The organism is Streptomyces sp. 71268, assembly GCF_029392895.1.
Taxonomy (GTDB): domain Bacteria; phylum Actinomycetota; class Actinomycetes; order Streptomycetales; family Streptomycetaceae; genus Streptomyces.
The window spans coordinates 1,909,268-1,966,938 of the sequence record NZ_CP114200.1 but is presented as its reverse complement, the minus strand read 5'-3'; the positions used below and the strand labels follow the sequence as shown (position 1 = coordinate 1,966,938).

At 71.8% G+C, this 57,671-nt stretch carries 41 protein-coding genes (1 of these 41 cut by a window edge); 32 read left to right on the top strand and 9 right to left on the bottom strand.

The window, feature by feature from the left end:
- Positions 1-88: 88 nt before the first annotated feature.
- The gene (locus OYE22_RS07155; protein ID WP_277319623.1) at positions 89-793 is read left to right on the top strand and encodes a response regulator transcription factor; all 705 of its coding nucleotides are present in this window, start codon (positions 89-91) and stop codon (positions 791-793) included.
- A 27-nt stretch (positions 794-820) separates the two neighbouring features.
- A complete protein-coding gene (locus OYE22_RS07150) occupies positions 821-2,236 on the top strand; it encodes a HAMP domain-containing sensor histidine kinase (protein ID WP_277319622.1) in 1,416 nt (471 codons plus the stop codon).
- Between the two features lie 36 nt (positions 2,237-2,272).
- On the opposite strand, the gene OYE22_RS07145 is transcribed toward OYE22_RS07150, so the two are convergent.
- Complete coding sequence (locus OYE22_RS07145) at positions 2,273-5,308, bottom strand: glycoside hydrolase family 38 C-terminal domain-containing protein (RefSeq protein ID WP_277319621.1); 3,036 nt, start codon at positions 5,306-5,308, stop codon at positions 2,273-2,275.
- A 766-nt stretch (positions 5,309-6,074) separates the two neighbouring features.
- Here OYE22_RS07145 and OYE22_RS07140 point away from each other — a divergent pair.
- Positions 6,075-7,241, top strand: coding sequence for an ROK family protein (locus OYE22_RS07140; protein WP_277319620.1), 1,167 nt, complete (start codon positions 6,075-6,077; stop codon positions 7,239-7,241).
- A 109-nt stretch (positions 7,242-7,350) separates the two neighbouring features.
- On the opposite strand, the gene OYE22_RS07135 is transcribed toward OYE22_RS07140, so the two are convergent.
- A complete protein-coding gene (locus OYE22_RS07135; RefSeq protein ID WP_277319619.1) occupies positions 7,351-8,406 on the bottom strand; it encodes a TAXI family TRAP transporter solute-binding subunit in 1,056 nt (351 codons plus the stop codon).
- Between the two features lie 124 nt (positions 8,407-8,530).
- Between OYE22_RS07135 and miaB the strand changes: the two genes are divergently transcribed.
- The 3 genes from miaB (at position 8,531) to OYE22_RS07120 (ending at position 11,473) form a co-directional block, all read left to right on the top strand.
- A complete protein-coding gene (miaB, locus tag OYE22_RS07130; RefSeq protein ID WP_277319618.1) occupies positions 8,531-10,051 on the top strand; it encodes a tRNA (N6-isopentenyl adenosine(37)-C2)-methylthiotransferase MiaB in 1,521 nt (506 codons plus the stop codon).
- Between the two features lie 278 nt (positions 10,052-10,329).
- A complete protein-coding gene (locus OYE22_RS07125) occupies positions 10,330-10,614 on the top strand; it encodes a hypothetical protein (RefSeq protein ID WP_277319617.1) in 285 nt (94 codons plus the stop codon).
- Positions 10,615-10,630: 16 nt separating this feature from the next.
- The gene (locus OYE22_RS07120; protein ID WP_277319616.1) at positions 10,631-11,473 is read left to right on the top strand and encodes a class III extradiol dioxygenase subunit B-like domain-containing protein; all 843 of its coding nucleotides are present in this window, start codon (positions 10,631-10,633) and stop codon (positions 11,471-11,473) included.
- Positions 11,474-11,693: 220 nt separating this feature from the next.
- On the opposite strand, the gene OYE22_RS07115 is transcribed toward OYE22_RS07120, so the two are convergent.
- Entirely contained in the window at positions 11,694-11,933 is a 240-nt protein-coding gene (locus OYE22_RS07115) for an antitoxin (RefSeq protein WP_187059785.1), read from the bottom strand.
- 489 nt (positions 11,934-12,422) lie between these two features.
- On the opposite strand from OYE22_RS07115, the gene miaA reads away from it, so the two are divergent.
- From miaA to hflX, 5 genes are all read left to right on the top strand, one after another.
- Positions 12,423-13,373, top strand: a complete 951-nt coding sequence (miaA, locus tag OYE22_RS07110; RefSeq protein ID WP_277319615.1) for a tRNA (adenosine(37)-N6)-dimethylallyltransferase MiaA — start codon at positions 12,423-12,425, stop codon at positions 13,371-13,373.
- Positions 13,374-13,481: 108 nt separating this feature from the next.
- The gene (locus OYE22_RS07105; RefSeq protein WP_277319614.1) at positions 13,482-13,952 is read left to right on the top strand and encodes a hypothetical protein; all 471 of its coding nucleotides are present in this window, start codon (positions 13,482-13,484) and stop codon (positions 13,950-13,952) included.
- A gap of 349 nt (positions 13,953-14,301) precedes the next feature.
- Positions 14,302-15,237 (top strand): diaminopimelate epimerase, encoded by a 936-nt coding sequence (gene dapF, locus OYE22_RS07100; protein ID WP_277319613.1) that lies wholly within the window; start codon positions 14,302-14,304, stop codon positions 15,235-15,237.
- Between the two features lie 266 nt (positions 15,238-15,503).
- Entirely contained in the window at positions 15,504-18,749 is a 3,246-nt protein-coding gene (locus tag OYE22_RS07095; protein ID WP_277319612.1) for an HD domain-containing protein, read from the top strand.
- A gap of 424 nt (positions 18,750-19,173) precedes the next feature.
- The gene (hflX, locus tag OYE22_RS07090) at positions 19,174-20,607 is read left to right on the top strand and encodes a GTPase HflX (RefSeq protein WP_277324027.1); all 1,434 of its coding nucleotides are present in this window, start codon (positions 19,174-19,176) and stop codon (positions 20,605-20,607) included.
- Between the two features lie 323 nt (positions 20,608-20,930).
- On the opposite strand, the gene OYE22_RS07085 is transcribed toward hflX, so the two are convergent.
- Positions 20,931-22,142 carry a hypothetical protein gene (locus OYE22_RS07085; RefSeq protein ID WP_277319611.1) on the bottom strand — a complete coding sequence of 404 codons (1,212 nt, stop codon included), beginning with the start codon at positions 22,140-22,142 and terminating at the stop codon, positions 20,931-20,933.
- A gap of 489 nt (positions 22,143-22,631) precedes the next feature.
- Here OYE22_RS07085 and OYE22_RS07080 point away from each other — a divergent pair, with 489 nt between their 5' ends.
- The 4 genes from OYE22_RS07080 to OYE22_RS07065 all read left to right on the top strand — a co-directional run bounded on the left by OYE22_RS07080 (position 22,632) and on the right by OYE22_RS07065 (position 29,985).
- Positions 22,632-24,944: an IucA/IucC family protein gene (locus tag OYE22_RS07080; protein ID WP_277319610.1), complete on the top strand. Its 2,313-nt coding sequence runs from the start codon at positions 22,632-22,634 to the stop codon at positions 24,942-24,944.
- A gap of 24 nt (positions 24,945-24,968) precedes the next feature.
- The gene (locus OYE22_RS07075; RefSeq protein ID WP_277319609.1) at positions 24,969-25,946 is read left to right on the top strand and encodes a GNAT family N-acetyltransferase; all 978 of its coding nucleotides are present in this window, start codon (positions 24,969-24,971) and stop codon (positions 25,944-25,946) included.
- Between the two features lie 212 nt (positions 25,947-26,158).
- Positions 26,159-27,889, top strand: coding sequence for an IucA/IucC family protein (locus OYE22_RS07070; RefSeq protein WP_277324026.1), 1,731 nt, complete (start codon positions 26,159-26,161; stop codon positions 27,887-27,889).
- A 38-nt stretch (positions 27,890-27,927) separates the two neighbouring features.
- A complete protein-coding gene (locus OYE22_RS07065) occupies positions 27,928-29,985 on the top strand; it encodes an ATP-dependent DNA helicase (RefSeq protein ID WP_277319608.1) in 2,058 nt (685 codons plus the stop codon).
- A 291-nt stretch (positions 29,986-30,276) separates the two neighbouring features.
- Here OYE22_RS07065 and lexA read toward each other — a convergent pair whose 3' ends face one another.
- Positions 30,277-31,065 (bottom strand): transcriptional repressor LexA, encoded by a 789-nt coding sequence (lexA, locus tag OYE22_RS07060; RefSeq protein WP_176164485.1) that lies wholly within the window; start codon positions 31,063-31,065, stop codon positions 30,277-30,279.
- A 643-nt stretch (positions 31,066-31,708) separates the two neighbouring features.
- On the opposite strand from lexA, the gene nrdR reads away from it, so the two are divergent.
- From nrdR to OYE22_RS07035, 5 genes are all read left to right on the top strand, one after another.
- Complete coding sequence (gene nrdR / locus OYE22_RS07055; protein ID WP_176166475.1) at positions 31,709-32,170, top strand: transcriptional regulator NrdR; 462 nt, start codon at positions 31,709-31,711, stop codon at positions 32,168-32,170.
- Positions 32,171-32,282: 112 nt separating this feature from the next.
- Positions 32,283-35,138, top strand: coding sequence for a vitamin B12-dependent ribonucleotide reductase (locus OYE22_RS07050; RefSeq protein WP_277319607.1), 2,856 nt, complete (start codon positions 32,283-32,285; stop codon positions 35,136-35,138).
- Positions 35,139-35,333: 195 nt separating this feature from the next.
- Positions 35,334-36,485, top strand: a complete 1,152-nt coding sequence (locus OYE22_RS07045) for a hypothetical protein (RefSeq protein WP_277319606.1) — start codon at positions 35,334-35,336, stop codon at positions 36,483-36,485.
- Positions 36,486-36,713: 228 nt separating this feature from the next.
- Entirely contained in the window at positions 36,714-37,625 is a 912-nt protein-coding gene (locus OYE22_RS07040; RefSeq protein ID WP_277319605.1) for an arylamine N-acetyltransferase, read from the top strand.
- A 33-nt stretch (positions 37,626-37,658) separates the two neighbouring features.
- Positions 37,659-38,264: a YdbC family protein gene (locus OYE22_RS07035; protein WP_277319604.1), complete on the top strand. Its 606-nt coding sequence runs from the start codon at positions 37,659-37,661 to the stop codon at positions 38,262-38,264.
- A gap of 75 nt (positions 38,265-38,339) precedes the next feature.
- Here OYE22_RS07035 and OYE22_RS07030 read toward each other — a convergent pair whose 3' ends face one another.
- On the bottom strand, positions 38,340-39,029 hold the full coding sequence (locus OYE22_RS07030; RefSeq protein WP_277319603.1) for a TetR/AcrR family transcriptional regulator: 690 nt from the start codon (positions 39,027-39,029) through the stop codon (positions 38,340-38,342).
- Between the two features lie 96 nt (positions 39,030-39,125).
- Here OYE22_RS07030 and OYE22_RS07025 point away from each other — a divergent pair, with 96 nt between their 5' ends.
- The 5 genes from OYE22_RS07025 to OYE22_RS07005 all read left to right on the top strand — a co-directional run bounded on the left by OYE22_RS07025 (position 39,126) and on the right by OYE22_RS07005 (position 43,983).
- Positions 39,126-40,739, top strand: coding sequence for an ABC-F family ATP-binding cassette domain-containing protein (locus OYE22_RS07025; protein ID WP_277319602.1), 1,614 nt, complete (start codon positions 39,126-39,128; stop codon positions 40,737-40,739).
- A 74-nt stretch (positions 40,740-40,813) separates the two neighbouring features.
- The gene (locus OYE22_RS07020) at positions 40,814-41,494 is read left to right on the top strand and encodes a histidine phosphatase family protein (protein WP_277319601.1); all 681 of its coding nucleotides are present in this window, start codon (positions 40,814-40,816) and stop codon (positions 41,492-41,494) included.
- Positions 41,484-42,377: an ADP-ribosylglycohydrolase family protein gene (locus OYE22_RS07015; protein WP_277319600.1), complete on the top strand. Its 894-nt coding sequence runs from the start codon at positions 41,484-41,486 to the stop codon at positions 42,375-42,377. Before OYE22_RS07020 ends, OYE22_RS07015 begins: the two co-directional genes overlap by 11 nt.
- 212 nt (positions 42,378-42,589) lie before the next feature.
- A complete protein-coding gene (locus OYE22_RS07010) occupies positions 42,590-43,300 on the top strand; it encodes a ribonuclease HII (protein WP_277319599.1) in 711 nt (236 codons plus the stop codon).
- Positions 43,301-43,359: 59 nt separating this feature from the next.
- On the top strand, positions 43,360-43,983 hold the full coding sequence (locus OYE22_RS07005; RefSeq protein WP_277319598.1) for a hypothetical protein: 624 nt from the start codon (positions 43,360-43,362) through the stop codon (positions 43,981-43,983).
- A gap of 192 nt (positions 43,984-44,175) precedes the next feature.
- On the opposite strand, the gene OYE22_RS07000 is transcribed toward OYE22_RS07005, so the two are convergent.
- Entirely contained in the window at positions 44,176-44,811 is a 636-nt protein-coding gene (locus OYE22_RS07000; protein WP_277319597.1) for a hypothetical protein, read from the bottom strand.
- Between the two features lie 191 nt (positions 44,812-45,002).
- The gene (locus tag OYE22_RS06995; protein WP_277319596.1) at positions 45,003-47,168 is read right to left on the bottom strand and encodes a RecQ family ATP-dependent DNA helicase; all 2,166 of its coding nucleotides are present in this window, start codon (positions 47,166-47,168) and stop codon (positions 45,003-45,005) included.
- A 152-nt stretch (positions 47,169-47,320) separates the two neighbouring features.
- On the opposite strand from OYE22_RS06995, the gene OYE22_RS06990 reads away from it, so the two are divergent.
- The 6 genes from OYE22_RS06990 (at position 47,321) to OYE22_RS06965 (ending at position 56,442) form a co-directional block, all read left to right on the top strand.
- The gene (locus OYE22_RS06990; RefSeq protein WP_277319595.1) at positions 47,321-48,910 is read left to right on the top strand and encodes a DUF4192 domain-containing protein; all 1,590 of its coding nucleotides are present in this window, start codon (positions 47,321-47,323) and stop codon (positions 48,908-48,910) included.
- A gap of 676 nt (positions 48,911-49,586) precedes the next feature.
- Positions 49,587-50,348 (top strand): NUDIX domain-containing protein, encoded by a 762-nt coding sequence (locus OYE22_RS06985; protein ID WP_277319594.1) that lies wholly within the window; start codon positions 49,587-49,589, stop codon positions 50,346-50,348.
- A 117-nt stretch (positions 50,349-50,465) separates the two neighbouring features.
- A complete protein-coding gene (locus tag OYE22_RS06980; RefSeq protein WP_277319593.1) occupies positions 50,466-52,484 on the top strand; it encodes an ABC transporter ATP-binding protein in 2,019 nt (672 codons plus the stop codon).
- A 152-nt stretch (positions 52,485-52,636) separates the two neighbouring features.
- A complete protein-coding gene (locus OYE22_RS06975; RefSeq protein ID WP_277319592.1) occupies positions 52,637-53,575 on the top strand; it encodes a FadR/GntR family transcriptional regulator in 939 nt (312 codons plus the stop codon).
- Positions 53,576-53,930: 355 nt separating this feature from the next.
- Positions 53,931-55,487 (top strand): RNA polymerase sigma factor, encoded by a 1,557-nt coding sequence (locus OYE22_RS06970; protein ID WP_277319591.1) that lies wholly within the window; start codon positions 53,931-53,933, stop codon positions 55,485-55,487.
- A 136-nt stretch (positions 55,488-55,623) separates the two neighbouring features.
- On the top strand, positions 55,624-56,442 hold the full coding sequence (locus OYE22_RS06965; RefSeq protein WP_277319590.1) for a serine protease: 819 nt from the start codon (positions 55,624-55,626) through the stop codon (positions 56,440-56,442).
- A 113-nt stretch (positions 56,443-56,555) separates the two neighbouring features.
- On the opposite strand, the gene OYE22_RS06960 is transcribed toward OYE22_RS06965, so the two are convergent.
- Positions 56,556-56,786 (bottom strand): hypothetical protein, encoded by a 231-nt coding sequence (locus OYE22_RS06960; protein ID WP_176164504.1) that lies wholly within the window; start codon positions 56,784-56,786, stop codon positions 56,556-56,558.
- A gap of 431 nt (positions 56,787-57,217) precedes the next feature.
- Between OYE22_RS06960 and OYE22_RS06955 the strand changes: the two genes are divergently transcribed.
- Positions 57,218-57,671: the 5' portion of a DNA topoisomerase IV subunit B gene (locus OYE22_RS06955; RefSeq protein ID WP_277319589.1), read on the top strand. 1,667 nt of this gene lie beyond the right edge of the window; only the first 454 of its 2,121 coding nucleotides appear in the window; it begins with the start codon at positions 57,218-57,220; the stop codon falls past the right edge of the window.

The window sequence follows — 57,671 nt, the reverse complement described above, 5'->3', positions numbered from 1 at the left end:
GGACCCGGCGCCCGGCGGGCGCGAGGGGCGCGCGTCCAGAGCCGAGTCGGGGCGCGTGAGGGAGCACCACCGAGGGAGGGCGGGGCTGATGAGGCTGCTGCTGGTCGAGGACGACAACCACGTGGCCGCCGCGCTGTCCGCGGTGCTGGCCCGGCACGGCTTCCAGGTCACGCACGCCCGCAACGGGGAGGAGGCGCTGCGGGCCCTGCTGCCGGGGGAGAGTGACCCGTTCAGCGTGGTCCTGCTCGACCTCGGGCTGCCCGATCAGGACGGGTTCGAGGTGTGCGGGCGCATCCGCAAGCTCACCAGCACCCCCGTGATCATGGTGACGGCCCGCGCCGACGTGCGCTCCCGTATACACGGGCTCAACCTGGGCGCCGATGACTACGTCGTCAAGCCGTACGACCCGATGGAGTTGCTCGCCCGCATCCACGCCGTCAGCCGCCGCACCGTGCCCGCCGACGGTGCGGCCGACGAGCACCCCGACGAGCCCACGGGGCCGCTGCTGGTCGGCCCCGTCAGCATCGAACTGTCCACCCGCCAGGTCCGCGTGGACGGCGCCGTCGTCTCGCTCACCCGCAAGGAGTTCGACCTGCTGGCCCTGCTGGCCAAGCGGCCGGGGGTGGTCTTCCGCCGCGAGCAGATCATCAGTGACGTGTGGCGCACGAGTTGGGAGGGCACCGGCCGCACTCTTGAGGTGCACGTGGCCTCGCTCCGCTCGAAGCTGCGGATGCCCGCGCTGATCGAGACGGTGCGCGGCGTCGGCTACCGTCTCGTCGCCCCGGTCGCCTGAGCGGCCGACCCCGTCCCCCGGAGCACCGTGCGCACTCGACTCCTCCCGCTGCTGATCGTCCTGATGGCGGGCGTGCTGCTGGCCCTCGGGCTCCCGCTCGGCGCGAGCCTGGCGGCGGCGGAGCAGCAGCGCGTGGTCGTGGACCGGATCGACGACACGGCGCGGTTCGCGGCCCTGGCCCAGTACGTCACGACGCGGCCGTCGGCGAACCCGGCGTACGCCCGCGAGGGCGACGAGCGCCAGGCCACGCTGCAGGCGGAGCTGGCCCGCTACCACGAGCTGTACGACATCCAGGTCGGCGTCTTCTACCGCGAGGGCGAGCCGATGGGATCGGCCCCCGCCGGCTGGTCGCTGGCCAAGCACAGTGAGCCGTGGCGGGCCTTCAAGGAGGCGCTCGCCGGCCGCCGCAGCCACGACCCGGCACAGGTCTGGCCCTGGGAACGGGGCCGCCTCGCGGTCGCCTCGCCCGTGGTGCGCGACGGCGACGTGGTGGCCGTGGTCGTCACCGACTCGCCCACCGGCCAGATGCGCTCGCGCATCGTACGCGGCTGGCTGTTGATCGCCGCGGGTGAAGCGGCGGCGATGCTGCTCGCCGTCGCCGCCGCGGTGCGCCTGACCGGCTGGGTGCTGCGCCCCGTACGCGTACTCGACGCCGCCACGCACGACATCGCCACGGGGCGGCTCGCCTCCCGGGTCGCCGCCTCGGACGGGCCGCCCGAACTGCGGCGGCTGGCCCGCTCGTTCAACGAGATGGCCGACCACGTGGTGGACGTGCTCGAACAGCAGCGGGCGTTCGTCGCCGACGCCTCGCACCAGCTCCGTAACCCGCTCTCCGCGCTGCTCCTGCGGATCGAGCTGCTGGCCCTGGAGCTGCCCGAGGGAAACGAGGAGGTCGCCTCCGTCCGCGCCGAGGGCAAGCGGCTGACCCAGGTCCTCGACGACCTGCTCGCCCTGGCCCTGGCCGAACACGCCGCCGCGGACCTGCGGCTCAGCGACATCGCCGAGGTCACGGAGGAACGGGTCGGCGCCTGGCGCCCCGTAGCCGACCGCGCGGGCGTCACGCTCGACTACGTGGGTCCGGGCGGGGCCACCGCGTGGGCCGACCCGGTGGCGCTGTCCAGCGCGCTGGACGCCGTGATCGACAACGCCCTGAAGTTCACGCCGGAGGGCGAGCGGGTGATCGTGGACGTGCGCACGACCGGCGACACGGTGCGGATCACCATCGCGGACGGCGGCCCCGGCCTGACCGAGGAGGAGCTGGAGCGCGTCGGCGACCGCTTCTGGCGCAGTAACCGGCACCAGAACGTCTCCGGCTCCGGCCTCGGCCTGTCCATCACCCGCGCCCTGCTGGCCGCTGGCGGGTCCACGATCGCGTACGCGCCGAACAAGCCACGCGGTCTGCGGGTGACCATCGCCGTGCCGCGCACGGCGCCCCAGGAGTGAGGACGGGGCGACGGGGCGCCGTGCGCGGGGCGTGGCTCAGCCGCGGGGGCTCATCCGCAGGGTCAGGATCTGGAACGGGCGCAGGGTCAGCTCCAGCGCGCCCTGGGGCGAGAAAACGTGCTCCGGCGCGTCGGCCAACGGGCGCTCCAACAGGTCCGTCTCGACCACCTCCGCGACCGGCACGGAGGCGGTGAGCGTCGTGGTGGCCCGACCGCCGCAGCACTCGTACAGCCGCACCACGATGTCCCCGCCGCGGTCCTCCGCGAGCTTGACCGCCTCCACGATCACCTGGTCGCCGGCGACGGAGACCAGCGGTTCGACGGCGCGGCCGCCGGTGACGGTGCGCTCGGGGAGGTTGATCCGGTGCCCCTCGCGCACCGCGTCGGCCACGGTCGCGCCGGGCGCGAGGGCGTACCGCAGTCGGTGGTGGCCGTGGTCGGTCTGCGGGTCCGGGTAGCGCGGGGCACGCAGCAGCGAGAGCCGCACCGTGGTGGTCTGCCCGCCGTCCGCGCGCACGTCGCGGGTGACGTCGTGGCCGTACGTCGAGTCGTTGACCACGGCGGCGCCCCAGCCGGGCTCCTCGACCTGCACCCAACGGTGCGCGCAGATCTCGAACTTGGCCGCCTCCCACGAGGTGTTGGTGTGCGTGGCCCGGTACACGTGCCCGAACTGCGTCTCGGACGCGGACCGGTCCGCCTTCACGTCCAGCGGGAAGGCCGCCTTGAGGAACTTCTCCGTCTCCCGCCAGTCCACCTCCGTGTCGACATCGAGCACCTTGGTGCCGGCGCGCAGCGCGAGCCGCTGCCGGACGGTGGAGCCCGCGTCGCCGAAGGAGCGCGCGACCGTGACCACCGCGCACTCGTCGGTGGACTCGGTCAGTTCCAGCTCGTCGACGTCGAGCAGGTCGGTCACGTTGTGCCGGTAGAAGTGGTCGACGTCCCAGGCGTCCCACATGTTCGGGAAGTCCAGGTGAATCTGGAGCAGGTTGCCGGCCAGGCCGGGGGCGATGGCCTCGCGCCCGGCGGCCAGGTCGTACGCGGAGACCACGAGGCCCCGCTCGTCCACCTCGACCCGCAGCAGCCCGTTGGCGAGCACGTAGCCGCCACCGTCGCGCTCGGCCGCCGTGACCGGGGCGCTCGCCGGCGGCGGGGCCAGGGCCGCGCCGCCGGCGGGGACGCCGCGCCGGGCGTGCGGCGCGGCGTTGAAGACGACCGGTTCCTCGCCCGGGCCGGCCAACGCCGCCTGCGCGGCGGACACCAGCTCCGTCAACTCGGCGCGCACCCGGGCGTAGGTCTCGCGCGCCTCACGGTGCACCCAGGCGATCGACGAGCCGGGCAGGATGTCGTGGAACTGGTGCAGCAGCACCGTCTTCCAGACGCGCTCCAACTCCTCGTACGGGTAGGCGAACCCGGGCACCGTGCTGGCCGCCGTGGCCGACCACAGCTCGGCCTCGCGCAGCAGCGACTCGCTGTGCCGGTTGCCCTGCTTCGTCTTGGCCTGCGAGGTGTAGGTGCCGCGGTGCAGCTCCAGGTACAGCTCGCCCGCCCACACCGGCGCGTCGGGGTACTCGGCCCGCGCCGCCGCGAAGAACGCCGACGGACGCTCGATCGTCACCCGTGGCGAGCCCTCCAGGTCGCCCACGCGCCGCGCGCGGGCCAGCATCTCGCGGGTGGGGCCGCCACCGCCGTCACCCCAGCCGAACGGGGCCAGCGAGCGCGTGCCGCGCCCCTTCTCCTGGTAGTTGCGGGCCGCGTGGGCCAGCTCGGCGCCACCGAGGTCGGAGTTGTAGGTGTCGATCGGTGGGAAGTGCGTGAAGACGCGGGTCCCGTCGATGCCCTCCCACCAGAAGGTGTGGTGCGGGAACTTGTTGGTCCGGCTCCAGGAGATCTTCTGGGTGAGGAACCAGTCGGAGCCCGAGAGCTTCACCAACTGGGGCATCGCCGCCGTGTACCCGAACGAGTCCGGTAGCCACACCTCCTTCGTCTCGATGCCGAACTCGTCCAGGAAGAACCTCTTGCCGTAGAGGAACTGGCGGGCCATCGCCTCGCCGCCCACCATGTTGGTGTCCGACTCCACCCACATGCCGCCCACCGGGACGAACTGGCCGCTGGCCACCTTCTCCTTCACCCTGGCGAAGACCTCGGGTCGGTGCTCCTTGATCCACGCGAGCTGCTGGGCCTGCGACATGGCGAAGACGAACTCGGGGTGGTCGTCCATGAGGTGCACCACGTTCGACGAGGTGCGGGCGACCTTGCGCACCGTCTCGCGCAGTGGCCACAGCCACGCCGAGTCGATGTGGGCGTGCCCGACGGCGCTGACCCGGTGCGCGGAGGCGTTGGCCGGGGCGGCGAGCACGCCCGCCAGCGCTTCCCGGGCCCGGCCGGCGCTGCCGGGGACGTCGGCGAGGTCCAGGGCGTCCAGACAGCGCTCGACGGCGCGCAGCAGCTCGAAGCGGCGCGCGTCGCCGGTGGAGAGCTGCGTCATCAGGCTGCCGACCACTTCGAGGTCCTGGACCAGCTCCCACACCTCCGGCTCGAAGACGGCGAGTTCCATCCGGGTGAGTCGGTACAGCGGCTCGTCGCTCGCGGTGAGGCGGTCGCCCTCCAGGGTCGGCGACTGGCCGACCAGGATCGGGTTGGACGCGGCTTCCACGTACCACTCGACCTCCTCGCCACCCTCGACCGGGGCGCCGACGCGCACCCAGACGTTGTGCGGGTTGAGCCCCTTCACGGCCTCCCCGTCGGCCCGGTAGACCAGCCCCTCGCACTGGAAGCCGGGAAGTTGGCGGTCGAAGCCGAGATCGAGTACGGCCTCGACGGTGCGGCCCGCCCACGTGACGGGCACCCGCCCCGTCACCCTGAACCAGGTCGTCCCCCAGGCCGGCCCCCACCGGTCCCCGACGGCGGCAGGCCCGTACTCCGCGGCCAGCCCTTCGGCCACCGGCACCGGTTCGCCGGGCGCCTCCCACCGCTCGATGGTGAGCGGTTCGGTGGCGCCGTAGACGGCGGGTTGGACGCGTTCGGTGAGGACGCGGCGCAGACGGTCTTCGACGATGCTGCGGTCGTCATGCATGGCGGCGGCTCCGTTGGTTCGTGGGGCGGAACGGCTGACGGTGTGTGCTGATGACGTGCGCGGTACGTACGCCGGGGCGGGGTCCGCCCCGACCGTGCGGTGCTCAGGTGGCATTACCACTGATCGGCGAGGAAAACCGGGACGCGGCAGTGGAACGCCCCGCCGCCGCGCCGTGGCTCCCGCTCCCGGCTGTCGGGTACGGGGCGGGGGAGCGGGCGTACGGGGCACGGGGCGGCGAACTCCCGGCGTGGCGCTACGGGGCACGGGGCACGGAGCGGCGAACACGGGGCACGGGGCGATGGGCACGGGGCACGGAGCGGCGAGCACGGGGCACGGGGCGATGGGCACGGGGCACGGAGCGGCGAAGACGGGGCGCGGAGCGCGGGGCGGCGAACACGGGGTACGGGGCGCGGGGCGCGGCGAACACGGGACACGAAGCCCGGGGCGCGAAGCCGCGCGGGCGCTGGGGCGGGGCCGGGCGTCTCGGGCTGAACCCCCGTACGGCCGGAACCGGGGTCGGCGCGGATGCGCCGTATCCCCGTGGCGGCGTGGCCCGTTCCGTAAGGAGTCCCCCTGCTGCACGGGGCGCCCGTGCCGCCGGCACCGCGTGCCGCGGGCCGCTGGTTCGGGAGCGGTCCGCGCGCTCGCCAGGAGCCTTTGGCCAGGGCTCCCGGCCCGCTACCGAGGCCGTGCCCCGGTGCGGGTGGGCCCCGCGCCCCCGGGGCCCAGCAGCGCCACAGCCGGATCGACCGAGAGGCAGACCGCCATGACCGCAGCCGACGCACTGACGCCAGCCGACGCGCCCTCGACCCACCCCGTCGCCCCTACGCACGCGCCGGCCACGCCCGCCACCAGGGGAGCGTCGGGAACCGGCGCCGGCAGCGCCGCCCTGAGCGTGGCCATCGACATCGGCGGGACCAAGATCGCGGGTGCGCTGGTGGACCGGCGGGGCACGCTGCACGCCACGGCCAGGCGGCCGACCCCGCCCGGTACGGGGCGGGGCCACGGCGCCGAGCCGGCCGGCGCCGTGGGTACGGCCTGCGCGCCGCCGGGGGCGGCGGCCGAGGCGGTCATGGCCGCCGTTACCGAGGTCATCGCCACCCTGGCGCGGTCCCCCGCGTGGGCCCGTGTCACCCGGTGCGGCCTCGCCAGCGCGGGGCCGGTGGACGCCGCGCGCGGCACCGTCAGCCCGGTCAACATCACGGCCTGGCGCGACTTCCCGGTCCAGGCCCGCGCCGAGGCCGCCCTCGCGCGCCACGGGGCGCCGGTGCCGACCGTGCTCGTGGGCGACGGTGTGGCCATGGCCGCCGCCGAACACTGGCTGGGGGCCGCCCGTGGCCGCCGGAACGCCCTGTGCATGGTGGTCTCCACCGGCGTCGGCGGCGGCCTGGTCCTGGACGGGCGGCTGCACCCGGGACCCACGGGCAACGCGGGGCACATCGGCCACATCAGCGTGGAGGTGGACGGCGCTCCGTGCCCGTGTGGCTCGCGGGGGTGCGTCGAGGCCATCGCCTCGGGCCCGGCCATCGCCCGCCGTGCCGCCGCGACGGGCTGGCGGCCGACCGGGGCCGACCGCTCGGCGGCGGCCGTCGCCGCCGCGGCCCGCGCCGGAGACCCGGTGGCCCTGGCCGCCTTCGACCGGGCCGGCCGGGCCCTGGCCGCGGCGATCGCCGGCACCGCGACCCTGCTGGAGGTCGAGGCGGCGGTGATCGGCGGCGGCGTGGCCACGGCCGGCGAGGTGCTGTTCGCACCGCTGCGCCGGCACCTGGCGACGTACGCGGCCCTCTCGTTCGTACGGGGCATCGAGGCGGTGCCGGCCTCGCTGGGCACCGACGCGGGGCTCGTGGGGGCGGCCGCCGCCGCGTACGAACTGCTCCCCGACCCGGCCCTGGACGACGCCGACCCCGCCCCCGCCCCGTGCCGCCGCCCCTGAGCCCCGCGGGAGCGGGCCCGTACGCCCGCGGTCGATCGCCGGGGCGCGCCGGCGGACGTCGGCGCACCCGGAGGCGGAGGCGGTAGCGCGGGCCCACCCCGGGCGGGCGTCAGGGCTTGACCGACCGGTAGTAGCGCTTCGCGCCCTCGTGGAGGCCCAGCGGGTCGGTGTAGATGGCCGTGCGGAGATCGACGCGCTGCGCCGCGTGCACGGCACGGCCGATCTCGTCGCGGTGTTTGATCACCGTCCGGGTGACGCTCTCCGTCAGCTTTCGGTCCGTCTCGTCCGTCGTCACCAACAGGTTGGCCACCGCGATGGTCTTGATGGACTGGCCTCGTTGCACCATGGGGTAGGCGTCGGCGGGCATCACGGCGGCTCGGTAGTAGTGCTTGGCGCCGCCGAGCTTGTGCACGCGATCCACCAGGTCACCGAGTTGCACGAGCCGGACCGGATAGCGCTTCGCGAGATCGAGCACGGCGCCCGTCGGCAGGCCGCCGGACCAGAAGAAGGCGTCGATCTTCCCCTGCCGCATCAGGGTGGTCATCTCACTGATCCCGACCGGCACCGGCGTCAGGTCCTTCTCCGGGTCGAGCCCCGCCGCCGTCAGGAGCCGCTCCGCGATCAGGCTGACGCCGGAGCCGGGCTGTCCGATCGCGACGCGCTTGCCGGCGAGGTCCGCGGTGCTGCGCACCGTCGAACCGAGGGGTACGACCAACTGCATGTAGTCGTCGTACAGCCGGGCGCACGCCCGCAGCCGGTGTGCGCCGTCGCCGCCCTCGTCGCGGTAGGTCGCCACGGCGTCGGCGGTGGCGATCGTGAAGGACGCCTCGCCGGCGACGAGCCGCCTGATGTTCTGCACCGACCCCTCGCTCGGCCTGAGGTTCACCCGTAGCCGCGGCAGGTCGTCGTCGAGGCGCTCCTTGAGCAGTTCGCCGTACCGCGCGTACACGCCCGTACGCACCCCGGTCGTCACGGTCACGCTCCCGCTCGGGGACGACTCGTCGCCCACCGGCAGCAGCCACCACAGCAGCAGCCCGAGCACCACGACGGCCGTCACGGCGAGCCGCCACAGCCGCCGGGCCCGCCCGGTGCCGGGGGCGGCCACGACGCCGGTGGCACGGAGCGCGCGCCACGCTCCCGGCCGTTCGGTCAGGGTCTTGAGCATGGGCCGGATACTGCCAGCATCGCGGCGCGGAAGGGAGGGGCGGGGAACGGAGTCGAACACGTACCCTGGGCAACCGAGATGAGCGCGAGAACACACCAGATGCGCGCCCGTCTACCCTGATGTCATGAGCAGCAGTGACCGGAGCAGTGCAGTGGGCGTGAATCGAAGCTACGAAGTACGCACCTACGGGTGCCAGATGAACGTCCACGACTCCGAGCGGCTGTCCGGTCTCCTGGAGGACGCCGGCTACGTGCGGGCGCCCGAGGGCTCAGCGGAGGGCGACGCCGACATCGTCGTCTTCAACACCTGCGCGGTGCGCGAGAACGCCGACAACCGGCTGTACGGCAACCTGGGCCGGCTCGCCCCGATGAAGGCGCGACGGCCGGGCATGCAGATCGCGGTCGGCGGCTGCCTGGCCCAGAAGGACCGCGACACGATCGTCAAGAAGGCCCCGTGGGTGGACGTGGTCTTCGGCACGCACAACATCGGCAGCCTGCCGGTCCTCCTGGAGCGCGCGCGGGTCCAGGAGGAGGCGCAGGTCGAGATCGCCGAGTCGCTGGAGGCGTTCCCCTCGACGCTGCCCACCCGCCGCGAGTCCGCCTACGCGGCGTGGGTGTCCATCTCGGTCGGCTGCAACAACACCTGCACCTTCTGCATCGTGCCCGCCCTGCGCGGCAAGGAGAAGGACCGCCGGCCCGGCGACATCCTCGCCGAGGTCGAGGCGCTGGTCGCCGAGGGCGTCACCGAGATCACGCTGCTCGGCCAGAACGTCAACGCGTACGGCTCGGACATCGGCGACCGCGAGGCGTTCAGCAAGCTGCTGCGCGCCTGCGGCGCGATCGAGGGGCTTGAGCGGGTGCGCTTCACCTCGCCGCACCCGCGCGACTTCACGGACGACGTGATCGCCGCCATGGCCGAGACGCCGAACGTCATGCCGCAACTGCACATGCCGCTCCAGTCCGGCTCCGACACGGTGCTCAAGGCCATGCGCCGCTCGTACCGGCAGGAGCGGTTCCTCGGGATCATCGAGAAGGTGCGCGCCGCCATGCCGGACGCGGCGATCTCCACCGACATCATCGTCGGCTTCCCCGGCGAGACCGAGGCCGACTTCGAGCAGACGCTGCACGTGGTCCGCGAGGCGCGGTTCGCCCAGGCGTTCACCTTCCAGTACTCCAAGCGCCCCGGCACCCCGGCCGCCGAGATGGACGACCAGATCCCGAAGGCGGTCGTCCAGGACCGCTACGAGCGTCTGGTCGCCGTCCAGGAAGAGATCAGCTGGGCGGAGAACAAGCGCCAGGTCGGCCGCACCGTGGAGGTCCTGGTCGCGGAGGGCGAGGGCCGCAAGGACGACGCCACCCGCCGCCTCTCCGGCCGGGCCCCCGACAACCGCCTGGTGCACTTCACCCGCCCCGACGAGCCGGTTCGCCCCGGCGATGTGGTCACGGTGGACATCACCTACGCCGCGCCGCATCACCTCCTCGCGGAGGGCGCCCCACGGGGCGTACGGCGCACGCGGGCGGGCGACGCGTGGGAGAGGCGCAACGCCGCGCCGGAGCAGAAGCCCGCGGGCGTCATGCTCGGCCTGCCCACGGTGGGCGCCCCCGCACCACTGCCCGCGGAGCCCGGCGGCTGCTCCGTCCGCTGACCGGGCACCGCCGGCCGGCAACCGCCGACGGCGGCTCGGGCCCGAGCGGGAACCGTGTGTGGCCGGCGCGACGTGTGAGCAGTCGTGCGCCGTACGGTGCGTACGCCGAGGCGCCGGGACGCGTGCGCCGCGCGTTCCCGACGGTGGAGCCGCACCGGGCCGCGCCGAACTCGCCGTGCGGACGAACGTGCCGGGCGAACGAGGGTGGGCCGCGCCGGCCGGACCCGTTCCGGTGGCGCACGCGCACGCGGCCTGAGACGAGGCGGGGGGAGAGCGCTATGCCACGGTGGGGACTGCTCGTCGAGCCACCCATGGGCCAGAACGACATCGACACGATCGAGGTACTGGCCGAAGTTGACGGCACGCGCGAGGAGGCACTCACGCTGCTGGCCCAGCACGTGGAGACATACCAGCCGACACACCCACGGAGCCCGCGTGGCAGGCGGCTCTACCGCACCGACGACGGTTGGCTGCTCGTCATCGAGGGCTCCTGGAACAACAGGCTGTACCCGTGCCGATTCCGCGTCTGCGAACTGGTCTGGGATTCGAGCGACGGAGCCTGACGTTAGGCTGCCGATCATGCTTGTCGCTGCCGCCGTGTGCCCGTGCCCGCCCCTGCTCGTGCCCGAGATCGCCGCTGGAGCCGCACCCGAACTGGCGCCGCTGCGGGACGCCTGCTCGGACGCGATCAGCGTGCTGGCCGCGGCCCGCCCCGACCGCCTCATCGTCCTCGGTCCGGCCGCCCCTGACGCCGATGGCACCTACCCGAGCGGCAGCGCCGGCTCGTTCCGCGGGTACGGCGTGGACGTGACGGTGCGGCTCGGCGCGCGACCGGGAGCGGACGGCGCTACGGGGCACGGGGCTACGGGGCAGGGCGTTACGGGGCACGGGGCACGGAGCGCCGAGGCGGACGACGCGGAGCACGGGGCGAACCCGGAGTACGGGGCGGACCCGGAGTACGGGGCGGGCTGGGCGGAGCGTGAACTGCCGTCCTCGTTGGCGATCGCGGCGTGGCTGCTGGAACGCGCCCGTTGGAGCGCGGCGCCCGTCGAGGGCCTCGGCCTCGCCGAGACGCTCGCCGTCGACCGCTGCACCGCACTGGGGCGCGAGCTGGCGCGGTCCGCCGACCGGGTGGCCCTCCTGATCTCCGGCGACGGCAGCGCGCGCCGCACGCTCAAGGCGCCCGGCTACCTCGACGAGCGGGCCGCCGCGTGTGACGCGGAGGTGGCGCGCGCCCTGGGTACGGCCGACACCACGGCCCTGTCGGAACTCGACCCCCACCTGGCCCAGGACCTGCTGATGTCGGGCCGAGCCTGCTGGCAGGTGCTCGCCGGCGCGGGCGACGGAGCGGGCCTGCGCGGCGCGCTGCTGTACGACGAGGCCCCGTACGGCGTGGGCTACTTCGTCGCCACCTGGTCGTAGCGGACACACGGGGCGCGAGACGACGCCCGATCCTGCCCGGGGGCACGGGGCACGGGGCACGGGGCACGGGGCACGGGGCACGGGGCCACGGGGCGGCCTCCGTGCGGAGACACGGGGCACGGGGCGAGGTCCGCGCGGAGTGCCACGCGCCGAACCGGCCGTCGCCGACACGACCACGGCCGCGGAGCCAGGCTCCGCGGCCGTGGGGAACGGTCAGGCGTCAGCGGCCCTGCGGCCCCTTGCCCTCGTCGTCCTTCTGCGCGAGGCGGTCGAGGGCGCCCTTGGCCTTGCCCGTGCCGGTGTCGATCTTGTCGCTGTACTTGCCCTTGGTCTTCTCGTCGACCGTCTTGGCGGCCTTGTCCAGACCGCGCTCGATCTTGTCGCCGTGCTGATTCGCGAGGTCCCCGGCCTTGCCCTTGAGCTGACCGGCCTTCGCCTTGAGATTGTCCAGCAGGCCCATGGGCCACCTTCCCTCGTCGGAGGACTACTGTCGGGCGTCTTCCCCGGCCTCGCTGTCCGCAGCCCGCGCGGCGGACTGTTGCTTGGGAATCGAGGCGCCGCCCGCCGCCGTGCCGCCCTGTTCGGCGTCATCGACGGTGGAGGCAGCCGCCGACGAGGCCACCGGCGGGGCGTCAACCTCCTCCGGAGCCGGGGATTCCGCGGCTGATTCCCCGGTCAGGCTACCGCCCTCATCGCTCCGCGCAGTTTCCGCGGGGGCTGCGTCAACCGAACGCGACGAACGGCGAAACCTTGAAAAAACGCCCATAATCACTCCATAGATTAACCCGTGCCGTGGCAGCCCGGACGGCGCGGGATGTTGTCCCGCGCCGCTGCCGCGACTCGGCTCGCTCGGCGGTGTGCCGAAACCTCGCAACGGGCAACGACCACCGCGACCCCCTGTCACGTCGCTCGTTCGAGGAGTGGCCCGCGGATTTGCGAGACTGGCCCGGTGAACAGCGCAGTCCCCGCTCCGCGGGTCATCGCCATCGTCGGCCCCACCGCGGCGGGCAAGTCCGATCTCGGGGTCGCCCTGGCCCGGCACCTCGGCGGCGAGGTCATCAACGCCGACTCCATGCAGCTCTACCGTGGCATGGACATCGGCACCGCTAAGCTGCCCGTGGCCGAGCGGCAGGGCGTGCCGCACCGCCTGCTGGACGTCTGGGACGTCACCGAGACGGCCAGCGTCGCCGAGTACCAGCGGCTGGCCCGCGCGGAGATCGACCGACTGCTCGCCGAGGGGCGTACGCCGGTGCTCGTCGGGGGCTCCGGGCTCTACGTACGGGGCGCGATCGACGCCCTGGAGTTCCCCGGCACCGACCCCGCCGTCCGCGCCCGCCTGGAGGCGGAGCTGCTGGAGCGGGGCAGCGGGCCGCTGCACGCCCGGCTCGCCGTGGCCGACCCCCGCGCCGCCGAGGCCATCCTCCCGAGCAACGGCCGCCGCATCGTCCGCGCCCTTGAGGTCATCGAGATCACCGGCCGCCCCTTCACCGCCAACCTGCCCGAGGCGGACTCGGCCCACAGCGCCGTCTACGACACGGTGCAGATCGGCGTGGACGTCGCCCGCCCGGAGCTGGACGAGCGGATCGCCCGTCGGGTGGACCGGATGTGGGAGGCCGGCCTGGTGGACGAGGTGGAGCGACTGGAGCGCACGGGGCTACGCGAGGGGCGCACGGCCTCCCGCGCCCTGGGCTACCAGCAGGTGCTCGCGGTGCTGGCGGGGGAGTGCGACGAAGCGGAAGCACGTATCGAGACCGTACGAGCCACCAAGCGCTTCGCGCGCCGGCAGGATTCGTGGTTTCGACGAGATGGGCGAGTTCACTGGCTCAGCGGCGCCGCCGCTGACAGCGGGGAACTCCAGGCGCACGCGCTGACGTTGGTCGAACGAGCGGTCACAGCCTGATCACGTGATGGCATCGGGACGCTCCGTGCGTCCTGGAGGCCGCCGTGATCGTGCCATCATCGAGCTTCGATCGTGCCGTGATGTCGAATGTGGGGAGGGCGTACGGCGATGGAGGCCAGCCCTCGGGACACAGCGGAGACGCCGCCGCGCGACGAAGCGGAGCCGCTCGCGTCGGAGGAGTCCGAGGCGCTGACCCCGGACGGACCGGACGCACAGGGCGACGACGCACCGCTGGGCGAACCGGAGTCCTTCCGCGACCTGCGCCCGCCGCGCCGGCTGAGGGTCTGGCAGATCGCGCCCATCGTCGGGCTCGCCACCCTCGGTTCGCTGATGTTCGCCTTCCCGCTCGCCTTCGAGTTCGGTGACGGCGGCGCGGTGGTCTCCATGCTCGGCCTGCTGCTGAGCTGCTGCGCGGCCGGCTGGGGCCTGATGGCCGCCCGCCGCGTCGGCTACACCTGGCCCGGCCTGCCGCCCCGTGGCTCGGGCCGCAAGGCCGACTGGCGCTATGTGATCGCCTACGTCGCCATCGTCGCCCTCCTCGCCGCGCTGGCCATCTGGCGCGTCGCCCGCCTTCGCTAGCCGCCGCCCCACCGGTTCGCTCCCGCGCTCCCCTCCCGTACGACCCACGCCGCAGGACCGTGAGGTCCGAGAGCGCCCCCCGCTCCGTGCCCCTTGGCCGCCGGGTGGGGCCCCGCTGCCCCGTGCCCCGTACCCCGCTCCCCGTCCCCGCGCGCACCGCCGCTCCGCGCTCCGTGCCCCGTGCCGCCGCGAGATCGCCGCTCCGTGCTCCGCGCCCCGTGCCCCGGGCTCCGCGCCTCGTGCCCGGGTACGGGGCGCCGCCCCGCGCGCTCGCTACGTGGCCGCTCCGTGCTTCGCCGGGACATCCGCGTCGCCGGCGCCGTCGTCGGCGGCGCCGTAGGATCGAAGGATGAGTACCGCAGAGCGGCTTCCGTTCCTCAAGGGGCACGGGACCGAGAACGACTTCGTGATCGTCCCCGACCCGGACAACCGGCTGGAGCTGTCGGCGGCGGCCGTGGCGCGCCTGTGTGACCGGCGCGCGGGCATCGGGGGCGACGGGGTGCTGCACGTCGTACGGTCGGCCGCGCACCCCGAGGCGCGGTCGATGGCCGCCGACGCCGAGTGGTTCATGGACTACCGCAACGGGGACGGCAGCATCGCCGAGATGTGCGGCAACGGCGTGCGGGTCTTCGCGCGCTACCTGCGGCATGCCGGGCTGGTCGACGCGGGGGACCTGGCCATCGCCACCCGCGCGGGCGTGCGCCGGGCGCACATCGCCAAGGCCGCACCCGCCTCCGACCCGCGCGGTCAGGAGGGTGCCGAGGGCGGCATCACGGTGGCGATGGGGCGGGCCCTGCTGCCGGACGGGCCGGACGCGGAGGTCACCGTCTCGGTGGGCGGGCTGAGTTGGCCGGCGCGCAACGTGAACATGGGCAATCCGCACGCCGTCGCGTTCGTCGGCGACCTCGCCGACGCCGGCAACCTGTTCACCGCGCCGGACGTGCGGCCCGCCTCGGTGTACCCGGACGGCGTCAACGTCGAGTTCGTGGTGGAGCGCGGCCCGCGCCACGTGGCCATGCGCGTGCACGAGCGGGGCGCGGGGGAGACCCGGTCGTGCGGCACCGGTGCCTGCGCCGTCATGGTGGCCGCCGCCCGCCGCGACGGCCTGGACCCCGCGGTGCTCGGCCACCCTGTCACGTACACCGTGGACGTGCCCGGCGGGCGGCTGACGATCGCCGAGCTGCCGGACGGCAACGTGGAGATGACGGGGCCCGCCGTGATCGTGGGCGAGGGGACCCTGGAGCCCGGGTGGCTGCGGGACGCCCTCGAGGACGGCGCCGCCTAGTCACCGGGCCGGTAGCGGCGGGGTGTCGGACGAGTCGCCCCGTAGTCGGGACAACCTCGCAGACTTCCCGCCGCTACCCATGGGCGAAACATCGCCTCATTCTGCTCGCTCGAATGGGTGATCTGGTTCACGCTCGACGAGAGCGGTTCGGTGGCGCGTGATGGGGTCGATAGCATCAAGCACCGGCACGGGCGCCCACTCGGGGCCTGGGGCCCGATCGCCCCGGCAGTCGCTGCCATCGCCGGTCGATGCCGCCGGAGGTGCCCATGAGCGCAGAGGCCACTAACCCAGCAGAACAGGGTTCGTTCGGCCGGAGGCGTGGCCGCCCGCTCATCGACCTACGCAACCTCCGCAGATTCGGTCGCGCGGCCCTGCTGGGGCCGGCACCGCGCGGCCGGGTGCCGGACGCCATCGAGCACGTGGCCAAGGCGCACCGTGCCCACCACCCCGGGGCCGACCTGGACGTGCTGCGGCGGGCGTACGAGCTCGCCGAGTCCTCGCACCGTGGGCAGATGCGCAAGAGCGGCGAGCCGTATATCACGCACCCCTTGGCCGTGACCCTCATCCTGGCCGAACTCGGTGCCGAGACCACGACCTTGACCGCCTCGCTCCTACACGACACGGTCGAGGACACCGAGGTGACGCTCGATCAGGTGCGGGAGGAGTTCGGCGAGGAGGTCCGCTACCTCGTCGACGGCGTCACGAAACTGGAGAAGGTCGACTACGGCGCCGCGGCCGAGCCCGAAACGTTTCGCAAGATGCTCGTCGCCACCGGAAACGACGTGCGCGTCATGTCGATCAAGCTCGCCGACCGGCTGCACAACATGCGCACGCTCGGCGTCATGCGCCCGGAGAAGCAGGCCCGCATCGCCAAGGTCACCCGCGACGTGCTGATCCCCCTCGCCGAACGGCTCGGGGTGCAGGCACTCAAGACCGAACTGGAGGATCTGGTCTTCGCGATCCTGCACCCGGACGAGTACGCCGGCACCCGCGACCTCATCGCCGAGCACGCCACCCGCCCCGACCCGCTGGCCGAGACCGCACGCGCCGTCCGCGCGGTGCTGAACGACGCGGGCATCGCGGCCGAGGTGCTCGTACGCCCGCGGCACATCGTCTCCGTGTACCGGGTGCGCCGCAAACGCGGCGAACTGTCCGGGGCGGACCTGGGGCGGCTGCTGGTGCTGGTCGGGGAGGACGCCGACTGTTACGCGGTCCTGGGCGAACTGCACACGTGTTTCACGCCGGTCATCTCGGAGTTCAAGGACTTCATCGCCGTACCGAAGTTCAACCTCTACCAGTCGCTGCACACCGCCGTCGCGGGCGAGGGCGGCAAGGTCATCGAGGTGCTCATCCGCACCCAGCAGATGCACAAGGTCGCCGAGGCGGGGGTGGTGGCCCTCGGCAACCCGTACGCCGCCACGGCGGACGGGGCGGAGGTCGCGGAACCAGGCGCGGTCCAAGCCGCGGACGGGGCGGGCGGCGCCGGGGTGACCGGCGGTCCCGGCGAGGGCGTGGACGGCGAGCGGGTGGACCCGACGCGGCCGGGCTGGCTGTCCCGGCTGCTGGACTGGCAGCGCGCCGTGTCGGACACGGACGCCTTCTGGTCCTCGCTCCGTGACGACCTCGCCCAGGACCGGGAGATCACCGTGTTCGCCGCCGACGGCACCGTCCTCAGCGTCCCGGACGGGGCGAGCTGCGTGGACGCCGTGTACGCCCGGTACGGGGCGGTGGGGCACTCCTGTGTGGGCGCCCGGGTCAATGGCCGGCTCGTCACGCTCAGCACGATGCTGCACGACGGGGACAGCGTGCAGTTCCTCATGGCGACGGGGCGCGACGCCGCGTCGTCCGGACCCTCGCCGGAATGGCTCGCCCACGCGCGTACGCCGGCCGCGCGCATCGCCATCACGCACTGGCTCGCCGCCCACGCCGCCCCGTCGGACCGGCCGACGGGGCCGGCCCCGGCGACCGAGCCCGACCTCGCCCCTCACCCCGCCCACGGCGCCGCCGGCCCCGTATCCGACGCTTCGGACGCGGACAGCGCGCAGGCGAACGCGCGCCGCCCGCGCGCCACGGTGCCCGGCGCGGGGGAGCCCGCCGTAGCGGGTCGCGAGACCACGGAGCAGGCCACGGCGGACCACGGGCCGGGCGGCGGCCCCGTGACGGACGCGGCCCAGCGGTCTCACATCCAGCCCGCTCCGGTGCACGCTACGGCGAAAGACGGGGCAACGGGGCACGGGGCACGGGGCGCCAGCGACGACACGGGGCACGGGGCGCGGGGCACGGAGCCCGGAGCGCGGAGCGCCAGCGACGACATGGCGCACGGAGCACGGGGCGCGGAGCCCGGGGCGCCGGGCCGCGTAGCGGCCATCCGCGCCGCGCAGGCCGACCAGCCAGCTCCCGGTGCGCCGCCCGGCAGCACCGACGGCGTACCAGGCACCGCCTCCGGCGCGCCGGCCAGCGCCGAGGCACGGGCGCGCGGCACCGACCTCGTGCCGCCGTCCGCCGCGCGCGCCGAGGAGTCACCGGGTTCGGTCACCGGCGACGGCACCGCCCCGGGGGGCGGTTCCCGCTCCGTCCCGGGCGCCGAGGGGCCACCGGGCCGCCACGCTGCGGCGACCGACACCACGACCTCCCGTGCCCCAGTCACTCCCACCGCCACGCCTGTCACGCCCGCGCCCTCCCTCAGCGGCACTCCGCTGCACGCGACGAAGCCGCTCGCGGACGCGCCCGTAACGCTCGAACAGGCCGGGGCCGGCGCCGTCCAACCGGATACCCGAGGCGACGACCGTAAGACCGCCGCCGCGCGGCCCGCGCCCGAGGCGCAACGGTTCGCCACGGCACCCCACGGGGCAGGAACGGCCGACCCGGCAGCCGACGCCGACGCCCGCGACGAGGCCGATGCTCCAGCCGAAACAGAAACAGAAACAGAAACGGACATCGACGCCGACACAGACACCGACGCCACGGTGCGGACGGTCGCCTCGCCCGCGCGGGCCGCTGCGGACGCACCACCGGGCACGCCCCCCGGGAGGCGACGGAGCGTCGGTGTGGTCGTGGACCAGCCTGGTGTGACGGTGCGGTTGGCCGGGTGCTGTACGCCGGTGCCGCCCGACGAGGTCACCGGGTTCGCGGTACGGGGCCGGGCGGTGACCGTGCACCGGGTGCCGTGCCCCGCCGTGGCGCGGATGACCGAGGCCGGGCGGCAGCCGGTCGCCGTGCGCTGGCAGACCGATGCCGACGCGGCGCCGGTCGGATACCGCGTGACGCTGTGCGCCGAGGCGTTCAGCCGGCCCCACCTGCTCGCCGACCTCACCGAGGTCATCGCGGCACAGGGCGCCGAGGTCATCTCCGCGGCCGTCGAGCCGCCGTACGAGCAGCGGGTGCGGCACACGTACACGCTGCAACTGCCCGACGCCGGCCGACTGCCGGTGCTGATGCGCGCGATGCGCCAGGTGCCGAGCGTGTACGACGTCGTCCGCGCGGGGCACGAGCTGGCGGCGGCGGGGCTCTAGCCGTACTGACCACGAGCGAGCCCCCGCTCGGGCTGGCGCGTCGCGCACCGTGGCCGCAAGTAACGTTTCGTCGACGCGGCCGCCGCCAGCCCCGCGCCGACCGGTCAGCCGCGGGCCCCGCTCCAGTGCCACGTACGGCCCGCTCCGGCCTCGCTCCAGCGCCCCGTGCGGCCCGGCGGCCCCGCCCCGTGTAGCGGGACAGCGGACAAAACCCGGGTGACCCTCGCGACGGTGCGTGGGACCATCGATGTGTCGACGCGGTGGCGGCCCGGGAATCGTTCGGGCCGGTCGAGCGTTATCGACACTGACCGTTCTCGCACGACGTAAGGAACCAATGACAACCCCTTCCCAGCAGCAGTCGTTCCCCGCCGCGGATTCCTCGGACCGGCAGCGCCTTCCCGAGAACCTTCGGGCCGACGCCCTGATGGAAGAGGACGTTGCCTGGAGCTATGAGATCGACGAGGAGCGCGACGGCGAGCAGTACGACCGCTCCGAGCGGGCCGCCCTGCGTCGCGTGGCGGGCCTGTCCACCGAGCTGGAAGACGTCACCGAGGTCGAGTACCGGCAGCTTCGACTGGAGCGCGTGGTACTGGTCGGCGTCTGGACCTCCGGCACCATGGCGGACGCCGAGAACTCCCTCGCGGAGCTCGCGGCGCTCGCCGAGACGGCGGGTGCGTTGGTTCTCGACGGCGTCATCCAGCGTCGCCCCAAGCCCGACCCGGCCACCTACATCGGCTCCGGCAAGGCCCAGGAGCTGCGGGACATCGTGCTGGAGTCGGGCGCGGACACCGTCGTCTGCGACGGTGAACTCAGTCCCGGTCAGCTCATCCACCTCGAAGACGTCGTGAAGGTCAAGGTCGTTGACCGTACGGCGCTGATCCTCGACATCTTCGCCCAGCACGCCAAGTCGCGTGAGGGCAAGGCGCAGGTCGCGCTCGCGCAGATGCAGTACATGCTGCCGCGGCTGCGCGGTTGGGGTCAGTCGCTCTCCCGGCAGATGGGTGGCGGCGGCGGTGGCGGTATGGCCACCCGTGGTCCCGGTGAGACGAAGATCGAGACGGACCGGCGTCGCATTCGCGAGAAGATGGCGAAGATGCGCCGGGAGATCGCCGAGATGAAGACCGGCCGCGACATCAAGCGGCAGGAGCGCAAGCGCCACAAGGTGCCGTCCGTCGCCATCGCGGGCTACACCAACGCGGGCAAGTCGTCGCTGCTCAACCGCCTCACCGGCGCCGGGGTGCTGGTGGAGAACGCCCTGTTCGCCACCCTTGACCCGACGGTGCGCCGGGCCGAGACGCCCAGTGGCCGGCTCTACACCCTCGCCGACACCGTGGGATTCGTACGGCACCTGCCGCACCACCTCGTCGAGGCGTTCCGTTCCACGATGGAGGAGGTCGCGGACTCCGACCTGATCCTGCACGTGGTGGACGGCTCGCACCCGGCGCCGGAGGAGCAGTTGGCGGCCGTGCGTGAGGTGATCCGCGACGTGGGCGCCGTCGACGTGCCGGAGATCGTGGTGGTCAACAAGGCGGACGCGGCGGACCCCGTGGTGCTGCAACGGCTGCTGCGGATCGAGCCGCACGCGATCGCCGTGTCGGCGCGCTCCGGGCAGGGCCTCGCGGAACTGCTGGCGCTCATCGACGCGGAGCTGCCCAGGCCGAGCGTCGAGATCGAGGTGCTGGTGCCGTACACGCGCGGTGGTCTGGTCTCGCGTACGCACGCCGAGGGCGAGGTGATCTCCGAGGAGCACACGTCGGAGGGCACGTTGCTCAAGGCCCGGGTGCACGCGGAGCTGGCGGCGGAACTGCAGCCGTACGTGCCCGTGGGCTCCGTCGGCAACCCGACGATCATCGCCTGACCCGCGCCGCCCCGGCCTCCTCGGCTGACCCGCTTCACCGTCCCGGCTGGTCGGTGTCCTGAGTCGCAGCGCCGTAGCGTCGCGGTGTGAGGCCGGCACGCCGCCCGTCCCGGGCCGGCGAAGCGCGAGCCCGAGAGCACGTCGAGGGCCCGTTCCCTCCCCGAGTCAGTGGGGGAGGAAACGGGCCCTTAGTCGTATCCGTACGGCACTCAGCGGCTCGGCCGCGCCGGGCCGAAACGCGGGTCGGCCCGGCGCCGTGAACCCAGGCGCCGAGCCGACCGCGCCGGGCGCTCACCCCTGGGGTGCGTGCCCGGCGGTCGCGCTCACCGGCTGGCGAACTTCTTGCTCACCGCGTTGTAGACGCCCTTCGCCTCGTCGCCCAGGTGCGGGCCGGCCAGCCAGGTGGCGTTGGCCGGGCCTATCGAGGTGTTGGACACCAGGGCCGGCTGGCCGTCCTGGCCCTTGGCGACCCAGCCGCCACCGGACGAACCGGCGGTCATCCGGCAGCCGATGCGGTACATCGTCGGCTGCGCGGTGTCCAGCGAGAGCCGGCCCGGCTTGTCCGTGCACTGGTGCATGGACTGGCCGTCGAACGGCGGGGCCGCCGGATAGCCGGTGGCCGTCATGTCCGCGATCGACTTCACCGGCGGGGCGTTGAACTCGACCGGCAGCGCACCGCCGACGGTCTCCTCAAGCGACTTGCCACCGCCGTCCTCCGGCTTGACCTTCAGCACGGCGAAGTCGTACGGCGCGCCCTGGCCACCCACCTTGGCACCCCGCTCGATCCACTGGTCGGAGGTCTGCGCCCACTCGGCCCACCACAGGCCCTTCGGCGCGATCTGCTCCTTGGGCGCGTTCTCCAACTCCGCCGCCGACAAGCCGCTGTCGTTGTACGAGGGCACGAACATGACGTTGCGGTACCAGCCGCCGCCCTTGCCCGCGTGCACACAGTGGCCCGCGGTCCACACCATGTTGGACTTGCCCGGGTTCGCCGGGTCCTTCACCACGGTCGCGGAGCAGACCATCGAGCCCTCGGGACCGTCGAAGAAGACCTTCCCAGCCTGCGGCGCGTTCGCGCTGTACGGGGTCTGCACCTGCTGCGCGTCCACCGGCTGCGGCTCGGGGTCGGTCACGCCCTGGTCGTCGGCGATGTCGTCCTCAACCGGCTGGTCGGGCTCCTCGGCGTCCTTCATCCGGTCCGAGTCCCACAGGTCCTCGATGATGGGGTTGATGAAGTCGCCTGCCTCGCGCAGCCACTCCTTGTCGAAGTCCTTCCAGGCCCCGTCCTTCCACTTGTCCAGGTCGAGGCCGAGGTCCTTGAGCTTGTCGTTCAGGTCGCTCGGCAGCGCCAGCTCGTTCGACCCCTGCTCGGCGGACGAACTCGGGGTGGAGCTGCCCTCGTCGTCCGAGGGGCCACAGGAGGCGACGGTGAGCGCCAGGACGGCGGTCAGGGCCGCCACGGTCAGCGCGGACGAGGAGTTCCGGGCGCGCGATGGCCGCCGCTTGCCGCGCTGGCGAGAGCTGGATGGACGCATGGATGGCATGGGTGGAACTCCCCCTGGAATGTTCGGGCTGCTCGGTAAGCGACTACAAGCGATCTGTATGTGTCATGTACCGCCCTGGCGGAGGGCGGCCCCCCACTATGCCGGTGCCGCGTACGACGGCCGAACGCGGGTCCCCGGTTCCGCGACGTCAGGGATCTGCCACCGAACCGTGATTCGGCGCCGCCCGCGTCGTTGGTAGGTACGGCGCGCCCCGCCCACCGCCCAAGGCCGCCATCGCCCAGCACCGGCGCCACCCCGAACGCCCCGCCACGCCCACGACCCCCACTCCGCACCGTTGCCGCGCCGTCGCCGTAACGGTGCCCGGCGGTCGATGGCCGAAGCCCCGACGGCGACGGTGCGCCGAGCAAGCCCCCGCACACCCGCGATGCCCAGGCCCTGGGCGCATCCCGCACGGCCAGCCGACGAAGGAGGAAGGCGCATACCGCGGGCCCAGCGCCCCCGTCACGCGCCGCACATCGCATGAATCCAGTTTCCGGAGCCGACGCGCTGTCGGGCGCTCTCGCCCCGTTCGTCCCCGAACAGGCCCGCCGTGGCCACGGGGTCACTTCCGCCGGGCGCGTCTCCCTCTCCTCCGACCCGCTGGACCACGCCGACCCGCACATCGCGGCCGACGTGTCGGCCGTCGAGAACCTGCTGCGGTGCTGGGTGCGCGAGACGAACACGGTGGCGCCCGAGGGTGACGTGCTGTGGCTTCCGCTCGCGGCCAGCGGCCTCGCCCTCCTCGTCCCCGTGACCTACTGGTCGGCGACCGGCTGGCACCGCTTCGGCCGCCCCGCCCTGGTGGGCGGCCCCACCGACGCCCCGGCCGTGGACGCCCCCACCCTGGCCGCGCTACTCAGCCGGGAGGCCGCCTACGGGGCCGCCCGCCGTGCCGCTCCGCCGCGTGGCGGCGCGCCGCTTGGCGGCACCGGTTCGGGGGCCGGCCCGGAGGCCGGCTCGCTCCCCGGCGGCCCGGCGCCGTGGACCACGAGGCCGCCGGGCTCGGCGGAGGTGGCACTTCCCGGGGACGGTGCCGGCGAGGTCGACCGTGCCCACCGCGGGGCGGCACCGGACGACGCTCTCGACCCGGGGGAGGAGGAGGTCTACCCGGTCGAGGGCGCGCAGGGCAGCGCGTACGGAGGCGATGGCGCACCCCCCGGCGCGTACGACACGACCGGCGCGCTGGACAGCGCCTACGGCGCCGTCGACGGCGTCGCCGACGCCACGGCCGCCCTCGCCGACGCGTTCAGCGCCGAGCACGCGGCGGCGTACGGACCGGGGGAGGAGGCCGACGGGGCGGCGTACGGGGCGGCGGAGGTCGCGGCCGGGGGCAGCGCCGAACTCGTGGGCCGGGTCGCGGACTCAGTGCGGCGCACCGCCGCCTTCCTCGCCGGTCGCCGCGCCGCCCCGGGCGACCCCGGCACGAGCGGCGCCTTCCTCAACGGCGAGCAGTCGCTCCTGTTCGGCCACCCGTTGCACCCCACGCCCAAGAGCCGCGACGGGCTCTCCGAGGCGGAGGCCCGGGCGTACTCGCCCGAACTGCGCGGTTCGTTTCCGCTGCACTGGTTGGCCGTGCGCCCCTCCGTACTCGCCGCCGACTCGGCCTGGACCGAGCGCGGCCGCACCGTGCCCGCCGAGCGGCTCGTCACCCTGATCGCCGGCGCGCTGCCGACGCTGCCCGACGGCATGGTCCCCCTGCCGCTGCACCCCTGGCAGGCGCACGAGATCCGGCACCGCAGCGCCGTGCGGGCCCTGACCGACGCGGGGCTGGTACGCGACCTCGGCCCGGCCGGCGAACCCTGGCACCCCACGTCGTCGGTGCGCACCGTCTACCGCCCCGCCGGGCGCGCCATGCTCAAGCTCTCCCTCGGGCTACGCATCACCAACTCCCGCCGCGAGAACCTCCGCAAGGAACTGCTGCGCGGCGTCGAGGTACACCGGTTGCTACGGAGCGGCCTGGCCAAGGAGTGGCGGGCCGCCTGCCCGGGCAAGCCAGGCTTCGACATCGTCCGCGACCCCGCCTGGCTCGCCGTCGACGGGCTCGACGGCGAGCCCGTGACCGGCGTGGACGTCATCATCCGGCACAACCCCATCGCGATCGACGACGACGTGGTGTGCCTCGCGGGGCTCGTCTCGCCCCGCCCGTGGCCGGGGCAGCGGGCGCTGCGCTCGCGGCTGGCCTCCCTCGTCACGCGGCTGGCCGCCCGCACCGGCCGATCCGTCGGCGCCGTGTCGACGGAGTGGTTCCTGCGTTACCTGCACACCGTCGTCTGGCCGCTCCTGTGGCTGGACGGGGCGGCCGGCGTCGCGCTCGAAGCCCATCAGCAGAACACCCTCATCCACCTCGACGCCGACGGCTGGCCCGTCGGCGGCCGCTACCGCGACAACCAGGGCTACTACTTCCGCGAGTCCCGGCGTACGGAACTCGACCACCGGCTGCCCGGCATCGGCGCGGCCAGCGACACGTTCGTCTCCGACGCCGTCGCCGACGAACGCTTCGCCTACTACCTGGGCGTCAACAACGTGCTCGGCCTCATCGGCGCGTTCGGCGCCCAGCGGCTCGGCGACGAGCCCCTGCTGCTCGCCGCCTTCCGCCGCTTCCTGCGCGAGGCCAGCCGCCAACCCGTCGCGTCCCGCTCCTCCCTGCCGGCCCGACTCCTGGAAGCGCCCACCCTGCGCTGCAAGGCCAACCTGCTCACCCGGCTACACGGCCTGGACGAACTGGTCGGGCCGGTGGACACGCAGTCCGTCTACGTCACCATCGCCAACCCCGTCGTCACCTCCACCCCCTGACCACTCCGCGAAACGCGAACCGCCATGACCCCCACCGATCCCGCGCCCGACCCCGACGCCACCACCGGCCCCGGCGGCGGGCGCGGACCCGCCCCCTCCCCAGCCCCCTCCCCGGCCCCCTGCGCGTCCGATCCCGCAGCCGCCCCCGCCCCCGGTGGGGAAGGCCCGACCGCCCCGCAACGCACCGCCCCTCCGGAGCACGCCTGCGACGACACCGTCGATCTCTGGCTCACCGCACTCCACGAGACTCCGTCCCCCGCCGGAGCCGCGTCCTCCGACTCGTACCCCCAACCCGTCGACGGTCGCTGGACGGGAGAGGTGGGCCCGGCCGCCCCTCACGCGTACGCATCCGGCCCCGGGCCGGCCGCCCACGCGGTAGCGGCGCGCTCCGGCCCGGCCCGGCGCTCGGCACCGTCGCCGCCCCCCACGGCCGGCCTCATCGGCGACGTCGAACGCTGGGGGCCGGCCACCACGCCCTTCGGCGTCTTCTCGCTCCTGCCGGTCTCCATCCAGCGGGACCTGCCGCTCCTCACCCGGTGGATGAACGATCCGTCGGTGGCCGCCTTCTGGGAGCTCGCCGGGCCCGAGCACGTCACCGAGCACCACCTGCGGGCCCAACTCGACGGGGACGGGCGCAGCCTGCCCTGCCTCGGCGTGCTCGACGGTGTGCCCATCGGTTACTGGGAGGTCTACCGCGCCGACCTGGACCCGCTGGCCCGCCACTACCCGGCCCGCCCGCACGACACCGGCCTCCACCTGTTGATCGGCGGCGTGGCGGACCGGGGCCGGGGCATCGGCACGGCCCTGCTCCGCGCGGTCGCCGACCTCGTGTTGGACCACCGGCCCGACTGTGGCCGCGTGATCGCCGAGCCCGACCTGCGTAACACCCCCTCCATCGCGGCCTTCCTCGGCGCCGGTTTCCGCTTCGGCGCCGAGGTGGCCCTCCCCGGCAAGCGCGCGGCCCTGATGGTTCGGGACCGGGCGCTACGCCACCTCCTGTGACCTCCGGCACCGAGGAGCCCACCGTGCGACCTTCACCGCAGCCGCAGCCGCAGCCGCAGCCGCAGCCGCAGCCGCAGCCGCAGCCGCAGCCGCATTCGCAGTCCGCGCAGCCGCCCCGCCCCCGCTCGGCCGCAGGGCCACCCGACCGACCCGAACCGGCCCAGCCCGCGGCCTCACCGCAGGCCGACGCCTGGCAGCGCGCCGGCCGGCGGATGCTGGCCAAGATGCTCGCCGAGTTCGCCTACGAGGGCGTGCTGTCCCCCGAGCCCGACACCGAGGCCCCCGCTCCGCCCCCTGTCGGAGCGGAACCGGTGGCGTACCGCCTCCCGGAGGTGGACGGCGTGACCTATCGCTTCCGCGCCCGCCGCGGCGCGTACGGTCACTGGATCGTCGACCCCGACTCCGTCACCCCCTGTACCGACCCGCTGCGCTTCCTCGCCCGCGCCCACCACGAACTGCTCGGCCTCAGCGGAGACACCACCGGGCACCTGCTCCGCGAGCTCACCGCCACCCTCGCCGCAGACGTGCGCCTGGACACGGACGCCCTGACCGCCGCCGACCTGGCCGACCTCGACTACGCCGATCTCGAAGGCCACCAGACCGGCCATCCCTGGCTCGTGGCCAACAAGGGCCGCCTGGGATTCTCGGCCGCCGACGCCGCCCACTGGGCTCCCGAGGCCCGTCATGCCCACCTCCTTCCCTGGCTGGCCGTCCGGCGCGGCCTTGCCCACTACCGAGGGGTGCCCGCACTCGCCACCCCCGACCAGCTCTACCGCGAGGAACTCGACGCCCCCACACGCGCCACCTTCCGTCGCACCCTCACCGAACACGGCCGGAACCCGGCCGACTACCTCCTGCTCCCCGTCCACCCCTGGCAGTGGGACGAGGTGGTAGCCCCCCTCTTCGCCCCGCAGATCGCCGACGGGAGCATCATCCCCCTCCCCACTGACAACGCCCGCCGACTGCCCCAGCAGTCCATCCGGACCTTCCTCAACGTCACCCGCCCCGAGGCACGCACCGTCAAGCTCCCGCTCTCCGTCCTCAACACCCTGGTCTGGCGCGGGCTTCCCACCGAACGCACGCTCGCCGCACCGGCCGTCACCGCCTGGGTGCACGGGCTCCGCGACGCCGATCCGTTTCTGCGCGACGAGACCCGGGTGATCCTGCTCGGCGAGACCGCGTCCGTCACCGTCGAGCACCCGCTCTACGACCGCCTGCCCGGCGTGCCCTACCAGTACCGGGAGTTGCTGGGCTGCATCTGGCGCGAACCGCTGGCGCCCCAGCTCGACCCGGGGGAGCGCGCACGCACCCTGGCCGCGCTGTTGCACACCGATGCGCGGGGGCGCGCCTTCACCGCCGAACTGGTCGCGCGCTCCGGGCTCGCCCCGAGCACCTGGCTGCGCCGCCTGTTCGCCGCCCTGCTGCCGCCGTTACTGCGCTTCCTGTACCGCTACGGAACGGTGTTCTCCCCGCACGGCGAGAACACCGTCGTCGTCTTCGACGAGCGGGACGTACCGGTCCGTCTCGCGATCAAGGACTTCGTCGACGACATCAACGTCAGCGCCCAGCCGCTCCCGGAACTCGCCTCCATGCCGGCTGACGTGCGGCGGGTGCTGCTCAGCGAGCCGCCCGGATTCCTCACCCAGTTCATCCACTCCGGCCTCTTCGTGGGCGTCTTCCGCTACCTGGCGCCCCTGTGCGCGGACCAACTCGACGTACCCGAGCGGCAGTTCTGGTCGCTCGTGCGGCGCGAAATCCTCCGCCACCACCGGCGCTTCCCCGACCTCGTGGCGCGGTACGAGATGTTCGACCTGCTCACCCCGTCCATCGAGCGGCTGTGCCTGAACCGCAACCGGCTGCATCTGGACGGCTACCGGGACCGCCCCCACCGCCCCCACGCCGCCGTGGACGGCTTCGTGCCCAACCCGCTGCACGGTTCGTGACCGGCACTGTCAGTGGCGCCCCTTAGGCTGGCTTTCCTATGACTCCTTCGCCTTCACCGTCTCTCACCGACCTGCTGCACGCCGCCGTGACCGCCGTCGGCGGCGCGGAGCGCCCCGGGCAGGTCAGCATGGCCCAAGCCGTCGCCGAGGCCATCGGCGCGACCCGGTTCATCGACCAGGACGACGGTGGGGGTGAGACGAAGGGCGAGCACGCGCACCTGCTCGTTCAGGCGGGGACGGGGACGGGGAAGTCGCTCGGCTACCTGGTGCCCGCCATCGCCCACGGCGAGCGCGTGGTGATCGCCACCGCGACCCTCGCGCTCCAGCGCCAGCTCGTGGAGCGCGACCTGCCGCGCACGGTCGACGCGCTGCACCCGCTGCTCCGCCGCCGCCCCGAGTTCGCCATGCTCAAGGGCCGGTCCAACTACCTGTGCCTGCACCGGCTGCACGAGGGCGTGCCGCACGAGGAGGAGGACGGGCTCTTCGACCCGTTCGAGGCCGCCGCATCGCTTCCCGGTCAGGCCACCAGCAAGCTGGGCAAAGACCTGCTGCGGCTGCGCGACTGGGCGGACGAGACGGAGACCGGCGACCGGGACGACATGACGCCCGGCGTCTCGGACCGCGCCTGGGGCCAGGTCTCCGTCTCCTCGCGCGAGTGCCTGGGCGCGTCGAAGTGCACCTACGGCGCGGACTGCTTCGCCGAGGCGGCCCGCGAGCGCGCCAAGCTCTCCGACGTCATCGTGACCAACCACGCGCTGCTGGCCATCGACGCCATCGAGGGCGCCCCCGTGCTCCCCGGACACGAGGTGTTGATCATCGACGAGGCACACGAGCTGGTGTCCCGTGTCACCGGCGCGGCGACCGGCGAGCTGACCCCGGGCCAGGTCAACCGCGCCGTCCGGCGGGCCGCGAAGCTCGTCAACGAGAAGGCGGCGGACGCCCTGCAGACGGCCGCCGAGAGCTTCGAACGGCTTATGGAGCTGGCTCTCCCGGGCCGTCTGGAAGAGATCCCCGAGGACCTCGGTTACGCGTTGATGGCGCTGCGTGACGCGTCCCGCACGGTGATCTCGGCCATCGGCAGCACCCGCGACAAGTCGATGCAGGACGAGGACGCGGTCCGCAAACAGGCCCTGGCCTCGGTGGAGAACGTGCACGCGGTCGCGGAGCGCATCGTGGAGGGCTCCGAGTACGACGTGGTGTGGTACGAGCGGCACGACAGGTTCGGCGCGTCGCTGCGGGTCGCGCCGATGTCCGTCTCCGGGCTGCTGCGCGAGAAGCTCTTCAACGAGCGTTCCGTGGTGCTCACCTCGGCCACGCTCAAGCTGGGCGGCGACTTCAACGGCGTGGGCGCCTCGCTCGGCCTCGCCCCGGAGGGCATGGCGGAGAAGGCCGGCGCGAACGACCCGACCATGCCGCGCTGGAAGGGCCTGGACGTCGGCTCGCCGTTCGACTACCGCAAGCAGGGCATTCTCTACGTGGCCCAGCACCTGGCCCAGCCGGGGCGGGAGGCCGGCCGGGCCGACATGCTCGATGAGCTGACCGAACTGGTCCAGGCGGCTGGCGGGCGCACGCTGGGCCTCTTCTCCTCCATGCGGGCAGCGCAGACCGCGGCCGAGGAACTGCGCGGCCGGTTGGACACGCCGATCCTGCTGCAGGGCGAGGAGACGCTGGGCGAGCTGATCCGCGCCTTCGCCGCCGACCCGCAGACCTGCTTGTTCGGCACGCTCTCCCTCTGGCAGGGCGTCGACGTGCCGGGGCCGAGCTGCCAGTTGGTCGTGATGGACCGGATTCCCTTCCCGCGCCCCGACGACCCGCTGATGAGCGCCCGCCAGAAGGCGGTCGAGGAGGCCGGGGGCAACGGCTTCATGGCGGTCGCGGCGACGCACGCGGCGCTCCTGATGGCACAGGGGGCCGGCCGCCTGGTCCGCGCCTCGGGGGACCGTGGCGTGGTGGCGGTCCTTGACCCCCGGCTGGCCAAGGCCAGGTACGGGAGCTTCCTGCGGTCCTCGATGCCGGACTTCTGGTACACCACTGACCGCAACCAGGCCCGCCGCTCACTGGCCGCCATCGACGCCGCGGCGAAGGCCAGCGAGTAGGGCGGCGACCCAGCACAGTCGGGTGGGGGTGGGCTCCCGTTGTGGAGCCCACCCCCACCCGAGCGGTGTACGTACGTCTCGAAGCCCGGGCTCGTCGCAGGTGGCGTGCCCGAAGCAGTGAAGCTGGACCGTACGGAGTGCCGGGCTGCGCGGCCCAGGCCCTGGTCGCGCTTTGGCGGCCCTCCGTAGCAGCCGGTCCACGTCACGTCGCACGAGCGCAGCACAGGGAGAACCGGAGCGAGGCAGCCCCGGAACCGGCGCAGTGGTCCCGGGGCCGGTCGTGAGAGGCGGTCAGACCCGGCGCAGTACCGCCACTACCTTGCCGAGGATCGTGGCCTCGTCGCCGGGAATCGGTTGATACGCGGCGTTGTGCGGGAGCAACCAGACGTGACCGTCCTCGCGCTTGAACCGCTTGACGGTGGCTTCGCCGTCGAGCATCGCGGCGACGATGTCCCCGTTCTCGGCCACCGGCTGCCGGCGGACGGTGACCCAGTCCCCGTCACAGATGGCCGCCTCGACCATGGAGTCACCGACCACCTTGAGCACGAACAACTCGCCGTCGCCGACGAGTTGCCGGGGGAGCGGGAAGACGTCCTCGACCGACTCTTCGGCGAGGATCGGCCCACCGGCGGCGATGCGCCCCACGAGCGGTACGTACGAGGCGGCGGGCTTGCCCGCGGTGTCCGCGGGTGGCGTCGCGCTGGGCTGGTCGGAGCCACGGACCTCGTAGGCGCGCGGCCGGTGCGGGTCTCGGCGCAGAAACCCCTTGCGTTCGAGCGCCATGAGCTGGTGGGCGACGGACGAGGTGCTGGAGAGCCCCACGGCCTGCCCGATCTCCCGCATGGACGGCGGGTAACCGCGTCGCTGCACGGAGTCGCGAATCACCTCGATGACGCGCCGCTGCCGATCGGTCAGCCCCGAGCTGTCCGCGCGGATTCCGGGAGGTCGGCCGGGTAGCGAGCGGCCTGGCCGCTGCCCCTCTGGATGTGTGATGGCGTCATTCATCGTGTGTGCCGATTCGAGTCGGTTCCGGGAGCGGTCCTGGGCGGTGATGGTGGCGCTGTCGGCGGTGGTGGTCACGTCGGCCCCTCTCGATATGTTCTCCCTAGTTAGCCAACGGTAGTTGCTTTCGAAAGGTTGCGCCAAACACACGTTCGAGTGAAAATCCGCAGATTAGCTGACGTGATCACGAAGCTTCGTGTATGAGGCGGGGAGTGATTTCGGGCCATCACGGTACCGCTCCCCGTGGCGCCAGCTCGTGGCGGGGCGGCCCTTCCCTGCGCGTCCGCGGCCGTGACCGTGGGTAATCGCAGGCCAGTCCGCCCGGCTCCGCCGGCATCCGCCTCGCGCGCGGCTAGAGCGGCCGTTGCGGGGTGGGTGGCCCTGACTGGGGCCCGGGTCCGCGCGCGAGGGCGCGCGGGTGAGGGGCTGTGCCGCGCCCAGTGTGCCACTCGCGCCCCCCTGGCTTCGCGCCCGCCCGTCTTCCCGTACCCTCATGGCTGCCGCGGTGCTGTGACACGCCGCGCCAAAGGTTGACGGCCCGCCACCAGATCTAGTGGTTTGATGGGTGCCGGTTGCCCATAGGTTGTGGTCCCGGGTGAATCGCCGCGGAGGTCTTCGCCTATGCTGGGGACCGCGTCGACAGCCCCACCAGCGGGCCTGTCGACACCATGGACGCTGGGATTCGTACGCCGTTTTTCAGGGCGAGAAGGGTGAGGGAGTCATGCACTGCCCCTTCTGTAGGCATCCCGACAGCCGCGTGGTCGACAGTCGCACCACCGATGACGGCTGCTCGATCCGTAGGCGCCGGCAGTGCCCCGACTGCTCCCGCCGGTTCACCACCGTGGAGACGGCGTCACTCATGGTGATCAAGCGCAGCGGGGTCACCGAGCCCTTCCGGCGCGACAAGGTCATCTCCGGAGTGCGCAAGGCGTGCCAGGGGCGGCCTGTCACCGAGGACGCCCTCGCCCAACTCGGCCAACGGGTCGAGGAGGCGGTTCGCGCCACCGGTAGTGCCGAGCTGACCACGCACGACGTCGGGCTGGCCATACTCGGGCCGCTGCGCGAGCTGGACCTCGTCGCCTATCTGCGCTTCGCCAGCGTGTACCAGGCCTTCGAGTCGCTTGAGGACTTCGAGGCCGCGGTCGCCGAGCTGCGCGACGGGGCGGCCCGCGCCGCCGACTAGCGGCCACACACATACGTGCCCGGGGCGCTCCGCGTGCCCGGGCGACAGACAGGCATTGCGCCATGGAACAAACTGGCGCAATAGGGCGTTTTGCCCGTATCAGGGAGGCGGAATGACAGAGACGACGAGCGGTCCGGCACGAGGTTCCCGCTCCAAGGGAAGCAAGGCCAACAAGGGCCTGCGTATCGAGCGCGTCCACACCGCCCCCGGGGTGCACCCGTACGACGAGGTGGTGTGGGAGCGCCGAGACGTCGTCATGACCAACTGGCGCGACGGCTCGGTCAACTTCGAGCAGCGTGGCGTCGAGTTCCCCGACTTCTGGTCGGTGAACGCGGTCAACATCGTCACCAGCAAGTACTTCCGCGGCGCGGTCGGCTCTCCGGGCCGCGAGTCGAGCCTGAAGCAGCTCATCGACCGCGTGGTCCACACGTACCGCAAGGCCGGTGAGGACCACGGCTACTTCGCCTCCCCGGCCGACGCCGAGATCTTCGAGCACGAGCTGACGTACGCCCTGCTGCACCAGGTGTTCTCGTTCAACTCGCCGGTCTGGTTCAACGTCGGAACCAAGCAGCCGCAGCAGGTCAGCGCCTGCTTCATCCTCTCCGTCGACGACTCCATGGAGTCGATCCTCGACTGGTACAAGGAAGAGGGGATGATCTTCAAGGGCGGTTCCGGCGCGGGCCTGAACCTCAGCCGCATCCGCTCCAGCAAGGAACTGCTCTCCTCGGGCGGCAACGCCTCGGGCCCCGTCTCGTTCATGCGCGGCGCGGACGCCTCGGCGGGAACGATCAAGTCGGGTGGCGCCACCCGGCGCGCGGCCAAGATGGTCGTCCTGGACGTCGACCACCCCGACGTCGAAGCCTTCATCGAGACCAAGGTGAAGGAAGAGGAGAAGGTCCGCGCGCTGCGTGACGCCGGCTTCGACATGGACCTGGGCGGCGACGACATCACCTCCGTCCAGTACCAGAACGCCAACAACTCGGTCCGCGTCAACGACGAGTTCATGCGCGCCGTCGAGGCGGGCAGCTCGTTCGGGCTGCGCGCCCGGATGACCGGCGAGGTCATCGACGAGGTCGACGCCAAGGGGCTGTTCCGGAAGATGGCGGAGGCCGCCTGGGCCTGCGCCGACCCCGGCATCCAGTACGACGACACCATCAACCACTGGCACACCTCGCCGGAGTCGGGTCGGATCACCGCCTCCAACCCGTGCAGCGAGTACATGCACCTGGACAACTCCTCGTGCAACCTCGCCTCGCTCAACCTCATGAAGTTCCTGCGCGACGACGACCAGGGCAACCAGTCCTTCGACGCCGAACGCTTCGCGAAGGTCGTAGAGCTCGTCATCACCGCGATGGACATCTCCATCTGCTTCGCGGACTTCCCGACCCAGAAGATCGGCGAGACGACGCGGGCCTTCCGTCAGCTCGGCATCGGCTACGCCAACCTCGGCGCGCTCCTCATGGCCACCGGCCACGCGTACGACAGCGACGGCGGTCGTGCCCTGGCCGGTGCCATCACTTCGCTGATGACCGGCACCTCCTACCGGCGCTCCGCGGAGCTGGCCGCGGTCGTGGGCCCGTACGAGGGGTACGCGCGCAACGCCGACGCCCACAAGCGCGTCATGAAGCAGCACTCCGACGCCAACGGCGCCGCCAAGCGCATGGACGACCTGGACACGCCGGTGTGGGCCGCGGCGACGGAGGCGTGGCAGGACGTCATCCGGCTCGGCGACAAGAACGGTTTCCGCAACGCCCAGGCGTCGGTGCTCGCCCCGACCGGCACCATCGGCCTGATGATGGACTGCGACACCACCGGTGTCGAGCCCGACCTGGCGCTGGTCAAGTTCAAGAAGCTGGTCGGCGGCGGCTCCATGCAGATCGTGAACAACACGGTCCCCAAGGCGCTGAAGCGGCTCGGCTACCAGCCGGAGCAGGTCGAGGCGATCGTGAGCTACATCGCCGAGCACGGGAATGTCGTCGACGCCCCGGGGCTGCGCCACGAGCACTACGAGGTGTTCGACTGCGCGATGGGCGAGCGGGCCATCTCGGCCATGGGACACGTCCGGATGATGGCGGCGGCCCAGCCGTTCCTGTCCGGCGCGATCTCCAAGACCGTGAACCTGCCCGAGTCGGCCACGGTCGAAGAGGTCGAGGAGGTGTACTTTGAGGGCTGGAAGCTCGGCCTGAAGGCGCTGGCGATCTACCGCGACAACTGCAAGGTCGGCCAGCCGCTGTCGGCGAAGAAGAAGGAAGAGAAGGCCAAGGCCGAGCCGGAGCCGGAGAAGGTCGTCGAGTACCGCCCGGTGCGCAACCGCCTCCCCAAGGGGCGTCCCGGCATCACGACCTCCTTCACGGTCGGCGGCGCCGAGGGCTACATGACCGCCAACTCCTACCCGGACGACGGGCTGGGCGAGGTCTTCCTCAAGATGTCCAAGCAGGGCTCGACCCTCGCTGGAATGATGGACGCCTTCTCCATCGCCGTCTCGGTCGGCCTGCAGTACGGCGTGCCGCTGGAGACCTACGTCTCCAAGTTCACCAACATGCGCTTCGAGCCCGCCGGCATGACCGACGACCCGGACGTGCGGATGGCGCAGTCGATCGTTGACTACATCTTCCGTCGCCTGGCGCTGGACTTCCTGCCGTTCGAGACCCGCTCGGCGCTCGGCATCCACTCCGCCGAGGAGCGCCAGCGCCACCTGGACACCGGTTCGTACGAGGCCAGTGACGACGAGGTGGACGTGGAGGGTCTGGCGCAGTCGGCTCCGCGCCAGCTCGCCGCCCCGAAGCAGGCCGAGCGCAAGGTGGAGGTACCGGCGCCCAAGCAGGCGCACAACTCCACGGAGCTGGTGGAGATGCAGCTCGGACTCAACGCGGACGCCCCGCTGTGCTTCTCCTGCGGGACGAAGATGCGCCGAGCGGGGAGCTGCTACCTGTGCGAGGGCTGCGGCTCGACGAGCGGTTGCAGCTAACTCCGGGCCTCGCTGAGGCGTGGATTGCCTGATCATGGCGGTGGAGCCGGCTTGCGGCTCCACCGCCTTCGGCGATCCCGACGCTCGGCTGATGCGCTTGACGCAACGTGTCGGCGCGTAAAGGGCTTGTCGCCGCGACTGCCGCCGTGGCACTCTTCGGGCCATGATCAAGAGAATCGAGTCCTCCGTCCGCCGATGAGCGGGACGACCGGGACGGGGCTGCCCGGATCGCCGACAACACTGTTCGACCATGCCCTCCGGCTGCATGAGCTGGCTCCGACGGAGCCGCTGCACCGCGATGGGGAGCCATACCCCGACGACGGGGCGCACCGTCATCGGAAGGGCCCGCGAGCACCTGGTGACCGGCGCTCGGCCGGCAAGGACGCGGCGCGCATCCTCGACACACATTTCGCGCGGGCCTCCTCCCTTCCCGATGAACTGGCCGACGCCTTTCACGACATTTACATCCCTATACACCCCAACGAACACATCGCTACCGCAGCCGGGCGGGCGGACAGAGAGCGCGTTCGCCATACGGGCCGCTGGCTGGTCCGACACGGCGCCGACCGGTGCTCGGCCACCGTGGGACTGGCCCTGCTCGCTGCCGTGGGAGCAGCCGACGACATCCCGTTGATTCAAACGATCGGTCTGCTGTCCAACCACTTCGGGCCACTGGCGGCGCACGCGCTTGAAAGTCAACCGGGCGGCACACAGGCCCTGCTCTGGCTCGCTGAGCGAGTCACCGGCTGGGGGCGTGTCTACGTCGTCGAGGCTCTGTGCAGGCTCGACGACCCGGCCGCACGACCGTGGTTGCTTCGCAGGGCCTGCGACGGCGACTTCCTCAACGGATACTTCGCCGGCAAGGTCGCCACGGTCGTCAGACTCCATGAGGCGCTCGCAGCCCCCGAAATCGACAGCGAGGTGATCGACCACATCGGTCGGCTGCTCCACTGCATGAGCGACTGCGGGGGAATGGGGCTCACCCTCGCTCACTACCCCCATGCGAGGGTGGTCCTGGAAGCTCATGCTCGCCACGTGGGTTCGCTCAGCCCGACCACGAAGCGCTACTTCACGGTCGCGCTGCTCACCCAGCACCTGACTACGGAGCCTCCTGAGGCCGCGGGGTGCTCTGTGGCTGAGCAGAAAGCGATCCGGGCGAGCTACCGCGAAGTCCTGGACCGAGCGGAGTGGACCCGGACGGCACGCGCCGGTCTCGCGGCGGATGACGGCCGGATGCGGTGGCTCGCCGACCACAGGGCGCCGCAGCTCAGGTTGCGTGCGTTCCCCGATCGCGAGCCGGATGTCGGGCAACAGGGCGTGCCAGGCGTACGCGATCTCCGTCAGTAGCCTCGCGACAGCGCGGACGACGAGCGGTACCGATCGGCGCCCGGGCCGAGGTCGCCTACGTCTGCCATGGCGGGGGCCGGCGGTGCGCCGGCCCCCGCCTCCGCGTTCCTCGACCGCCGCCCGGGCGGGGAGCACCCCGCCCGGCCGCTGAGTGGCGTTTGGGAGGATGTCTACCGTGCAGCGGACAAGCGCAGGTCGGACGGCCGCGTCTGGAGAAAGGGAAGGCTCGTGAGCGAATCCATGTGGGGCAGCGACCGCCTGGACCTGGACGCCTACCTGGCACGCATTGGCCTCGCGGGGTCGACGGGCGACGGCGACGGTACGAAGACACCGCCGGCCCCCGGGGCCGGAGGCCGACGTGAGCCCGCGGTTGCCGACGCGAAGCTCGCCGCTGACGTGAGCACCCTGCGGGCGCTGCACCGGGCGCACGTGGCGGCCATCCCCTTTGAGAACCTGGAGATCGTGCTCGGGCGGCCCATCCTGCTGGATATCGAGGCGCTCCAGGCCAAGCTGGTGCGCCAGCGGCGGGGAGGCTACTGCTACGAGCAGAACCTGCTGTTCGCCGCCGCTCTGGAACGGCTGGGCTTCTCGGTCACGGGACTCGGAGCACGGGTGCGGATGGGGTCCGACAAGCTGACCGCCGAGACGCACATGCTGCTGCGGGTCTCGATCGAGGGCGATGACTGGATCGCGGACGTGGGCTTCGGCGGTGAGGGACTTCTGGAGCCGCTGCCGTGGGTTGCCGGTGACCAGCACCGGCAGGGCGACTGGACCTTCGGCCTGGCCAGTGAGGCCGACGGGGTCTGGTCGCTGCGGTCGCTGCACTCCGATGGTTGGTTCGACCTCTACGCCTTCACCTCGGAGCAGCGCTACCCCATCGACTACGAAGTCCGTAACTACTACATCTCCACACACGAACGGTCTCCCTTCGTCTCCCGACCGGTGGTCCAGCGGACCGACCCCGGCGTGCGGCATCGCTTGGTCGGCGCGCGACTAGCCCTCGCACGCCCTGATGGCACGACTGAAGGGCGCGAGGTCGCACCACAGGAGCTGATTGAGGTGCTGCTCAGCGAGTTCGGCGTCGAACTGGACGACGCCGATGCGGAAAAGCTTGTCCAGGGGTATGCCTCCGGTTCGTGACGGTGGCGGTCGCGTGGGCCGTACGATGGCGCGGTGCTGGTCAAGTGGATTCGCTGCTCCGTGACGGACCGTCCCGGGTTCGAGCGTGGGCAGCGGAAATGGGCGGGGTTGCTCGGCGAGCCGGGTTTCCGTGGGCAGGGCGGCGGGTGGAGCCGTACGCGTCCGGAGGTGGCGCACGTCTTCGGCTTCTGGGAGAGCAGGGCGTTCTACGACTCCTTCATGGCACGAGCGCATGACCGCCTCGCGGCGGGCCAGAGCGGAACGTACACGGACATGCAAGTGCTGCTCTTCGAGCGGCAGTTCGACGTCAAGGTCGGTTTCGAGCCGCGCTTCGGCGATGTCGACGTGGTGCGGGTCGCGCACTGCCAGGTGCACGCGGACCGGGTCGAGCACTTCACCTTGATGCAGAAGAAGGTATGGAACCCGGCGATGGCCGGCTCGCCAGGCATGCTCAGGGGCGTATTCGGCCAGGCCCCCGGTCACGAGTTCCTCGTACTATCCATGTGGAATTCGGCGGCAGAGCACGGCAAGTACCGCGAGGAACGGGTGCAGCGACTCGGCACCCGGGCCGAAGTGGACACGGACATCGCCGCGCTGGCGGGCGACATTGTCGCGATAGAGCCCTCCTGGACCGTGTGACAGGCGGCGCCGTCGCCCGGGTGCGCGTCGCGTGTGCCCTCGATTCGTGCCCGACGTGAGCCGGCGGCCTCCGGCTCACGGCTCTCGCCCGGTGTGCTCGTCAGCGGATGAGCTGTCGCCGGCCGCGTCGGCTGGCGGGGCTGAGTCGGTGCTGACTGCATACGCCCCGGCCTGGATCGCGGCCAACACGGCAAGGGCGCTCTGCCGCGCGTGCGTGGCGTCGATCGGCTCACGGGTCACGAAGACGCGGAAGAACAGAGGGGCGGAAACGGCCCGGGCGACGGCGCCCGCGTCCGTCCCGGGGGGAGCCTCGCCGCGCTCTATGGCGCGGCTGACCAGCGGGCCGCAACGGTCGAAGCGCTCCCGGTAGAAGTCGCGCAGCCCCTGCGCGGCGCGCTCCGACTGGAACGCGGCCGCGATGAACGCGGTGGGCGCGGCAGCCGTCGCGCGGTCGCCGAACGTCGCCGCCACCTCATCAGCCAAGGCGCGCAGGTCGCCTTCGAGCGTTCCCGTGTCGGGTGGCGTCCAGGAATCCTCTCCCGCGAGGTCGAGCGCGTCCACGAGCAGCCCGTCGACACCGCCCCAGCGTCTATAGAGCGTGGTCTTGTGCACCCCCGAATGCTCCGCGACGTACTCGACGGTCAGGCCCGGGTACCCGTGGTCGGCGAGGCCGGTGAGGACGGCGTCGCGGACGGCTGCGCGGGTGCGAGCCGTCCGCCCACCGGGGCGCACCGTCCCGGGGGCGGCGGCGGAGTCACGAGTCATGTGCAACTCCCGTTGCGTTAGAGAGGGCGAGCGTGTCATGCTGAGCGTAACGCAACTCGAGATGCATTTGAAGTCCGACTGTGTACTGGGGGTCACTTGCCTACCCAAATCTCGCTACGAGGCGTCACCGTCTCTCGTGGGGATCGACTGCTCCTCGATGACGTGTCGTTCTCCGCGCGGCCCGGAGAGCGCGTCGGCATCGTGGGGGAGAACGGCGCGGGCAAGTCCACGCTGCTACGACTGATCGCCGGCATGGACCATCCTGACGAGGGGGAGGTCGTCACCATCGCCGACGGCGAGGTGGGGTATCTCACCCAGGCCCCAGAGCTTCCCCAGGACCACACGGTCGGAGACGCCATAGGCCGAGCGCTGGAGGGTCTGCGCCGCATGGAGCGCAGGCTGCGCGCGTTGGAGCCCACCCTCGGCGATGCCCGTGCCGAAACCCTGGCGGAATACGGGGAGTTGCTCACCGCGTTCGAGGCCCGCGGTGGGTACGAGGTGGACGTACGGGTGGACAAGGCCCTGCAGGCCCTGAACCTCGCGCACGTCGGCCGCGAGCGGCGACTCGGCGAACTCTCCGGTGGCGAGCAGGCCCGCCTCGGCCTCGCCTGTCTTATCGCCGCGGCTCCCGAGGTGATGCTCCTCGACGAGCCCACCAACCACCTCGATGCCACAGCCCTGACCTGGCTGGAGGATGCCCTTCGGACTCACCCGGGCACGGTGCTCGCGATCTCTCACGATCGCGTGTTCCTGGAGCGGGTAGCCACCGCGATCCTGGAAGTGGACGCCGACCGACGCGCACTCGTGCGCTACGGAGGCGGGTACCCGGGGTTCATCGCGGAGCGAGTCGCCGCGCGGCGACGCTGGGAAGAGGCGTACGAGCAGTGGTGCGCAGACACCGCCGAGTTGGCGGAGTTCGCCGCCACGACCGCCCCGCGCGTCGCCCCCGGCCGGGCGAGAAAGGACGGCAACAAGATGGCCTACGGCCGGGACAGGGGGCGTGTCCAGGCATCGGTCTCCAGCCGAGTGCGCAACGCCCAGGAGCGGCTGAGAAGGCTCCAGGCGGACCCCGTCCCCAGGCCGCCTGACGTGCTGCGATTCGCTGCCCGCCCCGCGCGGGGGGACGCCGGTGGCCAACTCGTCGCCCTGGACGAAGTCCGGGTCGCGGACCGACTGTCCGTGCACGCACTGTCCGTCCGGGCCGGAGAGCGACTGCTGATCCACGGTGACAACGGGGCAGGGAAGACGACCCTGCTACGCCTGTTGGCCGGAGTGGCGACGCCTGACAGCGGCCGGGTCCACCGCCGAGGGCGCATCGGCTACCTCGCCCAGGAGATACCGGTGGATCATCCCCAGGAGCGATTGCTCGCGGTCTTCGGTCGAGGGCTGCCGGACGGGCCCGACGAGCACGCCCAGCGCCTCCTGTCGTACGGGCTGTTTCGTGAGCGCGATCTGCACGTTCCGGTGGGTTCACTCTCCGTCGGACAGCGCCGCCGACTCGCCCTAGCGCGCCTGCTGGCCAGGCCGATGGACCTGCTGCTCTTGGACGAGCCGACCAATCACCTCGCCCTCGGCCTGGTCGAAGAACTGGAGGCGGCCCTGGCCCGGTGGCAGGGCGCCTTGGTCGTCGTCACCCACGACCGATTGCTGCGCGCGCGGTTCGCCGGCGAACACCGAGAGCTGCGCCGCGGACGCCTTGTCTCCAGCTAGTCACCGCCCGTTGGACGTGCGCGGGGCGGGTGAGCGTCACGGCGGCGGCGCGACGGTCGATCTAGGGTGGCCGAATGGCACGACCTCAGCGCATCGTCCTCATCCGCCATGGCGAGTCCGAGGGAAACATCGACGACACCGTCTACGAAAGGGAGCCCGATCATGCGCTTGCCCTGACGCCACGCGGGCAACAGCAGGCTGCCGAAGCGGGCATCGCGCTACGGAGCACCTTCGGAGACGAGCCGATCTCTGCCTACGTCTCCCCCTACCGCCGCACCCATGAGACGTTCCACCTGCTGGGTCTGAATCCCTCGCGGACCCGGGTCCGCGAGGAGCCGCGGCTACGCGAGCAGGACTGGGGAAACTGGCAGGACCAGGAGGATGTTCGCAAGCAGAAGGCGTACCGCGACGCGTACGGCCATTTCTTCTACCGCTTCGCGCAGGGAGAGTCCGGCGCGGACGTCTATGACCGGGTGGGTGCCTTCCTGGAGAGCCTGTGGCGCAGTTTCGAGGACCCCGACCACCCACGGAACGTCCTGCTCGTGACCCATGGCCTGACCATGCGCTTGTTCTGCATGCGCTGGTTTCACTGGAGCGTCGCGGAATTCGAGTCGCTTTCCAACCCGGGGAACGCCGAATACCGCACCCTGCTGCTCGGAGACGACGGCCGCTACCGATTGGACCGACCGTTCGAGCGCTGGTGCACCCCTGTACCGTATCCACTACCGGTTAGAGTTCGCTGCGATGACCGCTGACCGCTTTCAACGCGCCCACGCGAGCCTGCGTGGTCTGGCCGTGGGCGATGCCCTCGGCTCCCAGTTCTTCGTTCCCGCCAACTACGCCCGCCTGCAAGCACGCGCACTACCTCCCGGTTCCTGGCAGTGGACCGACGACACCGAGATGGCGTGCTCCGTGCTCGCCGTGTTGGCCATGCACGGCCGCATCGACCAGGACGCGCTCGCCACCTCGTTCGCCGAGCACCACGACTTCGACCGCGGATACGGGCCCGCGGTGAACCGGATGCTGAGGCTGGTGAGGGAAGGAGCCGACTGGCGGGAACTGGCCGCCGCGCTCTTCAACGGTCAGGGCTCGTGGGGCAACGGCGCCGCGATGCGGATCGCCCCACTGGGAGCCTGGTACGCGGGGGACGCCGAGCAGGCGACACACCAGGCAGAGATCTCCGCCTACACCACCCACCAACATCGCGAGGCGGTAGCCGGGGCTATGGCGGTGGCGGCGGCAGCGGCCCTGGTCGCCGCTCCCGACGGGCCCGGCGATCCCGCGCGACTGCTGGACGACGTGGTGGCGCTGGTACCGCGCAGCGCTGTCCAGGCCGGGCTGCGCCGCGCGCGCGACATGCTCGACTTCGCCGACCCGGTCACCGTCGCCGCCGTCCTCGGCTGCGGTCGCCGTACCAGCGCGCACGACACCGTGCCCTTCGCGCTGTGGGCCGCCGCCGGAAACCTCGCCTCCTTCGAGCGGGCGTTCTGGGTGACCGCGCAGGCAGGCGGTGACGTGGACACCACCTGCGCCATCGTCGGAGGCGTCCTCGCCGGCAGCTCGACAGGCGCCCCGCCGGCCGAGTGGCAGGACCGTACCGAGGCGCTCCCCGACTGGCTACCGGGCCAGCCGCGCTGAGCGGGGAGACCACTCGGGCCGCGTGGGAAACGATCGGCCTCGCCCCGCCGATGCCAGTGCCCGCGACGCTGCGTACGCCCTGACAGAGCACCCCTCACAGGTGCCCCGGCCGCTGACACGCGCCGTGTACCACGGTGATCACCAGCCGTATGGCGCTTGAACGGCTCCGGGTGCACAACCCCTCACCCGGGCGGCGTAGTCTTAGCATCGCCATGCCCCACGAACCGCCCACTCACACCGTCGAGCGCTCGCTACGCGCCACGACCGGAGCCAAGATCGTCGCCGGAGTCGATGAGGTCGGCCGTGGTGCATGGGCTGGTCCGGTCACCGTCTGCGCCGCAGTCACCGGGCTGCGACGCCCGCCTGCCGGACTGACCGACTCGAAGCTGCTCACGCGAGAGCGCCGCACGGCACTCGCCGCGGAGCTGACGACCTGGGTCACGGCTCACGGCCTCGGTCACTCCTCGCCGGAAGAGATCGACAAGCTGGGCATGACCGAGGCGCTCCGCTTGGCCGCGACCCGCGCTCTGGACGCGCTGCCGGTGCGACCCGACGCGGTGATCCTCGACGGCAAGCATGACTACCTCGGCGCCCCCTGGCAGGTGCGTACGGTGATCAAGGGCGACCAGTCGTGCATCGCCGTGGCCGCCGCCTCCGTACTGGCCAAGGTGCGACGGGACACGATGATGGCGGAATTGGGCGCGGGGTGCTCGGAGTTCTACTTCGAGGACAACGTGGGCTATCCGTCGCCCGCGCACCGTGCAGCCCTGGAGGAACTGGGCCCCACCCCGCATCACCGACTGTCGTGGGCGTACCTTGACTCGCTGCCGCGCTGGCAGCACCTCAAGCGGCCCCGCATCAGCCCGGACGTCATCGACTTGGAGAGCGAAGGCCAACTCGGCTTCGACTTCACCGGGGCCTGAGTCGCCCCAACTAGCCACCCGCCGACGCGCTCCGCGTCGGCGTTTGATAGACATCACATATGCCTCTCATCCCCGAGGAGCCTCAGATTCACGAGAGTGTCCCGGGTCCCCGCGTAGCGCCGGCCTCCGGCCATGCCGCGTCGACCCCTCGTCCTGTTCCCGGTCCCCGGCCCGTTCCGATGCGACCTGGCCGTCCCGGACCGAACCGAGTTCCGGCGGCCCCGGCCCAGCGCACGCCAGCGAATGCCGTGCGGCCCACGCCTGCCGTTCCCTCTGCCCCGTCCAAGGCGTCGGCCAAGGCGCAGCTCCAGCTCATCCCCGCCTCCGAGCAGGGCGCGCTGGACGCTGCGGACGAGGCCGTCGACCTGTTGCTGGAATCCGGCCGCGCACCCGGCGATGTGCTGGTGCTCACGACGGGCGACCCGCACCCGTGGGCCGCGCACGAGCTGTCCTTCGGTGAGGCGTCGTACTGGGCCCAGCACGACGCGGGCGACGACGTCTTCTACGCCGCCGCCGACGCGGGACGGGCCACCGGGCGCCCGGTGGTGGTCGTGGCCGTCAACGGCGGCGCGGACAAGGACGTGGCCCGGCTGCTGCCTCAGGCGATGGCTCGCGCCGGCGTGCTGCTCATCGTCTGCGGTGACCCGCAGCGCATCAACACCATGCTGACGGCGAGCGTCTAGCCTCCAGCGGCCCGTGACGCTGGGCGACTTGGCCTGCCCCGAGCCGGGCGCACTCTCACCGAGAGGGCGCTCGGCTAACGGCGTATCCCTGGGCGCTGGCCCGCGTTTCGCGTCTCTCGCGGTAGTTGGCTGGGGCGCAGCAGCCGAGCCAGCCAGTGGGCAACACCCGTGACAGGCCCGTCCGCAGGGCAGTCAGCACGCCGCCGTCGGCCGCAGGTTGTCGGCGGAAGCGCCGCCCGTTCCACGGGAAGGGGCAACCCTGCTCGGCGTCTCCGTCTCCTTCGATATGAGCTTGTCAACCGGCGAGCCCACGTACGGACGCCGTCCTCCGCGCCCGTCGCCCAGCACCTGCCAGCCGTGAGGCGTCATCGTGATGTAGGCACCGCAGCGCAGGCCGTGCAGGGTGCACGCATCCCGCAGTCCCCACATCCAGGCCCCGTCCTCTTCAGTCCAGCCGCCGTCCCCGCCACGGCAGTACATGAGGACCGCCGTACGCACCGGACTCCGCAGTCGCAGATCATGCGGGATGATCCGGCGCAGCCGTGCCAGCAGCCCGTTACGCAACTCCCAACCGTCCGCGACGTCGGCGCGCTGGCGGAACGAAGCGCTGGCCGCCAACCGCCCGTCCTGCTGCAGTACGCCCACGACCGCGGTGGACAACGCGGGCGCGTGCCGGGCGTACAGGCCGTTGACCAGCTCGCGGGGGTTGGAGAGTAGGGGGATGCCAGCGGCAGCCCACTCGGCGGATTCGAGTATGCGTCCCAGCCGGTGGGAGGGGTCGGACGCGGGGGGGCGGGGCGAAGCCGAAGGCCACGATCCTCCCTTCATTGTGTGCCCGAGCCGGGCGGCGAGCATGGTTCACACAGCAGCACCCGGCCCTGGGGACGCCACGACCGAAGAGCCAGTTCAATTCTCGCGGTCACGTTGAACGGCGGCAATGAACAGCCGAGGTCAGTGACCGCTATCCGGCCATATGTCCCTCATGTTTCTGGTTGATGCACCGCTCGGCGCGCCTTGTGTCACCCCTGCACCGCGAGGACCAGCGGAAACGCTGCTTCCGCGCCGGCTTGGCGAAGCAGTCGAGCCGCGACCGCCAGGGTCCAGCCCGTGTCCGTGTAGTCGTCCACGAGGAGCACTGGACCATCGGCCGAGGACAGCGCCTGAGCCAGGGCCGGCGGTACGGTCAACGCGCCGTCCAGGGCTCGCAACCGTTGGGCGCTGTTGGTGCGTGGCACGCGCGTGTCGACCCGGTCGTCCCGATAGGCGACGGTGCCCAGCAGCGGCATGCGGCCGACGGTCGCGATCCGTTCGGCCAGGGACTGGATGAGCTGCGGCCTGCTCCGTGAGGCCACGGTGACCACGCCTATCGGTCGACTTGGCGCGTCGGGAGCGCCGGAGGCCCAACCTCCCGGTCCGCGAGCCCAGTCGGCGAGCACCGTGACCACGGCGTTGGCGACGTCGTCGGGCACCTCGCCGTCCGGTGACTGTGGTGTGAGCAGCGGGCGGAGGCGATTGCCCCATCCGATGTCGGACAACCGGCCGAGGGCCCGGCCGGGCGCGGCCTGCTCACCGGCGGGAATTCTGCCCTTGAGGCTGACCCCGATGGCGGGTAGGCCCGTGGGCCACATGCGACGCGGCTCCACCTCCACTCCCGGCCTGCCAAGCTCGCCCTGCGCCGTCTGGAGCGCGGCGGCGGAAACGTCGACGGAGAACCTGGTGCCTGAGCAGTTGTCGCAACGGCCACACGGCTGTGCCGTCTCGTCGTCCAGTTGCCGGCGCAGGAACTCCATGCGGCACTCCGTCGTGGACGCGTACGCGCGCATCGCCTCCTGCTCGGCAGCGCGCTGTCGCGCCACCCAGGCGTACCGCTCCGCGTCATACGCCCACGGCTGCCCCGTGGAGGTCCAGCCCCCGCGCACTCGACGCACCGCCCCATCCACATCGAGCACCTTCAGCATCGTCTCCAAACGGGAGCGACGCAGCTCGACTTGGGGTTCCAGGGCGGGCAGGGACAACGGGCGGTCGGCCGCCGCCAGTACACCGAGGGTGCGGCGCACCTGCTCCTCGGAGGGGAAGGCCAGGGAAGCGAAGTACCGCCAGATCGCCTCGTCCTCGCGCCCCGGCAACAGGAGCACCTCGGCGTGCTCGACTCCTCGGCCCGCTCGGCCTACCTGCTGGTAGTAGGCGATCGGTGACGCGGGCGAACCCAGGTGCACCACGAACCCGAGGTCTGGTTTGTCGAAGCCCATGCCCAGCGCGGAGGTGGCCACCAGCGCCTTGACGCGGTTTGCCAGGAGGTCGGCCTCCGCGGCCCGGCGGTCCGCGTCCTCCGTCTTGCCTGAGTAGGAGGCCACATTGTGTCCGCTGCGGCGCAGGTACGTGGTCACCTCGTCCGCTGCCGCGACGGTGAGGGTGTAGATGATGCCGGAGCCCGGCAACTCGTCGAGGTGGTCAGCGAGCCAGGCCAAGCGATGTGCCGCGTCCGGCAGGTTCAGCACGCCAAGACTCAGACTCTCCCGCTCCAGCGAACCCCGCAGCACCAACGTCTGCGTCGACCCGTCCCCCGTGCCCAACTGCTCGGCGACATCGGCGGTGACACGGGCGTTGGCCGTCGCCGTGGTGGCGAGCACGGGAACGTCGGGCGGTAGGTCGGCCAGCATGGTTCGCAGGCGGCGGTAGTCGGGGCGGAAGTCATGGCCCCAGTCGGAAATGCAATGCGCCTCGTCGACGACGAGCAGACCCGTCGACGCGGAGAGCTTGGGCAGCACCTGATCACGGAAGTCGGGGTTGTTGAGGCGCTCAGGACTCACGAGAAGGACATCCACCGCCCCCGCGGCGACCTCCTCCTGGACGGTCTCCCATTCCTCGGTGTTCGCGGAGTTGATGGTGCGCGCCCGAATCCCCGCGCGCTCGGCGGCCTCGACCTGGTTACGCATCAGCGCGAGGAGCGGCGAAACGATCACCGTGGGCCCGCTGCCGCGCTCTCGCAGCAGTGCGGTCGCCACGAAGTAGACCGCGGACTTCCCCCAACCGGTGCGCTGGACGACCAGTGCCCTGCGATGGTCGGCCACCAGGGCCTCGATGGCTCGCCACTGGTCCTCGCGCAGCCTGGCCGCACCCGTCGTGTCGCCGACGAGACGGGCCAGGACGCGGTCGGCTGAGACGCGGAGTTCGTCGTTGGTCATGTCCCCATGCAACCCGATGCCACTGACATCGCGCGAATGGGTCCTGCCGCCTGTGGATAACTTCGCTGAAGTTCAATTAGTACGACAATCTTCCAATCTGCGAGTTATCCACAGGTCTGGTGGTATCTTGCCGGCCACGCGACTCTCGTGCCATGACGAACCGCAACGAACCTTTCGATCCCGCCGGCTCCTCCGACGCCTCGCCCGCACACCAGCCCTCGCTCGCCTCTGGCCTGGAGCAAATCACTCTCCGTAGCCCGGCGGAGCTCGCTGACGCCCTTCCGTATCTCCTGGGCTTCTACCCCACCGACAGCGTGGTCATGATCGCGCTGCACGGTGAGAAGGGACGCTTCGGTGGCAGGCTGCGCCTGGGCATTCCGGCCATTCCCGAGGACTGGCCGGACATGTGCGATCAGCTCGCCGACTGCCTGATCACGGGCTGCAGGGGGCGAGGGCACCAGGTCACCGGCGTCATCATCTTCGTCTGCCAGGACCCTGAGCAGGGGGACAGCGGGCACCAGGTGATGGAGCGGCTCCGCCCACTGGTCCAGCGGCTGCGCGTGGCGTGCGGAAAGCTGGAGGCCCCCGTTCTCGAAGCACTCTGCATTTCCGCGGGGACCTTCTGGTCGTACTGCTGCCCCGACGGGCGTTGCTGCCCTCGCGAGGGGACACCGCTCGTCCTGCCCGGCACGTCCGCGATGGCTGCCGCCGCCACCTACGCGGGAATTCAGGTCCGTGGCTCGTTACGACAAATGGAGGCCCGGCTGGCGCCACTGTCCACCACGCGCCTGCCCGAGCAGGAACGAGCGCTGGACACCGCCGCGGGCACCCTCGTCCCCAAGATGCTCGGAGACTCCGCCCTCGCCGTGCGCGGGCGGACGTTGGACCTGGCGGCCGGAACGCTTGAGCGTTTCAAGGAGGCGGACCCGGTCTCCGGACGTGCGGCGGCGGACGACCGCGACGACGACCTTCTCGCGCAGGACGAGGCGGCCGAGATGATCCTCGGCCTCCAGGACCGAGTCACGCGCGACCGAGCCGCTGAGTGGATGGAGGGGCCGGAGGCGGAGCCCGCACTGCGGCTGTGGCGAGCCCTCGCGCGCCGTTGTGTGGGCGCCTACTCGGAGCACGCTGCCGCGCCGCTCACCCTGGCGGGCTGGGTCGCCTGGTCGCTGGGGGACGAGCCCGAGGCTCGGGTGGCGCTCAGCCGTGCCCTGCACGCTGATCCCGACTACATCTTCGCCCGGCTCTTGCACCAGGCGTGCAACGAGGGGATCGACCCCGAGCTGCTCCGCCGGTCGCTGCGCGAGGAGCGGGCAGGACGCTCGGCGGACGGCGCGCTGCGCAGCGCGGTCCAGGAGGAACTGCGCCGCATCGACGCACGGAAGGGACGACAGGCTCGGCCACGGAAGAACGGTTCGCGATCCGTGGCGCAGTGCGCGAGCCGTCAGAAGCCCGATCCTGAGTCGTCGAAGCGGGACGCTCAGGCCGCGACGGCGAGCGGACAGACATGTGGGCGGGGCGCCACTTCTCCCGCGACCGACTCACCCGGAGACCAAGAGTCCACCCCGTCCACGTCGGAACTGCCGATGGTGCCCCGCCAACGACGGCGTAGCGCACCGCCGCGGCCGGCCGGGGGAAGTCGACCCGCTAAGCGACGCGGTACGGGGGAGACTCGTGGACCAGCGGGCAGGCCCCGGGTGCGCCGCCACGGCGGGCCGCGCGACACCAACGGCACGAGCTAGCCCAGCGCAGGTGGCTGTCGCGATCGGCACATGCCTCACGGAGCGCCTGAGCCCCTCCTGTCGAAGGCCCTCAACGTCGCCGCGGACAGCAGGGTCGGGAGCGACGGACTCCGCCTGGACCCGCGCCCGCCCCCTCGCCAGATCGACCGCTTCACAGCCGTGACAGGCGCCGCGCGCAGCGCAACCGCTTCTGAGTCGTGCCATGTTGACCACGCGGATCGTTCACGCGGACACAGTTGGGCCGAAGGGGGCGCGCTGGGTGGCTCGCCCCTCATGGCAGAGCAGGGGCCTTCGTGGCGAAGGGCCCCGACCTGAGGCCCTTCCGCCTGGCGGCGGCTGCCGATACCTCCGCACGTCACGAGTGGAAGACACAGGCACATCGCCTGATCGGGGGACTGCCCCGGTGCCGCGCGCCGCACAGCCCCTGCGGCGCGGTGCGGCGGCCGCGAGTCGAGCGCTCTGGTTGAGCAGGGAGAGGCGGACGGGAAGAAGGGGAGGGCCTGGTTGGGGAGCAGGGCAGTCGGCAGTGGTGGGACGGCAGTTGGGAGACCTCCATGAGTAAGTGGCGATCCATGGCGACGTGGGCGATGACGAGGTTGCGTGCGCTCGCTCGGTGGGTTGTGTCAAGGCGATGCAGCGGCCTTTTTATCGTCAGGCAGACGACTATGATCCCCTCATGCCCTACGACCCGTCGGCCTTTCCGCCCTTCGCCGTCACTGTCGATCTGGTCGTGCTCACCGTGCGACAGCACGCGCTCTGCGCACTTGTCGTCCGCCGTGGCGAGCAGCCGCACCAGGGGCGTTGGGCCCTACCAGGTGGGTTCGTGCGCGGAGATGAGGACCTGTCAGCCGCCGCCGCGCGCGAGCTCACCGAGGAAACCGGACTCCTCGCCCACGACCCGACGCACCCCGCGCCGCCGAACGCCGCGCATCTGGAGCAGTTGGCCACTTACGGAGACCCCAGGCGCGACCCTCGGATGCGTGTGGTCAGCGTGGCGCACCTGGCACTCGCTCCCGACCTCCCAGCCCCTCGGGCGGGCGGCGACGCTCACAGTGCGCGCTGGGCTCCGGTCGAGTCGCTGCTCAACCAAGAGGACGCGTTCGGGCGCGGGACCGGGCACGGTGAGTCGCTCGCCTTCGACCACGCTCGGATTCTCGCGGACGGGGTGGAGCGAGCGCGTTCGAAGATCGAGTACTCCTCGCTCGCCACCGCGTTCTGTCCACGCGAGTTCACCGTCGGCGAGCTGCGCCGTGTGTACGAGGCGGTGTGGGGCGTGGCGCTTGACCCGCGCAACTTTCACCGCAAGGTCACCGGCACGCCTGGGTTTCTCGTCCCCACCGGGGGCACGACGACGCGCCAGGGTGGTCGGCCTGCTCAACTGTTCAGGGCCGGGGGCGCGACCCTCCTGAACCCTCCGATGTTGCGTCCCGAGGTGTGACACTACGGCGTTGCAAAGGTTGCGTATGCGGAGAAGATAGGACAGATGGGGTTACGGTGCTGCGATAGCCCATATCCCACCTGCCGCAGTGCGGTCTCACGCCTCGCGAGAGAAGCCATGATCCAGGCCATCGGGCTGACCAGTGCCCCCCGCCGCAACCAGCCGCCCGTCGTCGATGACCTCACCTTCGAAGCGCGTCCCGGACTCGTCACGGTTCTCTTCGGGGCGCCTGGCGCCGGCAAGAGCACCGCACTGCGTCTGTTGTTGCAACTGGAGGCGGGGCGCGGCCTCGCGCTCTTCCGTGGTCGTCCCCTGCACCGGGTGTCGCACCCTGCGCGCGAGGTCGGAGTGGTGCTCGGCGACGTTCCGGGCCACCCCGCGCGGACCGCCCGGCGGCACCTCGGCATGCTCACGGCGGCAGCCGGAGTGCCGGTCGCACGCGTGGACGAGGTGCTGGACCTCGTGGGCTTGAGCAGCCTTGCCGAACAGCGGCTGGGCGACTATTCGCGTGGCATGGACCGCCGCCTCGGCCTGGCGTCCGCACTGCTCGGGGACCCGCACGCGCTGGTGCTCGACGAGCCCGTGCGCGATCTGTCGCCCCGTGAGACCGCCTGGCTGCACGGTTTGCTGCGTGGCTACGCGGACCAGGGCGGCGCGGTGCTCGTCACCACCAGCGAACCCCGGGGTCTGGATCGCTTCGCCGACCGGGTGATCAGCATCGAGGGCGGGCGACTGGCGGCTGACCAGAGCGCCGCCGACTTCGCGCGTACCCGGTTGCGGCCACGCGTCGTCGTGCGCTCGCCGTTCGCCGACCGCCTCGCCGCCCTGCTGACGCAGCAGGCGCGGGCCACCGGAGAGCGGATCGAGGTGGTCCCCGAGGGCAGCGGCCGCATCGCCGTGTACGGCAGCAGTTGCGCGGCCGTAGGTGAGCTCGCCTACCGCAACGGCATCCTCGTGCACCGTCTCGCGGACGAACTCGGAGTTCCGAGCCTGACGACACCGCTGGGACAGGATGCCGTCCGTCGGCATGCCCCGGCTCCCTCGTCGGACCACGTCACGCTCCTGGCCCGTGCTGGCGGTGGACCTGAGCACGGCACTGCCCTGATGGAGGAGCTTCCCGGGGGCGCGCGGCCGGGCGTCGCGGGCGAGCTGGCGTGTGCCTCCCAGCCCGACGGCCTCGTCGTGGCCGGCAGTGGCTCGTGGGTGGGGTTCGGCGGCGTTGGGGGAGTGGCCGGCCGCGCCGGCGCACCCTGGCCCACGCCGGTGGGCGAACCGACACCCGAGGGGGGCGCGGTGCCGGCCTCACGGGCCTTGGCGCTCACCCGGTTCCCCCCACCGGGACCGGCCTGGCCAGTGCGGTACGAGCTACGGCGCGTGATCAGTGTGAGCACCGCCTGGTACGTCACGGCCGCGACGCTCGTCGCCTCGCTCCTCGCCGGTGTGCTGCTTGCCCGCACGGGCGACGCGGCGGCGGCCCGACTGTTCACCGGGTGGCCGAGGTCGCTCCCCCTGCCGCCCGTGGCCGTGGGCGTCGGCCTGCTCGGCGCCCTCGCGTTCGGGCAGGAGTACCGCTATCCCGCCCTGGCCCCGACGCAGGGCGCCGTTCCGCGACGGCTCGCCCTGCTCGGTGCGAAGTTGCTGGTCTGGTCGGGCGGCGCGGTGTTGCTCGCGACCATCGCGGCGCTGACCAACGGGGCGGCGCTGTGGCTCCTGTACGGCGCGGACGTGGCCAGACCGCCATCGGATTGGCCCGCACTGCTGGGCGGCTGGTGCCTGCTGGCGGTCGGCTGCGCGTGGGTGGGGCTGTTGGCCGCGGCAGTGCTCCGCTCCACGCTGCTGGGGTTCGGCGCCGCCCTGGCCGTACCGCTGCTCGCACTGACATTCCTGCGGCGGGCGGTCGAGGAGCCGTCCGCGAGGTCGTTGGCGGGCATGTCGGAACGGGTGCGCGCGGCGACGTTGGTCGAGTGGCCGTCCATGCCGGACCGGGGTCTGGCCCTGGCCACGCGGTTGGCCAGCGAACCCGTAGGGCACGTGATGGCGCTCTCGATCTCCGTACTGTTGTGCGCTTATGTGCGCACGGCGCTTCGTGGCCGTCCACGCCTCGGGCGCGCCATGCGCTGGCAGCGCGCGAAATGAGCGCCGGCGGTTGATGCCCGTCGGGCAGGGGCCCGACCAGGGCGTACGCGGACGCACTCATGGGCGCGTGAACTGTGCGCAACTCCCCACAGCCCGCTCACTTCTGTCCGATTGGACGTCAATTATGAGGTAATGGGCGATCACCCTTTCGTGTGCTTTTCACCAAAGACCTTAAGGGCCTTCGGGGCGTCGCCGACAAAGGATGCGTGAGTACCCTTGCGCACACCACCACGACCGCGGCTCGCCCCGCCGACTCCGGCCTCGCAGGCTCGGGCGAGCTTGACCGCTACCCCTACGCCGAGGCCCCCGGCGCCGAACGTGTCGCCCTCCCCGCCTGGGAAGCGGACGCAGAGCTGGGCCGAGTGGGCAGGCGCTCCGCCGGCAACCGCGGCCGCGGCCTGCACGGCCAACTCGTCCAGCAGCTAGGGCAGATGATCGTCTCCGGCGATCTGGGGGCCGACCGGCCGCTCGTTCCGGAAGAGATCGGCCAGCGCTTCGAGGTCTCGCGCACGGTCGTGCGCGAATCCCTACGAGTGCTGGAGGCCAAGGGCCTGGTCAGCGCCCGGCCCAACGTCGGCACCCGGGTCCGCCCGGTCAGCGACTGGAACCTGCTCGACCCCGACATCATCGAGTGGCGGGCGTTCGGGCCGCAGCGCGATGACCAGCGACGAGAGCTGTGCCAGTTGCGCTGGACCATCGAGCCGCTCGCCGCCCGGCTCGCCGCCGGAAACGGCCGCGAGGAAGGCAAGGAACGACTCGCCGAGGTCGTCGAGATCATGAGCCACGCGCTGGGTCAGGGTGACGCCCTGACCTACTCGCGGGCGGACGCCGAGTTCCACGCGGTGCTGCTCCAGGTCGCGGGCAATCGCATGCTGGAACACCTGGCCGGCATCATCGCCGCCGCACTTCAGGTCTCCGGCGGCCCGGTCACCGGCTGTGACCGCCCCGCCGAGGCGAGTGTGGGGCAGCACCGTCGGATCGTCGACGCGGTGAGCTCCGGCGACGGAGCCGGTGCGGAGGCCGCCATGGCTCAACTGCTCATGGTCCACCCCGAGGTCGATCGAGTGGTGCCCGCGCCGCGTGAGCACTGACCGCACCCCCTGGCGGGGGCGCTGACCCCCGTTGCCCGGTTGCGGTGACGTCGCCGAACCCTGTCCGGCTGGCCGGGGCAGACCACGGGTTCGGCGACGCGGCGGCCTCTGTCCGATTAGGTGATGTTTTAGATCGCTATGTGGTGTGACTCGGGCCACGGTGATTGGGCGTAACGCTCTTTGGGGCAGCGCGATGACTAAAGAGGTGGCAGCCGAGGAGGAATACGGGCGTCGTTCGCGGCGCTGTTGTCCTCTGCGCCTCCACCTGCGCCGTCGGTTCATCCTTGCCGGCGGTCGTCGGCTCCGGTCTACGGACGGGGCCGGAAGCCGTTTCCATCGTTCCGAGAGGTTGTTCGTGTCGGCCAGCACATCCCGTACGCTCCCGTCGGAGATCGCCGAGTCCGAGTCTGTCATGGCGCTCATCGAGCGGGGAAAGGCTGAGGGGCAGATCGCCGGCGACGATGTGCGTCGGGCCTTCGAGGCTGACCAGATTCCGCCAACCCAGTGGAAGAATGTTCTGCGCAGCCTCAACCAGGTCCTCGACGAGGAGGGTGTGACGCTGATGGTCAGTGCCGCAGAGGCGCCCAAGCGCACCCGCAAGAGCGTCGCAGCGAAGAGCCCAGCCAAGCGCACCGCCACCAAGACCGTCGCGGCCAAGACGGTCGCCGCCAAGAAGACCACTGCCGCCGCGACCGCCTCGGCGGCCACGGCCGACGACCGGGTGGGCGAAGAGGCCGAGGCAGCGCCCGCGAAGAAGGCCGCGGCGAAGAAGGCCGCGACCAAGAAGGCGGTCGCGAAGAAGGCGCCCGCCAAGAAGGCCGCCACGAAGAAGGCGGCGTCCAAGAAGGATGCCGACGAACTCCTCGACGGCGATGAGCCCATCGACGAGCCGCAGGCCGCGGGCAAGGCCGAGGGTGGCGAGGGGGAGCCCGAGAACCAGGGCTTCGTCCTCTCCGACGACGACGAGGACGACGCGCCGGCCCAGCAGGTCGCCGCGGCGGGCGCCACCGCCGACCCCGTCAAGGACTACCTCAAGCAGATCGGCAAGGTCCCCCTCCTCAACGCCGAGCAGGAGGTCGAACTTGCCAAGCGGATCGAGGCGGGCCTGTTCGCCGAGGACAAGCTGGCCAACGCGGACAAGCTTGCCCCCAAGCTCAAGCGTGAGCTGGAGATCATCGCGGAGGACGGCCGGCGGGCCAAGAACCACCTCCTGGAGGCCAACCTCCGCCTGGTGGTCTCGCTGGCCAAGCGGTACACGGGCCGCGGAATGCTCTTCCTGGACCTCATCCAGGAGGGCAACCTTGGCCTGATCCGCGCGGTCGAGAAGTTCGACTACACGAAGGGCTACAAGTTCTCCACGTACGCCACGTGGTGGATTCGTCAGGCCATCACGCGCGCCATGGCCGACCAAGCCCGCACCATCCGTATCCCGGTGCACATGGTCGAGGTCATCAACAAGCTCGCCCGCGTCCAGCGGCAGATGCTCCAGGACCTGGGCCGCGAGCCCACCCCGGAGGAGCTGGCCAAGGAACTCGACATGACCCCGGAGAAGGTCATCGAGGTCCAGAAGTACGGCCGCGAGCCGATCTCGCTGCACACGCCGCTCGGTGAGGACGGCGACAGCGAGTTCGGTGACCTGATCGAGGACTCCGAGGCCGTCGTGCCCGCCGACGCGGTCAGTTTCACGCTGCTGCAGGAGCAGCTGCACTCCGTTCTCGACACGCTCAGCGAGCGAGAGGCCGGCGTGGTCTCCATGCGCTTCGGTCTCACGGACGGTCAGCCGAAGACGCTGGACGAGATCGGCAAGGTCTACGGGGTGACGCGTGAGCGCATCCGTCAGATCGAGTCGAAGACCATGTCGAAGCTGCGTCACCCGTCTCGCTCCCAGGTGCTGCGCGACTACCTGGACTGATCGGCAGCCGTACGCTGCGTGTTTGCGGGCCGGGTCCTCCTCGGGAGGGCCCGGCCCGTTTGCTGTCCGGATGCGGGGCGCGCCCGTCTGGGTGACGCTGAGCGCACAGCTCGCTCCGCTTGGTCAGGAGGCCCGCATGCGTACCCCGCTCTCTTCGCTGTCCACTTCCCTGCTCGCGGCGCTCGTGACGGTCCCGGCCCTGCCGGGTTCGGCGGCCGCGGACGGTGTCGTCATCGGGGGCCAGCCGGTACAGGTCGCGGACGCGCCGTGGGCCGTCGCGCTGGGCAGCCGTGACCGGTTCGGTGAGGCGCGCTCGGGCCAGTTCTGCGGCGGGGTGCTCGTCTCCCGGACCACGGTGATCACGGCGGCTCACTGCATGAGTCGCGAGGTGCTGGGCGTGGACCGTGGTGCGGTCGGTGACCTGCGGGCCATCGTGGGTCGGGGTGATCTGGGCAGCGGTCTGGGTGAGGAGGTGCCGCTGCGGCGCGTGTGGGTCAATCCGGACTTCGATCCGGCGACGAACGCGGGAGACGTGGCCGTGCTCACGCTCGAACGGGAGCAGTCCGCGGAGTGGGTGATCCCCATGGCGCAGGAGGGCGATGCCGCCTACCGACCGGGCACGGCCGCGAAGGTGTACGGCTGGGGTGACACCACGGGTACCGGCAACTACTCGGCGCAGCTCATGACGTCCGAGGTGAAGATGCTCGATGACAAGCGGTGCGAGGAGGCGTACCCAGGGACCGCCGAGGGCACCTATGTGGCCCGGTCCATGGTGTGCGCCGGAGACCCGAGCGGCGGGCGTGACGCCTGTCAGGGGGACAGCGGCGGCCCGCTCGTGGCACGGGGACGGTTGGTGGGGCTGGTCTCCTGGGGGAGCGGATGCGCCCAGCCAGGCAGCCCGGGGGTCTATACGCGGATCTCGGCCGTGGCTCCGCTCGTGGAGCCACACGGGTAGTAGCGGACCGCGGAGTACCGAGGGAGAGACGAGGAGGGCGGTCCCCCCGCGCTGCGCGGGGCGACCGCCCGTCGCCGGCTACGCCGGTCCTCGCTCGTCGTGGATGCGATGTGTCAGCGTTCCTCGGTGGACGCGGACGCCGGGGCAGCGGTCAGCCGCTCGGTCTCGTCCTGTATTTCCGCGGCGATCTTCTTGAGTTCTGGCTCAAACTTGCGCCCGTGGTGGGCGCAGAAGAGCAGTTCGCCACCGCTTGTCAGCACGACGCGCAGATATGCCTGGGCGCCGCAACGATCGCAGCGGTCAGCGGCCGTCAGCGGGCTCGCGGGGGTCAGAACAGTAGTCACGTCGCCTCTTCTCTAGCTCGACGAGCTGTCGTACCAGGGTCAACATCCAACCAGGCCGAAAACGTTCCCGTTCGTGGCTTTCTCTTGAAATTTCTTTCCGAGTCGGCTGGATGGTGACGGTTGGCGGCGAATGAGCCGTATTTCGCTGGCTTACGGTTTCACGTCGCTTGTCGGTCTTGTCCCGCCGGCTGGGTTGCCGGGTTGTTCATCAGGACGTGCCCGGAGCCTAAATGGTTCATGCCTCCTTGGGAACGTGATGTACGCGTCACCCCATCGAGGGATCGAACGTACGAGCGACTCTCGATTAGCATGGGCGTTCTCACGGGTGGCGGCACAAAGGCTCTACCAGGCATCTGTACGCTTCTGACGGCGCCCAGCCCACCCCTGAGCCCGGCCGAGGGCCAGTCGAAATTCAGCGAGGAGCGAACCGCGTGACCGCCGAGATGTCTGTGCCGTCCACTGCGCTGCTGACCGGAGCAGATCGGGGCGGCTCCAACTACACCGCGCGGCACCTGCTCGTCCTTGAGGGGCTGGAAGCGGTGCGCAAGCGCCCGGGTATGTACATCGGTTCCACGGACAGCCGTGGCCTGATGCACTGCCTCTGGGAGATCATCGACAACTCCGTGGACGAGGCCCTGGGCGGTTACTGCGACCGCATCGAGGTCGTCCTGCACGAGGACGGCTCGGTGGAGGTCAGGGACAACGGGCGGGGCATCCCCGTCGACGTGGAGCCCAAGACCGGCCTGTCGGGCGTCGAGGTCGTGATGACCAAGCTGCACGCGGGTGGCAAGTTCGGCGGCGGCTCGTACGCGGCCTCGGGCGGCCTGCACGGCGTCGGCGCCTCGGTGGTCAACGCCCTCTCCGCGCGGCTGGACGTCGAGGTGG

Coding starts and splice junctions, on each gene's coding strand:
- OYE22_RS07155 (WP_277319623.1), top strand. CDS start 89: ATGAGGCTGCTGCTGGTCGAGGACGACAACCACGTGGCCGCCGCGCTG.
- OYE22_RS07145 (WP_277319621.1), bottom strand. CDS start 5,308: ATGCATGACGACCGCAGCATCGTCGAAGACCGTCTGCGCCGCGTCCTC.
- OYE22_RS07140 (WP_277319620.1), top strand. CDS start 6,075: ATGACCGCAGCCGACGCACTGACGCCAGCCGACGCGCCCTCGACCCAC.
- OYE22_RS07135 (WP_277319619.1), bottom strand. CDS start 8,406: ATGCTCAAGACCCTGACCGAACGGCCGGGAGCGTGGCGCGCGCTCCGT.
- miaB (WP_277319618.1), top strand. CDS start 8,531: ATGAGCAGCAGTGACCGGAGCAGTGCAGTGGGCGTGAATCGAAGCTAC.
- OYE22_RS07125 (WP_277319617.1), top strand. CDS start 10,330: ATGCCACGGTGGGGACTGCTCGTCGAGCCACCCATGGGCCAGAACGAC.
- OYE22_RS07120 (WP_277319616.1), top strand. CDS start 10,631: ATGCTTGTCGCTGCCGCCGTGTGCCCGTGCCCGCCCCTGCTCGTGCCC.
- OYE22_RS07115 (WP_187059785.1), bottom strand. CDS start 11,933: ATGGGCCTGCTGGACAATCTCAAGGCGAAGGCCGGTCAGCTCAAGGGC.
- OYE22_RS07105 (WP_277319614.1), top strand. CDS start 13,482: ATGGAGGCCAGCCCTCGGGACACAGCGGAGACGCCGCCGCGCGACGAA.
- dapF (WP_277319613.1), top strand. CDS start 14,302: ATGAGTACCGCAGAGCGGCTTCCGTTCCTCAAGGGGCACGGGACCGAG.
- OYE22_RS07095 (WP_277319612.1), top strand. CDS start 15,504: ATGAGCGCAGAGGCCACTAACCCAGCAGAACAGGGTTCGTTCGGCCGG.
- hflX (WP_277324027.1), top strand. CDS start 19,174: ATGGAAGAGGACGTTGCCTGGAGCTATGAGATCGACGAGGAGCGCGAC.
- OYE22_RS07085 (WP_277319611.1), bottom strand. CDS start 22,142: ATGCGTCCATCCAGCTCTCGCCAGCGCGGCAAGCGGCGGCCATCGCGC.
- OYE22_RS07080 (WP_277319610.1), top strand. CDS start 22,632: ATGAATCCAGTTTCCGGAGCCGACGCGCTGTCGGGCGCTCTCGCCCCG.
- OYE22_RS07075 (WP_277319609.1), top strand. CDS start 24,969: ATGACCCCCACCGATCCCGCGCCCGACCCCGACGCCACCACCGGCCCC.
- OYE22_RS07070 (WP_277324026.1), top strand. CDS start 26,159: ATGCTGGCCAAGATGCTCGCCGAGTTCGCCTACGAGGGCGTGCTGTCC.
- OYE22_RS07065 (WP_277319608.1), top strand. CDS start 27,928: ATGACTCCTTCGCCTTCACCGTCTCTCACCGACCTGCTGCACGCCGCC.
- nrdR (WP_176166475.1), top strand. CDS start 31,709: ATGCACTGCCCCTTCTGTAGGCATCCCGACAGCCGCGTGGTCGACAGT.
- OYE22_RS07050 (WP_277319607.1), top strand. CDS start 32,283: ATGACAGAGACGACGAGCGGTCCGGCACGAGGTTCCCGCTCCAAGGGA.
- OYE22_RS07045 (WP_277319606.1), top strand. CDS start 35,334: ATGAGCGGGACGACCGGGACGGGGCTGCCCGGATCGCCGACAACACTG.
- OYE22_RS07030 (WP_277319603.1), bottom strand. CDS start 39,029: ATGACTCGTGACTCCGCCGCCGCCCCCGGGACGGTGCGCCCCGGTGGG.
- OYE22_RS07020 (WP_277319601.1), top strand. CDS start 40,814: ATGGCACGACCTCAGCGCATCGTCCTCATCCGCCATGGCGAGTCCGAG.
- OYE22_RS07015 (WP_277319600.1), top strand. CDS start 41,484: ATGACCGCTGACCGCTTTCAACGCGCCCACGCGAGCCTGCGTGGTCTG.
- OYE22_RS07010 (WP_277319599.1), top strand. CDS start 42,590: ATGCCCCACGAACCGCCCACTCACACCGTCGAGCGCTCGCTACGCGCC.
- OYE22_RS07005 (WP_277319598.1), top strand. CDS start 43,360: ATGCCTCTCATCCCCGAGGAGCCTCAGATTCACGAGAGTGTCCCGGGT.
- OYE22_RS07000 (WP_277319597.1), bottom strand. CDS start 44,811: ATGAAGGGAGGATCGTGGCCTTCGGCTTCGCCCCGCCCCCCCGCGTCC.
- OYE22_RS06995 (WP_277319596.1), bottom strand. CDS start 47,168: ATGACCAACGACGAACTCCGCGTCTCAGCCGACCGCGTCCTGGCCCGT.
- OYE22_RS06990 (WP_277319595.1), top strand. CDS start 47,321: ATGACGAACCGCAACGAACCTTTCGATCCCGCCGGCTCCTCCGACGCC.
- OYE22_RS06985 (WP_277319594.1), top strand. CDS start 49,587: ATGCCCTACGACCCGTCGGCCTTTCCGCCCTTCGCCGTCACTGTCGAT.
- OYE22_RS06980 (WP_277319593.1), top strand. CDS start 50,466: ATGATCCAGGCCATCGGGCTGACCAGTGCCCCCCGCCGCAACCAGCCG.
- OYE22_RS06965 (WP_277319590.1), top strand. CDS start 55,624: ATGCGTACCCCGCTCTCTTCGCTGTCCACTTCCCTGCTCGCGGCGCTC.